The sequence below is a fragment of the Pseudomonas sp. NPDC089554 genome (genome assembly GCF_050280645.1).
Classification (GTDB): Bacteria; Pseudomonadota; Gammaproteobacteria; order Pseudomonadales; family Pseudomonadaceae; genus Aquipseudomonas.
The window spans coordinates 1-56,271 of the sequence record NZ_JBNNVR010000002.1 but is presented as its reverse complement, the minus strand read 5'-3'; the positions used below and the strand labels follow the sequence as shown (position 1 = coordinate 56,271).

Sequence of the window (56,271 nt, the reverse complement as noted above, 5' to 3'; positions counted from 1 at the left end):
CCCGGTGCGCTCGATTGCACTGGACGACGACCCTGGGCTGCTGAACTTCCTGGTTACCCCAGCACGTCACTGAATCGTTTGGGTAGCGTTTTAGACAAGTTTTTCTGTGACCCCTATCACAAAAGCCCAAACTAAACGGCATAATGCCATTATTCCGATTTTGCTCCCGCAGGTTCAGGTAATCCCCATGTCGTTCGCCGCAAACCCCGACATCATGTACCGGCTGTTGATCCAGAGTGTGGCGGACTACGCCATCTACATGCTGACCCCCGAAGGGCTCGTCGCCAATTGGAACCCAGGCGCCGAACGGGCCAAGGGCTACACCTCGGGCGAAATCGTCGGTCAGCACTATTCGCTGTTCTACAGCGAAGTGGAGCGCCAGGCCGGGGTGCCTGCGCAGAACCTGGAGCTGGCGCGCAGTACCGGGCGTTTCGAGGAGCAGGGCTGGCGCCTGCGCAAGGATGGCTCGGCGTTTCGTGCCCATGTGGTGATCGAGGCGGTTTACGACGAAGGCCGCCTGGTGGGTTTCGCCAAGGTCACCCGCGATATTTCCGAGCGCCATCGCTACGAGCTGGAGCTGTTGCAGGCAAAGGAACTGGCCGAGCAGTACAGCCAGGAAATGAGCACGCTGTCGCGCTTCCTCGACTCGGTGATCGCCAACATGCCTGCCTCGGTCATCGTCCAGGACCTCGACACCCAGCGCATCCTGCTGGCCAACCAGCATGCCGAGCGGCTGTTCGGTGGCCAGGGGGCGAGCATGATCGGGGCTTTGCCAGGGGAGTGCGTGGTGCCGTCTGCCGCCGAGTTCCTCGAGCAGCAGCTGTCGCGCGGTGCGCGCTCCAGCAAAGGTTACATGGACGAGACTCGCGTCGACACCGCCTGCGGCCCGCGCACCTTGCGCAGCCGCGCGCTGCTCAGCCAGAACCGCGAAGGGCAGGCCGACTACGTGCTGTTCATCGCCGAGGACGCCACCGAAGAGCTGGCCGCGCATGCGCAAATCCACCACATGGCGCACCACGACGCACTGACCGGTTTGCCCAACCGCACCTTGTTCCACGAGCGCCTCAAGCAGGCCCTGGGCCGTGGCGCGGACAGCAACAAACTGACCGCAACGCTGTGCCTGGACCTGGACAACTTCAAGAACATCAACGACTCGCTGGGCCACGCCTTCGGCGACAAGCTGCTGCGTGCCCTGGGCAAGCGCCTGCGCCGCGAGCTACGCGAGCACGACACCCTGGCCCGGCTCGGCGGCGACGAGTTCGCCGTGGTGCTGGGCGGCCTGGACAACTGTGAGGCCGCCTGCAACACCGCCCAGCGCTTGATCGATGCCGTTTGCCCGCCGTTCCATATCGAGGGGCACCAGTTCTCCGTGGGCGTGAGCATCGGCGTCGCCTTCTCCCCCGAGGACCACGACCAGGCCGAGCAGTTGCTGGGCTATGCCGACATGGCGCTGTACGAGGCCAAGCGCAATGGGCGCAACCGCTACGAGTGCTTCAATGTCGAGCTGGATGTCGCCGCGCGCCAGCGCCGCCTGGTGGAAACCGACCTGCGCACCGCCCTGCATCTGGGGCACTTGCAGTTGCATTACCAGCCCGTGGTGGACCAACAAACCAACAGCATTACCGGCTACGAGGCGCTGCTGCGTTGGGAACACCCTACCCGTGGCATGGTCATGCCGATGGACTTCATCCCCATCGCCGAAGAAACCGGGCTGATCCACGAGCTGGGGGCCCGCGCGCTGAACCTGGCTTGCCAGGAGGCCGTGACCTGGGACAGCGAGCAGACCGTCTCGGTGAACCTGTCACCGGTGCAGTTCAAGAATGCCGGTCTGATCGACACCGTGGCGTTGGCGTTGTCCGACTCGGGGTTGCCGGCGCGGCGCCTGGAGCTTGAGATCACCGAGTCGGTACTGCTGGGCAACAGCGAGGAAAACGTGCGCACCCTGCGGGCGCTGAAGGACCTGGGCGTGTCGATCTCGCTGGACGATTTCGGCACCGGTTATTCGTCGCTGGGCTACTTGCGCTCGTTCCCCTTCGACCGCATCAAGATCGACAAGTCGTTCGTCCACGACATGTGCGACAGCCGCGAGGCGATGTCGATCATCCGTGCCATCACCGAGCTGTCCAACAGCCTGATGATCAAGACCACTGCCGAGGGCGTGGAGTCGGCCGAGCAGATGGAGCGCCTGGCGGCCGAGGGCTGCTCGCACTTCCAGGGTTACCTGTACGGCCGGCCTGCCCCGGCGAGCCAGCGCTTGAAGGCCGTGACGGTGCTCAAAGGCGAGTGAAACCCTAGGCATTGACCTGGGCGGGTTTATCAACCCGCCCGAACTCTTCTAGAATCGGCCTTACCTGCCGACTCGAGAAGCCCATGACCTCCAGCACCCCGTTGTCCGGTGTCAACCAGCCTTTGCGCGGCATCGTCCTGGTGGTGGTGGCTACCTTCCTGTTCGCCAGCCATGACGCGCTGTCGAAGTTTCTCGGCGGGTTGTACCCGGTGATCATGGTGGTGTGGGTGCGCTACGTGGTGCATACCTTGCTGATGGCCGGCATCTTCATGCCAAGGGCCGGCCTGGCGGTACTGCGTACCCGCAAGCCGCTGCTGCAAACCCTGCGTGCCCTGAGCCTGCTCAGCACCAGCCTGCTGTTCACCGCCGGCCTGCAATACCTGCCACTGGCCGAGGCCACCGCCGTCAACTTCCTCGCCCCGGTGCTGGTCACCGCCCTGTCGGCGCCGCTGCTCAAGGAGCGCGTCAGTGTTGGGCAATGGGTGGCGGTGGTGATGGGCTTTATCGGCGTGCTGGTGGTGGTGCACCCGGGCGGGGCGATGTTCACCCCGGAAATTCTCTTCCCTTTCGGCTCGGCGCTGGGGTTCTGCTTCTACCAGCTGCTGACCCGTGTAGTTGCCGCTTACGACAGCCCGACCACCAGCAACTTCTACGCAGGCCTGTGCAACACCTTGGTGATGACTGCACTGGTGCCGTTCTTCTGGCAGGCCCCGCAATGGGAACATGTGCCGCTGATGCTGGCCTTGGGCGGTTGCGGCATGACCGCGCACCTGCTGCTGACCAAGGCCTTCCGCCACGCAGCACCGGCCTTGCTGGCGCCGTTCGGCTATTGCCAGATCGTGTTTGCCGGGTTGCTGGGGTTGCTGGTGTTCGGCCATGCGCCAGACACCATCAGCCTGCTGGGTATCGCGATCATCTGCCTGAGTGGGCTGGGAGCGGCCTGGATGCAGCGCGGCAAATAGTTTATCCGCCTTCCTTGGCCATCCAGCGCAGTAATGCCGCAATTGGCACCTGGTGGCTGACCTCGCGCCGTGCTGTTGGTCTTCCGGGCTGGTATTGCTCGAGATAGCGGCTGATCACCAGGCTACGGCCATCGTCCGACAAGCGTGCTTCGAGCTCATGTACCCGCAGGGGCTGGTGCGGTGTGTTTTCGTGGCGCTGGAACAGCATCAGGCGGGCGTCGTTCATGGGTGGTTTCCGGGTTGGCAATCGAAGGTGCTTTTGCCCACGGCGCCGACCTTGCCGTCGGCGACGAACTGGCTGCGGCGCTGGGCGTTGGTATCGCGCAGTGCTTGGTAGTAGTCCGGTATTTCCCGCAGCGCGTCGGTCAGCGGTAGCGCCTCGGCGCGGCCATCGACCACGCCACCAACGGTCGCGGCATTGCCCATGGCCTCGACCGTGTCGCTGCTGCCCAAAGGGTCGACGGCGAAGCTCAGCACCTGGCCCACGGCGTCGCGGGCGTTGTGCGAGCCCAGCAACGGCAGCTCGACGATCGGCCCGTCGGCGATGTTCCACACCCCGAAGGTCTGGCCGAAGTCGGCGTCATGGCGTTCCAGGCCCATGCGCCCGGAAACATCCACCAGGCCCGCTACGCCGAGCGTGGTGTTGAAGATGAAGCGTGTCAGGGTGGTCAACGAGCGTTGGCCGTTGCCTTGCAGCACATCGTTGATGAACACCTTGGGCTCGCCGAAGTTGGCCGCGAAGTTATGCACGCCTGACTGCATGAAACCTGGCAGCGCGGTGTAGCCTCGGGCCACGGGTGCCAACACGTAGTCGTCCAGCGTGCGGTTGAAGGCGAACACGCCGCGGTTGATCGATTCTGCGGGGTCGTGCACCTGTATCACGCAGGGTGAAGCGGTGGTTGGGCGCTGGCTGCAACCGCCCGCAACGAGCAGCGACAAGACCAGGGCAACCTGGCGAGTGGGAAGCGAGGCGAGCATGGGCACTTTCCTGAGGTAAGAAGTGGCGCCGATGCTGCGCTGTCATTCTTGCCCGCGAATGTCCGGTTTATCTCGATTTTGCAGCTTTGTTTCCCGGTTGAAATATATGACGGCGCAGGTCTGATGGTCTTAAATAGCCGCTCATGTTCCTGCCTGCGGTGCCCTGTTGTGAGCCATTTGCTGATTGTCGACGATGATGTCGAGGTGCTTGACCTGCTGCAGAAGTTTCTCTGCCAGCATGGCTACGACGTCGCCGTAGCCAGCGACGGGGCGGGGCTTTGGCGGGCGCTCGAGCAACGGGTGCCGGACCTGGTGATCCTCGACGTGATGCTGCCCGGCGAAAGCGGCCTGGTGCTGTGCCAGCGCCTGTTGGCCGAGCACAAGGTGGGGGTGATCATGCTCACCGCCATGGGCGAGTTGAGCGACCGGGTAGTGGGCCTGGAGCTGGGCGCCGACGACTACCTGACCAAACCCTTCGCCGCTCGCGAGCTGCTGGCCAGGGTGCGGGCGGTGTTGCGCAGGGCCGGCGAAACGCCCGGCCTGGCGCCGGGTAACCCGCGCAGCACGCTGGAGTTCGCAGGCTGGCAGCTGGATGTGGTGCGCCGCGAACTGCGCTCTCCCGACCAGGTGATGATTCCCTTGACCAATGGCGAGTTCGAGCTGCTGCTGGTGTTCGCCGAGCACCCGCGGCGGGTGCTCAGCCGCCAGCAATTGCTCGACCTGGCCCGTGGCGAGGCGCACGAGGCCTATGACCGTAGCATCGATGTGCAGGTCAGCCGCCTGCGCCAGAAGCTCGAGCACGACAAGGGCGCCGAGCCCTTGATTCGCACCCTGCGCAATGTCGGCTATCTGTTCACCCCCACGGTGGTGAAGCGGTGAGCGTGCTTGCCTGGATGCGCCTGCGGCTGCGTCGGCCTAGGGTCACCATCGCCCGCTGGATCGCCCTGACTACCCTCAGCGCGATGCTGGTGCTGCTGGGGCTGAAATGGGCCTCGAACCTGCTGGTGGGCGCCTGGGCGCAGCCGCCATTGATGCAAAGTGGTCTGATCGAGCGGCTGGCCACTGTCACCCGCATGCTTGAAGCCGCGCCCGTGGCATTGCGCCCGGAGCTGGCGCGCGCGGCGGGTGACCCTTCGTACACCGCGCGATGGTTCGGCCAGTGGGCGGACGCTGGCATGCCGATGCTCGATGAGCCGGAGTTTCGCGACGGCACGCCGCTGCTGCGTCGCCTGCTGAATCGACCGCAGGCCCAGATTCTGGCCTACGAGCCTGCTGACCTGCCCGAGCATATTGCAGGCAGCGGCTATGCGCTGATGATCGAGCTGTCGGACCGCTCCTGGGTATTGTTTCAGGCCCCATCGCGCAGCTGGGGCCTGGATGGCTGGGCCCGTACCTTGGTGGTGATTGCCCTGATGCTGGTTTCCAGTGTCGGCGTGGCCTTGCTCGCGACCCGCTACCTGGCGCGGCCTCTGGAGCGTTTCGCCGAGGGCGCGCGACGCTTCGGCAAGGACTTCAACGCCCCGCCCATCCCGGTGGTCGGCCCCCACGACTTGCGCCAAGCCATCCTGGCGTTCAACGCCACCCAGGCCCAGCTCAAGCACTTTCTCAACGACCGCACGCAAATGCTCGCGGCGATTTCCCACGACCTGCGCGCGCCGCTGACGCGCCTGCGCCTGCGCGCAGAATTCATCGACGATCCGCAGTTGCAGGCCAAGCTGTTCAAGGATGTGGACGAGATGCAGGCGATGGTCAACGCCGCGCTGGAGTTCTTCCGCGATGACGCGCGCCTGGAGCAGACCACCGCATTCGACTTGGGCGGCCTGTTGCAAACCGTGGTGGATGACTTCAAGGATGCCGGCGCGTGCGTGGTCTTCAACAACCCTCAACGCTGTGTGTACGTGGGGCGACCAGTGGGGATCCGTCGGGTGCTGGTGAACCTGATCGACAATGCGCTCAAGTATGCGGGTGAGGCGGTGGTTGAACTGAGGGTTCGGGCCGAGCAGGTGCAGATCCGTGTGCTGGACCGTGGCCCAGGTATTCCCCCGGCGTTGCAGGAGCAGGTGTTCGCGCCGTTCTTTCGCATCGAGGGGTCGCGCAACCCGCAAACCGGCGGGGTGGGCCTGGGGTTGCCGGCGGCGCGGGCGATCGTGCTGGAGCAGGGCGGCAGCGTGACCTTGCGCAACCGGCGTGAAGGTGGGCTAGAGGCCCGGGTGGAGTTGCCGATGGGGTAAGGCCCTGGCTACTGCGCAGGGCCTTGTGTGGGTCAGAAACCGAAGTCGCTCAGCCCTGGATGGTCGTCAGGGCGACGGCCCAGTGGCCAGCGGAACTTGCGGTCTTCTTCCTTGATCGGCATTTCGTTGATGCTGGCGTGGCGGTTCTGCATCAGGCCATCGGCGGCGAATTCCCAGTTCTCGTTGCCATAGGCGCGGAACCACTGGCCGCTGTCGTCGCGGTATTCGTAGGCGTAGCGCACCGCGATGCGGTTCTCGGTGAAGGCCCAGAGTTCCTTGATCAAGCGGTATTCGAGTTCGCGGTTCCATTTGCGGGTGAGGAAGGCCTGGGCTTCTTCGCGGTTGGTGGCGAAGTCGACACGGTTGCGCCAGCGGGTGTCGGTGGTATAGGCCAGCGCAACTTTCGCGGCATCGCGGCTGTTCCAGCCATCCTCGGCCAGGCGTACTTTCTCGATGGCGGTTTCACGGGTGAACGGCGGCAGTGGGGGACGGGACATGTTCGGTGCTCCTTGGGTATCGGCCCGGTAGCGGGCTGTGATCTGAAGGGGTGTAGGTCGCGAACCGTGAGAAGAAGGTTAGCCGTGGGGGGAGGGGTTGAGAATGCGCAAGAATGGCAGTTCATAATTGCGAGTGGCGAAATGCTGGGCTCAGTGCTCCACCGCGTCCACATAGGAATCGAAGAACCAGTCGGGGATATCCTCATGCCGGTATTCAAGCTGTGTGCCGTCCGTGATTTCCGCCAGCCACTGCGCACATGCCCCGGAGTTGTCGAAGATGTAGGCCCGATTGCTGGCGGCTACCGCTTCGGGCAGCAGGTCAAGTGAGCGCGTATAGCGGCTACGGACCAAGTCGTGCCTGACGGGGTGCCCTCCCTCACGCACGCGGATTCCCACGCGGTCGATGTTGATCTCTGGGGCATCGGTTGAAACGAAGTAAAGGTAGGTGCGATAGCCACACGCTTGGGCTTGTCGCATGAACTCGCCTTTGCTCGGGTGTGACATCACGGTTTCGAAGGCGAAGCTGGCATTGGTTTTCAGCAGCTGTTGGCGGATGTAATCCGATATCACCGAGGCAAAGTAAGAGTTCAATTCCACCTGTCGATAATCGATGCGACTGCCCTCGAGCCCCAACTTGCTTGCAGGCACGCAGAGCGATTTCCTGATGATCAGGTAATGCTCCCGATGAAAGGCGAGCAACTCAGGTAGCGTGGTCGTCAAGCCAAACGCTGTCAGATCGATGAAGCCCGTTGTACTTGCCTCTTTTTCCAGCTCGTCCGCATTGACGAATAGGCGCGTCAGCTCAGCAGGCAGGTCAGCCTTGATGGTGCTCTTTCCTGATCCGTTGGGGTCTGCGAAAACCCTGAGCCTAGGCACGCTCGTCGGCCTTGGCGCCAGCTACCTTGCGTACCGTTATGACTTCGCCGACTTTCACTCGCCGCTTTGGCTTGACGTGGTCGAGAAGGGTGCGCGTCCCGTCGGCGGTGATGCGAACCAGCTCTGCGCCTTCGATGCACAGGATGCCCTGCCGGTTGGCCGAGAGAGCCCTGAGGTGAGCGGAGTAGGTGGCTTCACTGGCATGGCGAGGAACTTGTTGTTCCAGGATATCAAGGTCGTGATCGGAAACTTTCTTCGCTTTCTTGACCATGGGGATGAACCTCCGTGCGCGCTGGTTGGACGCGCCTGTATTGGAGGCATCATAGCTTCGGTGGTATGGAAAAACATCTGTGAGGAGCATCGGCTTGATCCTGGAAGAGGTCGCCGCACAGTTTGGCAGAGGGCATGGTTCAGCATTTCCCTCTTGTTTGTAGCCCGATTCCGAGTGATCGCAGTTTCCTGAAAATCCTGTCACACACCGGGCTGCGACGGCCTGGCGCGAGGCCGGACCGCCGCCGTCTATTCACAAAGGATCAATCCCACTCAGGCGCCAGCCCCTTCGGGCTGACTTCCCGCCCATTGCGCTCCAGCGTCTCGATCTGCGCCATGTCCTCGTCATCCAGGCGCAAGCCTTGGGCAAGCAGGTTGCTGGCCAGGTTCTCGCGCTGGGTCGAGGAGGGGATCACCGCATACCCCAGCTGCAGGGCCCAGGCCAGTGCCACCTGGGCCACGGTGGCCTTGTGCTTGGCGGCGATCTTGGCCAGCAGTGGGTCTTTGAGCACCTTGCCGTAGGCCAGGGTCATGTAGGAGGTGACGGTGATGCCCTGCTGCTTGAGGAAATCTGCCAGCTTGCGGTTTTGCAGGTAGGGGCTCAGCTCTACCTGGTTGGTGGCGATCTCGCCTTTGCCGACCACCTCGATGGCCTGGCGGGTCAGCTCGATATTGAAGTTGGAGATGCCGATCTGGCGGGTCAGGCCGAGCTGCTTGGCCTCGGCCAGGGCGCTCATGAATTCGCGCAGCTCGACGCCATTGCCGGGCGCCGGCCAGTGAATCAGGGTCAAGTCGACATGGTCGGTGCGCAGCTTGGCCAGGCTCTCGCGCAGGCTGGGCACGAGCTTGTCGGCGGCATAGTTGTCGGTCCAGATCTTCGTGGTGATGAACAGATCTTCCCGCGGTACGCCGCTTTCGGCGATGGCCTGGCCGACTTCGGCCTCGTTCTTGTAGATCTGTGCGGTATCGATGACCCGGTAGCCCAGCGCCAGTGCCGATTTCACCGAGTCGATGACGGTTTGGCCTGTGAGTCGGAAGGTGCCGAGGCCGAACAGCGGAATGCTCATGAGAGGTGCTCCTGATCAGTAGAAAAAACAGGTCGAGGGTTCGAGTGGCCAACAGTGTGAAGGTTTCCTCGGCGTGGATTAACCTCGGCAGCACGCAAGGTGTTTTGCGCTGGGGTCAGCAATGATAGACGGGTACTGTGAGACCGGCGCTTCCTGAAAATTAAATTGCATATTAGGTTATTCCTAAAATCAATTTAATTTATTTGTTTGGGCTCGGTAGAGTCTGCTCTTCCCTCGTTCAGAGCAGACCCTCGAGAAGCCCATGCCGACCCGTTCACGATTGTTGTTGTGCGTCGCCAGCCTGCTGTTGGCGGCCCAGGCGTTCGCCGCCGAACGCCTGACCCTGCGTATCGGCGACCAGAAGGGCAACATGCGCGCCCAGCTGGAGGCCGCCAATGCCCTGCGTGACTTGCCCTACGACATCCACTGGGCCGAGTTCCCGGCGGCCGCGCCATTGGCCGAGGCGCTCAATGCCGGGGCGATCGATGCGGGCATCATCGGCGATGCGCCGCTGCTGTTCGTGCTGGCTTCCGGCGCGCCGGTCAAGGCCATCGCGGTGGACAAGTCCGACCCCTATGGCACGGCCCTGCTGGTGCGCCCTGAGGCCTCCCTGCGCACTGCTGCCGAGCTCAAGGGCAAGCGCATCGCCACCGGCCGCGGCTCGATCGGCCACCACCTGGCGCTCAAGGCGCTGGAGCAGGCCGGGTTGTCGGAACAGGACGTAGAACTGCGTTTCCTCGGCCCGGTAGATGCCAAGATCGCCCTGGCCAATGGCTCGGTGGACGCCTGGGCGACCTGGGAGCCCTACACCGCACTGGCCGAGTCGAGCGGGCAGGGCCGGGTGCTGGTCAATGGCCGTGGCCTGTCCACCGGCAACAGCTTCCTGGCGGCCACCGACAAGGCCCTGCAAGACCCGGTTCGTCGTGCAGCCTTGCAGGACTACTTCACGCGCCTGGCCGGCGCGCAGGTGTGGGCCTACCAGCACCTGGACAGCTACTCCCGAACCCTGGCCGCGATCATCGGTTTTCCCGAGCAGGCTGCGCGCTTGCAGTTCGAGCGCCGCCAATTGCGCTGGCTGGCGATCGATGAACAGACCGTGGCCGAGCAGCAGCAGACCGCCGACTTCTACCACGCCCATGGCCTGATGAACCAACGCCTGGACGTCACCCCGACCTTCGCCAGCGGCTTCAGCGTGCCTTCGGCATCCGCCCTGGCCGCCAAGCCCTGACCTGGAGAACACCTCATGATCGGATTCAAACACCTGCGCCTGGCGACCCTGGCGCTGCTGTTCGGTGCGGCGCTGCCGACCCTGGCCAGCGCCGAGCAGACCTTGCGCATCGGCTACCAGAAATCCTCGACCTTGCTGACCTTGCTCAAGGCGCGCGGCACGCTCGAGCAGCGCCTTCAGGCTCAAGGTATTCGGGTCAGCTGGCATGAGTTCCCCAGCGGCCTGCCGCTGTTGGAGGCGCTCAACCTGGGCAACGTCGACCTCTCGGCGGACGTCGCCGACACGGTGCCGGTGTTCACCCAGGCCGCTGGCGCGCAGCTCACCTATTTCGCCCGCGAGACGCCATCGCCCACGGCCCAGGCGATATTGGTGCCGGAGGGCTCGTCGTTGCAGTCGCTGGCCGACCTCAAGGGCAAGCGCGTGGCCGTGACCAAGGCCGCTGGCAGCCATTACCTGTTGATCCAGGCGCTGGCCAAGGCTGGCCTGAGCTTCAAGGATATCCAGCCGGCCTACCTGATTCCCGCCGACGGGCGTGCCGCGTTCGAAAACGGCAAGGTCGATGCCTGGGTAACCTGGGACCCGTACGTGGCCAGCGCCCAGCGCCAGCAGAAGGCGCGGGTACTGGTGGACGGCAGTGGCCTTGCCAACTACCAGCGCTACTACCTGGCCGGTAGCGACTATGCCAAGGCGCACCCCAAGGTGCTGGAAACGGTGTACCAGTCGCTGCGCGAGGTGGGCGCATGGACCAAGGCCAACCCGGAGGCGGCTGCGCGGGTACTCGGCCCGCTGTGGGGCAACCTGGACAGCGCCACGGTGCAGCAGGCCAACGGGCGGCGTAGCTATGACGTGCAGCCGGTCACCCCGGGTGACCTTGCCGAGCAGCAGAACATTGCCGATGCGTTCTATCGCGAGGGCCTTCTGCCCAAGGCGGTGGACGCCCGGGCAGTGACCTTGTTCGAAGTGCGTTAGGCCCGGATTTTCGAAGTTTCGCCCTGCAACAGCCAGAGGCTGCGCTGGTTCTTCAAGGCGGCGTCGATGATCGAGCCACGGTTCTCGCGCTGCGCGGCATTCTCCTGCTGGAATACGTTATCGAGCAGACTGCGCAGGTTGCGCGAGCGAACCACCGAGGTGGGCGTGTTGAGGTCGGTCTTGAGCTCGCCATCCACGTAGGTGCGAACCCGAGTGCTCTGGGAGGCCTGCTGGGTGGCGCTAGCCTCGGCCAGCGAGCCTTTCTTGTAGGCCAGGCGGGTACTGCTGCTGGCCTGGTCGTTGATCTCGTGGAAGCTGTAGTTCTGCGACTTGCGGTCACGGCTCAGGTTCAGGTCTACCAACGGGTTCAGGCCCGTGTGGTAGGCGGCTTTGAGGCTGGACTGCGAGTCTTGCTGCACCGAGCGGTTCAGCGTGTCATTGGCCCAGATCTTGGTCGATTGCGAGACCTTGTAATCGAAACGGTCGATTTCGTCAGGACGCATCGGGTTGGGCTGGCTGCTGGTCTGGCTGATCGATGCGTTGAAATCGTACAGGCCGCTGAGCAACGAGCGGTCTTTGTAGTTCAGGCTCGATGACCGCTCGAGCGTGGGCTTGGGCTTTTCGTCGACGCTGTTGAGCTGGGTGAAGGCGTCCTTGAACAGGTTGCTGAGGTCCTTGTCGCCCTTGCCGCGTTGCTGGGCCGCGTCGAACTGTGCCAGGTAGTTGTCGACCGCCGCCTGGCGCTGCGAGGCGCTGCCGACCAGTGCGCTGTCGCGGGTGTCGAGGTTCAACTGCACCTTGCCAGTGGGGCCTTCCAGGCTCAAGCTGCGTGCTTTGTCATCGAGGCTCAGGTCGAAGCGTTGCGGCTGGCCTTGTACGTCGAACTTGGCGCTCATCTGCAGCGAGGTGAACAGTGCCGGGTCGAGCTTGGCCAGGGCCCCCAGTTGCAGGCGCGGTGGCTGTTCGGCGAGGCCATTGATGCTCGACTGGAACGCATTCGCCAAGGCACTCAGGCCCGTGAGCTCATTGGCGCTCAGGGTGCCTTCGCTGACCTCGGCGCTTACCGCCAGGCCGTTGTCGTCACTGGCCAGCAGCAGTTTGACAGTGGCGCCGGAGGCGGTGGTGAGGCTCAGGGTGACGCTGTTCTCCGGGTCTTGGCGCAGGCGCTGCTGTTGCAGCCTCAAGGCTTCGGAGCCAGGCTGGATACTGCCGTTGGCGGAGGCGAATACCGATTGCGAGATGTTCTGCCCGCCATTGCTCGCCAACTGGGTCAGCAAGGCTGCGCCCACCCCATGGAAACGTCCAGCGATACTCTTGGACTGCACGCCACCGAGCAGTGCCATGCTGACCCTGTCGTTGCCATCGTGCTCCCAGGCATAGCTTGCCTGGCCGTTCAGGGCCCCGCGGGACGAATAGGTCTGCGCGTTGGGAATGCGCGTGTCCTGGCCAAGCGTGACATTGCTGCTCGGCGAACTGGCATTAGCGCTGGCCTGGCCGCCGTTGCCGGCCTGGGCGGCCGGCGGCGGGGTGTAGGTTGGGGTGATGCGCAGCGCGGTGTTGATCGAGGTCATCACAGGCGTCCATGCGAATTGGGCGGTATCTCGTGCTATCGGCATCGCACCGCAAAGCTTGAGTGTGACAATCCTGTCTTTACGAGAACCCGACGACTGCATGGGGCACGTAAGGTGCTTCGAGTTGCGCCCGTTCGTCCTGGGTAAGCGTCAGCTCCAGTGCCGCCAGGGCATCTTCCAGATGTCCAGGGCGCGATGCGCCTAGGATTGGCGTGCTGACCGCAGGTTGTGCCAGTACCCATGCCAACGCCACCTGGGCCGGCGCGACACCACGCGCTGCGGCCACGGCGGCTACAGCCTCGACCACTTTGCGATCGGCATCGGCGGTGTGTGCGTACAGCCCCTTGCCGAACGCGTCAGCTTCGGCGCGCTCGCTGGTTTCATCCCATGGCCGGGTCAATCGACCACGGGCCAGCGGGCTCCATGGCATGACGCCAATGCCTTCGGCCTGGCACAGCGGCAGCATTTCGCGTTCTTCTTCGCGATACAGCAGGTTGACGTAGTTCTGCATGCTGACAAAACGCGTCCACCCATTGGCCTTGGCGGTGTGCAGCAGGGTCGCGAATTGCCAGGCAAACATCGACGAGGCACCGAGGTAGCGCACCTTGCCGGCCTTGACCAGGTCGTGCAGCGCTTCGAGGGTTTCTTCGATGGGGGTTTGGTAGTCGAAGCGGTGGATCTGGTAGAGGTCGATGTAGTCGGTGCCAAGCCGGCGCAGGGAGTTATCAGCTTCCTGCATGATCGCCTTGCGGCTTAGGCCCGCACCGTTTGGGCCGGCATGCATGCGTTGCTGCACCTTGGTGGCGATGACGATTTCTTCGCGGCGGGCGAAGTCCTTCAATGCCTTGCCGACAATTTCTTCGGAGGAGCCATCGGAGTAAACGTTCGCCGTGTCGAAGAAGTTGATACCGGCCTCTACCGCCTGGCGTATCAGCAGGCGGCTGGGTGCTTCGCTCAATGTCCAGCTGTGCAGGCCGCGGTTGGGCTCGCCGTAGGTCATGCAGCCCAGGCAAAGCCTGGACACTTCGAGGCCTGTGCGTCCAAGTGTGGTGTACTGCATCGTTATATTCCTCGGTCTTGAAGTAGGGCGGTTAAAGAAACAGGGAGGTAGGTTATGCTGCTTCATTGCGCCCGATAACTACGTGGTTTTGGAAAGCATATTCTCTGTGGGTGAAAGGATTGATGGACAAGCTCGAAGCCATGCAGATATTTGTTGAAGTGGTAGAGCGGGGCAAACTTTCTGCCGCCGCCGTGCACCTCAACATGCCGTTGCCGACACTAAGCCGTAAGCTGGCCGAGCTGGAAAGCCAGCTGGGTACGCGCCTGCTCGCGCGCAGCACGCGCAAGCTTGAACTGACCGATGCGGGGTTGAGTTATTTACAGGCTGCCAAGCAAGTTCTCGAACTGGTAGGTGATGCGGAACGAAGTGCCAAGGGTGAATACCTCATCCCTAAAGGCGACTTGCTAATGACGGCGCCATTGACCTTCGGCCGTATACAGTTATTGCCGATTATTAATGAATTCTTGAACAAACACCCGCAGGTGAATGTGAAGCTGGCCTTGTCGGATAGCCGCTTGGACATGATCTCCGACCATGTTGATATCGCGGTGCGAATAGGGTTATTGGCAAATAGCAATTTAATTGCCCGGCGTATCGGCGATATTCGTTGGGTGGTCGTTGCCAGCCCCGAGTTCCTCGACACCCATGGCGAGCCCCGCACGCCGGAAGAACTCTCCAGCCGCGCCTGCGTGGGTGTCGATCATCTGAACCTGTCGACGCAGTGGCGCTTTCGTCATCCGCAAACGGGTGCTGCATTCAATACGCCAATCAATGCGCGCTTTGCGCCCAGTACCGCAGAAGTGGGCGTCGATGCTGCCATCGCCGGGGTAGGGTTGACGCAAGTGCTGCACTACCAGGCGGCGGCCGCCATCAAGGCTGGGAAGCTGCGGGTGGTACTGGGTGCGTACGAGGCAGAACCGCTGCCGATATGGCTGGTTTACAAGGAGCACGCGCTGTTGCCGTTGAAGGTGCGTAGCTTCATCGATTTCGCGGTGCCTCGCTTGAAGCAGGCGATCGTGTTCGATTGAGTGTGTTTCTTCTCGCGCAAACGCAACGGCCCGCCATGAAGGCGGGCCGTTCGCTACAGCAGTGACGATCAGCGGCGGCGGAACAGCGGCAGCGGTTCGTCGGTGGCGGCCTGGTAGGTCACCGAGAAGTCCTTCAGGCTCTGCAGGGCGTCTTCCGGGCTCTTGTCGGCGCGAATGGCGAACGCATCGAAACCGCAGCGCGCCATGTAGAACAGCTGGTCGCGCAGCACATCGCCGATGGCGCGCAGCTCACCCTTGAACTGGTAGCGGTCGCGCAACAGGCGTGCGTTGGAGTAGCTGCGCCCGTCGGTGAAGGCCGGGAAGTTCAGGGCGATGACCTGGAACTGGCCGACGTCCTCGCCGATTTCCTCGGCCTCCTCGTCGCTGTCCAGCCATACGCCCAGGCCGCCGTCGCGGGCCTTGAGCACGTGGGCATGGTCGCGCCACAGGTGCAGCGGAACGATGTAGTCGTCGCAGTTGGTCAGCTCGTCGAGGGTCGTTTCTTTAGGCAGCAGGTGCCAGGTCTCGTCGACCAACTGGTTGTGCTTAATGATTCGCTGCATAGACGCGTTCCTTGAATGGGTCGATGCCGATGCGCTGGTAGGTGTCGATGAAACGCTCGTCCTCGGTACGTTGTTCGACGTACACGTTGATCAGCTTCTCGATCACGTCAGCCATGGCGTCCTGGGCGAACGATGGGCCGAGGATCTTGCCCAGGCTCGCATCGCGTGCAGCATTGCCACCCAGCGACACCTGGTAGAACTCCTCGCCCTTCTTGTCCACCCCGAGAATACCGATGTGGCCCACGTGGTGGTGACCGCAGGCGTTCATGCAGCCGGAGATGTTCAGGTCGAGCTCGCCGATGTCGAACAGGTAGTCCAGGTCGTCGAAGCGGCGCTGGATGGATTCGGCGATCGGGATCGACTTGGCGTTGGCCAGCGAGCAGAAGTCGCCGCCTGGGCAGCAGATGATGTCGGTCAACAGGCCGATGTTCGGGGTGGCGAAGCCCTGTTCGCGCAGCTCCAGCCACAGTGCGTGCAGTTGGCGCTGCTCGACGTCGGCGAGGATGATGTTCTGTTCGTGGGAGGTGCGCAGGTAGCCGAAGCTGTAGCGCTCGGCCAGGTCGGCGACGGCGTCGAGCTGCTTGTCGGTCAGGTCGCCCGGGGCGACGCCGGTGGGCTTGAGCGACAGGGTCACGGCCACGTAGCCCGGGCGCTTGTGGGCACGCACGTTACGTGAGCGCCAGCGGGCGAAGCCTGGGCTTTGCTGGTCCTGCTCGTTGTAGTCGAGGTTGTCCAGGGCCAGGTAGTCCGGGTCGACGAAGTGGCGGGCCACACGCTCGACTTCCGCTTCGGTCAGGGTGGTGCTGCCGCCACGCAGGTGGGCCATCTCGGCCTCGACCTTCTCGGCGAACACTTCCGGGGTGAGCGCCTTGACCAAAATCTTGATACGCGCCTTGTACTTGTTGTCACGGCGGCCGTAACGGTTGTACACGCGCAGGATCGCGTCCAGGTAGCTGAGCAGGTCTTGCCAGGGCAGGAACTCGTTGATGAACGCGCCGATCACCGGGGTGCGGCCCAGGCCGCCGCCGACCAGTACGCGGAAGCCCAGCTCGCCGGCTTCGTTGCGCACCGGCTCAAGGCCGATGTCGTGCACTTCGATGGCGGCGCGGTCGTCCTTCGAGCCGTTCACGGCGATCTTGAACTTGCGCGGCAGGTAGGCGAATTCCGGGTGGAAAGTGGTCCACTGGCGGACGATTTCGCACCAGGGGCGCGGGTCGACCAGTTCGTCGGCGGCGACACCGGCGAATTGGTCGGTGGTGACGTTGCGCAGGCAATTGCCGCTGGTCTGGATCGCGTGCATCTGCACGGTGGCCAGCTCAGCCAGGATCTCGGGGATGTCTTCCAGTGCCGGCCAGTTGTACTGCACGTTCTGGCGGGTACTGATGTGCGCATAGCCCTTGTCGTAGTCGCGGGCGATCTTGGCCAGCATGCGAACCTGCGTGGTGCTCAGCTGGCCATAGGGCACGGCCACGCGCAGCATCGGGGCGAAACGCTGGATGTAGAGGCCATTCTGCAGGCGCAGAGGGCGGAATTCTTCTTCGCTCAGCTCACCGGCCAGATAGCGGCGGGTCTGATCACGGAACTGCTTGACGCGGTCCTCGATGATCCGCTGATCGTACTCGTCGTATACGTACATAAAAGTCCTGTCTCAGGCTGCATGCAGCTAATCGCGCGCACGGCCGCGCACTCCGGGTCGGAGCCGGAGCACGATAGCAGGTTGGATTTATGCGCTAAAGTGATGTTTTTGCATATGAAAAGAACCATTTGGACTAAGTGAGATTGACTGCCATTTGCCCGCCCGGCGCGGGCTCGCGGCTATAATGGCAAGGTTTCGCTTCCCAAGGTGGATATGCATGTTCAAAGGCTTATGGAGCCTGTGCCTGGGCCTGTCGTGGGCAACGAGTGCGCAGGCCGCGTCGGTGGTGTTTCTCAACCCAGGGTTTTCCCACGAGGCATTCTGGGTCAGCTATTCGCGCTTCATGCAGGCTGCCGCCGACGACCTAGGCATGGAACTTCGCGTGACCTATGGCGAGCGTGATCCCGAGCGTGTGCTGGCCCAGGCGCGTGATGCGCTGGCCAGCAAGCCCGATTACCTGGTGCTGGTGAACGAGCAGTACGTGGCCCCAGAAGTCATACGCCTGTCGCGTGACAGCGGTGTGAAGCTGTTCCTGGTCAACAACGGCCTGACCGAGAGTCAGGCGCGAACCATCGAGGCGCACCCGCAAACCTACGGCCCGGTGCTGGGCACTTTCGTCTCCAATGATGAGGAGGCCGGCTACCGCATGCTGCGTGAGCTGGTAAAGCAACTGCCGCCGTCCAATGAGCCGGTGGAATTGCTGGCCTTCACCGGGGTCGCCACCACGCCTGCCTCGCAACTGCGTGAACAGGGCATGCGCCGGGCCTTGGCCGATGTTCCCCAGGTGCGTCTGCGCCAGGTGGTGTATGGCGGCTGGAGCCGCCAGCGGGCGTTCGAGCAGGCACAGGTTTTGATCAAGCGCTACCCCAAGGTGCAGCTGGTCTGGTCGGCCAATGACGAGATGGCCCTTGGCGCCATGCAGGCCTTCCAGGAGGCCGGGCGGGTGCCAGGACGCGATGTGCTGTTCAGTGCCATCAACAATTCCCCTGAAGCCCTGCGTGCGCGCATCGACGGGCGCCTGAGCGTGCTGATGGCCGGGCATTTCACTCTCGGTGGCTGGGCCATGGTGATGCTGCACGACGATGCCCTTGGCTTGCCAGCCAGTCGAGAGGGTCAGCACCTGCACCGCCTGCCGGTGTTGCAACTGATCGATCAGGCGAAAGCGCAGCGTTGGTTGATGTTGTCCGAGCAGGACGGCTATGGCGTCGATTTCGGGCGCTACAGCGCAGAGGGGCGGCCAGCGGGCTACCGATACCCATTCCTCACGTCACCCGTCGAATATTGAAAGACCTTGCTTGAGCAAAGGGCATTGCTGGACTTAACTGCTGCCTGTGAAGTGCATTCCCATAATCACTACAAGAGGCAATGCAATGGGAAACCCCACCAAGCTCCGCAAGCCTGACAGCAGTGTCGATGCCTGGGCAATTCTCTGCCTTATCGTCCTGGTCGTCGTGACCGCCGTGTATTGGGTCAGCCACCAGTAGCACTTTTTTAGACCGTGTGATGCAACCAGAGCCGCCCGCGCAAGGGATTTGCGCGGGCGGGTTGCGTTTTGGGGGCGGGTCAGCGGGCGGTGAGGTACATCGCCAGTTGCACCAGTCCGATCAGCACCAGGATGAACACCAGGGTGAACAGGGTGCCGAGCACGATGAAGTGGCTGGCCTTGCCGTGGGTGAAGTCGCGGGCGCGGTTCTTGCCGCTCTGCACGCCAAAGGCAGCGGCGAGGACACTGTGCAGCATCTGCCAGAAGGTGGGCGGTTTACCTTGGCTGGAATCGTCCATGAGTGGCTCCCGAGGGTTTCAGAGGCGATCAGGGACAGTGTAGACAGTGGCGGCCCCGCGGTGGGGCCGCCGCTGTTTCAGCCTTCGTACCCCAGGTTCGGCGCCAGCCAACGCTCGGTCACGCCAAGCTCCTGGCCCTTGCGCGCGCTGTACTGCTCGACCTGGTCCTTGTCCACCTTGCCCACGGCGAAGTACTGGGCCTGCGGGTGGGCGAAGTACCAGCCGCTGACCGCCGCCGCCGGGAACATGGCGAAGTGTTCGGTGAGGAACACGCCGCTCTGGCCAGTCTCGCCGATGGCGGTGCCGTCGAGCAGGCGGAACAGCGTGGCCTTCTCGGTGTGGTCCGGGCAGGCTGGGTAGCCGGGGGCAGGGCGGATACCGCTGTACTGCTCCTTGATCAAGGCTTCGTTGTCCAGCTGCTCGTCACGGGCATAGCCCCAGTACTGTTTGCGCACCTGCTCGTGCAGCCATTCGGCGCAGGCTTCGGCCAGACGGTCGGCCAGGGCCTTGACCATGATCGAGCTGTAGTCGTCGCCCTTGTCCTGGTAGGCCTTGGCCACTTCCTCGGCGCCGATCCCGGCGGTGGTGATGAAGCCGCCGACATAGTCGGTCACGCCGCTGTCCTTCGGTGCGACGAAGTCGGCCAGCGACCAGTTCGGCTTGCCATCGGGCTTGATGGTCTGCTGGCGCAGGTGGTGCAGGGTGGCCAGGGTGTCGCCGTTATTGCCGTACACCTCGATATCGTCGTGGGCCACCTGGTTGGCGGGCCAGAAGCCGAACACGGCGCGGGCGCTGATGAGCTTCTCGTTTATCAGCTTGTCGAGCATTTCGCGGGCGTCTTTATACAGCGCCGTGGCGGCCTCGCCGACCACGTCATCGGTGAGGATGCGCGGGAACTTGCCGGCCAGGTCCCAGGAAATGAAGAACGGCGTCCAGTCGATGTATTCGGCCAGCACGCGCAGGTCGATGTCCTCGAGCACCTTGATGCCGGTGAAGGAGGGCACCGCTGGCGTATAGCCGGCCCAGTCGTACTGTGGCTTGGCGGCGATGGCCTGGGCGTAGCTCAGGCGCTCGGTGCGGGCGCTGCGGTTGGCGGTGCGCTCGCGCACTTCCACGTACTCCTGGCGGGTCTTCTCGACGAAGCCCGGCTTGAGTTCCCTGGACAGCAGCTGGGTGGCCACGCCCACGGCGCGCGAGGCGTCGGTGACGTAGACCACCGCGTCGTTGGAATACTTGGGCTCGATCTTCACCGCCGTGTGCGCCTTGGAGGTGGTGGCGCCGCCGATCATCAGCGGCAGCTCGAAGCCTTGGCGCTGCATCTCGCGGGCGACATGCACCATCTCGTCCAGCGACGGGGTGATCAGGCCCGACAGGCCGATGATGTCGCACTTCTCGTCACGGGCCGTTTGCAGGATCTTCTCCGCCGGCACCATCACGCCCATGTCGACGATGTCGTAGCCATTGCAACCCAGCACCACGCCAACGATGTTCTTGCCGATGTCGTGCACGTCGCCCTTGACCGTGGCCATGAGAATCTTGCCCTTGGCCTCGGGCTTGTCGCCTTTCTCGGCTTCGATGAACGGGATCAGGTGGGCCACGGCCTGCTTCATCACGCGGGCCGACTTGACCACTTGGGGCAGGAACATCTTGCCGGCGCCGAACAGGTCGCCGACCACGTTCATGCCGTTCATCAGCGGGCCTTCGATGACCTCGATGGGGCGCGCGCACTGCTGGCGGCATTCTTCGGTGTCTTCGACGATGTGCGCGGTGATGCCCTTGACCAGCGCATGTTCCAGGCGCTTGGCCACTGGCATGGCGCGCCAGGCTTCGTCCTCGACTTCCTTGGTAGCGCCGCCGCCCTTGTATTCGTCGGCGATCGCCAGCAGGGCATCGGTGCCTTCCGGGGTGCGGTTGAGCACCACGTCCTCGACCCGGTCACGCAGCGCAGCGGGGATCTCGTCGTAGATCTCCAGCTGGCCGGCGTTGACGATACCCATGGTCAGGCCGTTGCGGATGGCGTGGAACAGGAACACCGAGTGAATCGCCTCGCGCACCGGGTTGTTGCCGCGGAACGAGAACGACACGTTGGACACCCCGCCTGAGCTCAAGGCGTGCGGCAGGTGGTCGCGGATGTAGGCGCAGGCCTCGATGAAGTCGACGGCGTAGTTGTTGTGTTCCTCGATGCCGGTGGCCACGGCGAAGATGTTCGGGTCGAAGATGATGTCTTCCGGTGGGAAGCCCACTTCGTTGACCAGGATGTCGTAGCTGCGCTGGCAGATTTCCTTCTTGCGCGCGGCAGTGTCGGCCTGGCCGACCTCGTCGAAGGCCATCACCACCACGGCGGCGCCATAGCGCTTGCACAGGCGGGCGTGGTGCTTGAACTGCTCGACGCCTTCCTTCATGGAGATGGAGTTGACGATGCCCTTGCCCTGGATGCACTTGAGGCCCGCCTCGATCACTTCCCACTTGGAGGAGTCGATCATGATCGGCACCCGGGAAATGTCCGGCTCGCCGGCAATCAGGTTGAGGAAGCGGACCATGGCCGCCTGGGAATCGAGCATCCCTTCGTCCATGTTGATGTCGATCACCTGGGCGCCGGCCTCGACCTGCTGCAAGGCCACTTCCAGGGCCTCGGTGTAGTTCTCCTCGCGGATCAGTCGGGCGAACTTGGCGGAGCCGGTGATGTTGGTGCGCTCGCCGACGTTGACGAACAGCGACTGGCGATCGATGGTGAACGGCTCCAGGCCCGACAGGCGGCAGGCCTTGGGAATGTCCGGGATGGCACGAGGTTTGTACTTGGCCACGGCCTCGGCGATGGCCTTGATGTGCGGCGGGGTGGTGCCGCAGCAGCCGCCGATGATGTTGAGGAAGCCGCTGGCGGCGAACTCCTCGACCACCGCGGCCATTTCTGCCGGGGTTTCGTCGTATTCGCCGAAGGCGTTGGGCAGGCCGGCGTTGGGGTGCGCGGAAACGTGCGTATCGGCCTTGGTCGACAGCTCTTCCAGGTAGGGGCGCAGGTCCTTGGCGCCCAGGGCGCAGTTCAGGCCCACCGAGATCGGCTTGGCGTGGCGTATCGAGTTCCAGAACGCTTCGGTGGTCTGGCCCGACAGGGTACGGCCGGAAGCGTCGGTGATGGTGCCGGAGATCATGATCGGCAGCTCGACGGCGTCTTCTTCGAACACCTGCTGCACAGCGAAGATCGCCGCCTTGGCGTTCAGGGTGTCGAAGATGGTCTCGATCAGGATCAGGTCGGCGCCGCCCTCGATCAGGCCACGGGTGGCCTCGATGTAGTTCACCACCAATTCATCGAAGGTGACGTTGCGATAGCCGGGGTCGTTGACGTCCGGGGAAATCGAGCAGGTGCGGCTGGTCGGGCCGAGCACGCCGGCGACGAAGCGTGGCTTGTCGGGGGTTTCCAGGGTCTTGGCGTCGGCCACCCGGCGGGCGATGCGCGCGCCCTCGACGTTCAGCTCGTACACCAGCGACTCCATGCCGTAGTCGGCCTGGGAAATCTGCGTGGCGTTGAAGGTGTTGGTTTCCAGGATGTCGGCACCGGCATCCAGGTAGGCTTTCTCGATGGCGGCGATGATGTCCGGCTGGGACAGCAGCAGCAGGTCGTTGTTGCCTTTCACGTCGCTTGGCCAATCGGCGAAGCGCGTGCCACGATAGTCGTGTTCCTCAAGACGGTAGCCCTGGATCATAGTGCCCATGCCGCCGTCGAGGATCAGGATGCGCTCCTTGAGGGCATGCTGGAGTGCTTGGAGACGAGCGCTGCGGTCGGACATAGGAACTACCTGGTCTGGCGAATATCGGAAGGTGCGGAATAATAACAAAGCTGCGCGGTTTTTAGACGTGTCGGCCAAACGCATGAATTTCATTCATGTTGCCCGAACCGAAGGACAGGTAGGCAAATCGTGACAGCTTTCAGGAACCAGGACATTCGGCACATGGTGCAGCGTTTTATTGCCGGCGCATTTGCGCTACTCATCGGCGGCGTGGCGTTCGCGCAGGCCCCTCTATCGAGCCCGACGATTTCCTACACCCGGGACATCCAGCCGATCTTCACCCAGAAGTGCGTGGCCTGCCACGCCTGTAACGACGCTGCCTGCCAGCTCAACCTGGGCAGTGCCGAGGGCGTCGAGCGCGGTGCCTCGAAGGTACCGGTGTACCAGGGCGAGCGCAGCCAGGCGGTACCCACCACGCGGCTGTTCTACGACGCCCAGGGCGAAGAGGCCTGGCGCAAGAAGGGCTTCTATTCGGTGCTGGACACCCAGGGCGGCCAGGCCGCGCTGATGGCGCGCATGCTCGAGCTGGGCCACAAGACGCCGCTCACGCCCAATGCCAAGTTGCCCGAGGAAATCGTCCTGGGCCTGAACCGCACCAATATGTGCCCCTTGCCCCAAGAGTTCGAGGCCTACGCCGGTGCCCATCCCAAGGAGGGCATGCCGCTCGCGGTGACCGGGCTGACCGACCAGGAGTACCAGACCCTGCAGCGCTGGCTGGCAGCCGGTGCGCCGGTGGATCAGCAGGCGCTCCAGCCGAGTGTGAACGAGGCCCGACAGATCGCCGAATGGGAAGAACTGCTCAACCGCCCGGGCTCAACCGAAGCCCTGGTCGGCCGCTGGCTGTACGAGCACCTGTTCCTGGCCCACATCTATTTCGTCGGCGGCGAGCAGGGCCACTTCTTTCAGTGGGTGCGCTCACGTACGCCCAGTGGCCAGCCGGTGGACGTGATCGCCACGCGCCGTCCCAACGACCCACCAGGCACCGATTTCTACTACCGACTGGTGCCGGTGCAGGGCGTGATCGTGCACAAGACCCACATCACCTACCCGATGGGCCCGCAGAAGCTCAAGCGGGTCAAGCAGCTGTTCTACAGCGGCGACTGGCACGCCACCTCGCTGCCGGGCTATGGCCCGCGCCACCGCTCCAACCCCTTCGAAACCTTCGAGGCGATTCCGGCCGTGGCGCGCTACCAGTTCATGCTGGATAACGCCGAGTATTTCGTGCGCACCTTCATTCGCGGCCCGGTGTGCCGCGGGCAGATTGCCACCGATGTGATCCGCGACAACTTCTGGGCACTGTTCCAGGAGCCTGCGTTTGATCGCTACGTCACCGATGCCCGCTACCGCAGCGAAGCCACGCCGCTGTTGGCGATGCCGGGGCAGATCGACGACGTGGGCAGCGTGTTGAGCCTGTGGCACGCCTACCGCGACAAGCGCAATGACTACGAGGAGCTGCGCCGCGAGGCCTACGCCGAAATGCCGCCGCCGAACTGGTCGACCCTGTGGGCGGGTAACGACAACGCCTTGCTCAGCATCTTCCGCCACTTCGACAGCGCCTCGGTGACCAAGGGCCTGATCGGCGATGTACCGCTGACCACCTGGCTGTTCGACTATCCACTGTTCGAACGCACCTATTACCAGCTGGCGGTGAATTTCGACGTGTTCGGCAACCTGTCGCACCAGTTGCAGACGCGCCTGTACTTCGACCTGATCCGCAATGGCGCCGAGGTCAACTTCCTGCGCCTGATGCCCGCCGACAAGCGCGGCGACATCCTCAGCGACTGGTACCAGAACAGCGGCAAGGTGAAGATGTGGCTCGACTACACCGACATCGACACCAGTACCCCCAGCGGCCTGGCCTTGAGCGAGCACAACCCGCGTCGCGACTTTGGCCTGAAGCTGCTGCAGCGTACCGGCAGCCTCAACGCCACGCCCGACCCGATCAACCGTTGCACCGGCGCCTATTGCTCGCGCCCGGAGATGACGCCGCAGTTCCGTGAGGTCGAGCAGAGCTTGAGCCGGCTGGTGTCGCGCCCAGCGGCGGGGCTGAAGGTGATCGGGCAGTTGCCCGAGGCGACCATGCTGCGCATCGAGGGGCAGGGCGGCCAGCGCCAGGTCTACAGCCTGCTGCGCAACCGCGCCCACAGCAACGTGGCGTTCCTGCTCGGCGAGGCCTACCGCTACCAGCCTGGGCTGGACACCCTGACCCTGGTGCCGGGGGTGCTCAGCAGCTACCCGAACTTCATGTTCAATATTCCAGTGGGCGACGTGCCGGAATTCGTCGAAGACATGGAGGCAGCGCGTGACGATACTGCCAAGTTCGAACGCATCGTCGAGCGTTGGGGCGTGCGTCGCAGCCACCCCGACTTCTGGCGCTATTTCCATGACCTGAACAACTACATCAAGGAAACCCAGCCGGTGGAGGCCGGGGTGCTGGACATGAACCGCTACGAGAACCTCTGATCGATTGCCGGGGAAGGCGCCTGACCTTTCCCGGCATCCTGCGGTCGGACCTGTGGGTGGCCTTTGGGCCTGAATGCACCCCGGACCGCAGGACAAACCATGCTGTATTCGCTTCAAGCACTTCGGGCATTCGCTGCCTGGCTGGTGGTATGCCACCACTTCATGCAGATCTTCTTCGACTTCAACGCCTCAGGCCCCATCGGCCGCTTGCTTTCCGACCGAGGCGCCGTAGGCGTCGACATCTTCTTCGTGATCAGCGGCCTGGTGATCTACCTCTCCACCCGCGACAAGGACATCGCCCCGGGCCAGTTCCTGCTCAACCGCGCACTGCGCATCGTACCGGCGTACTGGTTCTACACCCTGGCGATGGCCTTGCTGTTGCTGGTGGCCAGTCGCTGGATGCCGCACCAGGTGTTCGAGTGGCAACACCTGCTGCTGTCGCTGCTCTTCGTGCCCGCGGAAAACCCCGGCGGCTATGGCCTGTACCCAACCCTGAACGTGGGCTGGACGCTGAATTTCGAGATGTTCTTCTACTTGTTGTTCGGCCTGGCCTTCCTGGTTCGCCAACGCCACCACCTGCTGTTGGTGACTGCCGCGCTGCTGCTGGTGAGCGAGGTGCTGGGGCGCCTGGGCGTGCTCAGCCGCTTTTACAACAACGGCATCATCTACGAGTTCCTGCTCGGCATCGGCCTGGGCGTGCTGTATCGGCGAGGGCTGGTGCGCGAGGGCTTGTGGCTGCCCTTGGCGTTGCTGGGCGTGGCGGGGTACGCGCTGTACCACCTGGACGCTTCCCTGCGCCTGCTGCACTGGGGCCTGCCCAGCGCCATGGTGGTGCTGGCGTTCATCGCGCTGGAGCCCTATTTCCGGGGCAACCGGGTGCTCAAGGCCCTGGGCGACTGCTCCTATTCGGTGTACCTGATTCACGTGCTGGTGCTGTATGCCGGCTGGTTCCTCAGCCAGCGCCTGCACCTGAACCCCTACCTGGTGTTCGCCTTCTGCGTACCGTCAATCGGACTAATGTCGTGGTTCAGCTACCAGTGGCTCGAACGTGGCCTGTACCGGCGCATGCAGGGCTGGCTACAGGCGCGAGCGGAGCAGGGCGGGGGCTTGGTGCTTTCCCGAGTCAAATACTAGGACTTTGTTCGAGGCCTGGCTTGGCGTACACTTGCCGACAAGTCTGTGAGGAACTTCCATGAGCGCTATAACCATTACCGATGCCGCCCATGATTACCTGGCCGATCTGCTCTCCAAGCAGAACACGCCTGGGATTGGCATCCGCATTTTCATCACCCAGCCGGGCACCCAGTACGCCGAAACCTGTATCGCGTATTGCAAGCCGGGCGAAGAAAAGCCCGACGACGAGCCGGTAGGCCTGAAGAGCTTCACCGCCTACCTGGACGCCGTCAGCGTGCCCTTCCTGGAGGACGCGCTGGTCGACTACGCCACCGACCGCATGGGCGGCCAGCTGACCATCAAAGCACCCAACGCGAAGGTGCCGATGGTCAACGAAGACAGCCCGATCAACGAGCGCATCAACTACTACCTGCAAACCGAGATCAACCCGGGGCTGGCCAGCCACGGCGGCCAGGTGAGCCTGGTCGATGTGGTCGACGACGGCATCGCCGTGCTCCAGTTCGGCGGTGGTTGCCAGGGCTGCGGCCAGGCCGACGTGACCCTCAAGGATGGCATCGAGCGCACCCTGCTCGAGCGTATTCCCGAGCTCAAGGGCGTGCGCGACGTGACCGACCACACCCAGAAAGAAAACGCCTACTACTGATAGGCCCTGTCGCGGGGCAAGTCGAGTCGCCAGCGTAGCGACCCGGCTTGCCCCGCGATTGCGTTCGCCTCACTTAACATTACTGAACAAGGACGCTCGGTATGCGCCTCTCGCTTCCTACTCTTTTTGCCCTGTTATTCTGCGGCCAAGCGCTGGCCGCCTATGCGCCCCCGGACACCAGCGAGGCCGACTATCGCCAGGCGGTGGCCCGGCTCGATGTGGTCGAACCACAGCTGATGCAGATGGTAAAGAGCATGGTCGACGGCACCCCATCCCAGGAATTGGAACCGCGCCTGAGCCAGTTGCGTGGCGAATGGACGCCGGCGCTGGAGCAGTTGCAGCGTGCGGCAGACGCAGGCCACGCGGTGGCCCAGTACCGCATGGCGCTGTACCTGTTCGTCTACCAGCCGGACGCCGCTGTGCTCGACGACCCTACCCAGTGCGGCCTGCTGGTGAAAAGCCTTGAGCAGGGCTTCGCGCCAGCGGCGACACGCATTGCCAACCAATGCATTGGCTACGTCGACGGCCCCGCCTATGCGCCGGCCCTGAACAAGGCCCTGGCCGACTTCTCCCAGTTCAGCAGCTATTACCCACAGCCTGCGGTGTCGTTGGAGTGCATGAAGCCGGACCCACAGGGCTACCAACTGCAATGGGGCGATGCCCAGGCCTACCAAGCCGAGCTTTACCGCGTCATGGGGGCCAGCAACAGCCGCCGTAGCCCGCTGCGACGCGAATATTGGCAAAAGGCCGTTGAAACGAACGGTTGCCCGTCGGTTGCCAAGCGCCTTGACACGATGCCGGGCTGATCGGCGCTAATAGCAACAAACTGTTACTGTTTCAAGCCCTGCGACAACAGGCCGCAGCCCGTAAATCAAGGGCTTGCGGCGGATCACGCCTTGGTCGGGTGGATGGTCAACAGGTGTCATGCCAGAATGCGCCGGTTTTTCGTTCGGCCCTGCCCGAGGGCCGGCACCTTCCCTGTAAAGGATGGTTCCATGACTGATCTACTGACCCGGCGCGCGGTCGTCGCCGGGATGGGCGTGCTAGGCCTCGGCCTGCTGGCTGGGTGCAACCCGGCCCGAGGGCTGGACTTCAAGCACGGCAAGAACATGAGCAACGAGATCCTTGGGCGTTCCTTCCGCTTGAAGGACCCGCAAGGCAACGTGCGCACCCTGTCGAGCTTCTATGGCTCGATGCCGATGATCTTCTTCGGCTTCACCCAGTGCCCGGCCATTTGCCCGACCACCCTGGCGCGTGCGGCGCAGATCCGCAAGATGCTCAAGGGCCGTGACCGCGACCTGTTCCAGGTGGTGTTCATCACCCTGGACCCTGAGCGCGATACCCCTGAAGTGCTCGATGCCTACGTAAAGGCCTTCGACCCGTCGTTCGTCGCGCTCACCGGTACCCTCGAGGAAATCGACGAGGTGGCCCGGGAGTACAAGGTGTTCTACGAGAAGGTGCCGACTGGCGACACCTACACCATCTCCCATTCGTCCACCAGCTACGTCTACGACACCCGCAGCACCCTGCGCCTGAGCCTGGGGCATTCGCTGAACGCCAAGGAATGCGCCGAAGACCTGCTCACCCTGATGGAGATTTGCTAATGGCAATGTCGATGCAACCGATCAAGCGCGGCCTGGCCGCCCTGGCGCTGCTGGGCCTGGCCCTGCCGGCCCTGGCCGAGACCACCGTCAGCGATGCCTGGGTGCGCGCCAGCGTGCCGCACCAGCAGTCCACCGGTGCCTTCATGACCCTCACTGCCAGTAGCGACAGTAAGCTGGTGGGCGTGGCTTCGCCGGTGGCCAAGACTGTGCAGGTGCACGAGATGACCATGAATGGCGACGTGATGGGCATGCGCGAAGTGAAGGCCGTCGCGTTGCCGGCGGGCAAGCCGGTAACCCTGGACCCGAACGGGTACCACGTGATGCTGATGGGCTTGCACGAGCAAGTGAAGGAGGGGCAGCAAGTGCCCCTGACCTTGACCATCGAAGATGCCAAGGGCCAGAAGCAAACGCTAGAGGTGCAGGCGCAGGTCAAGCCGCTGACCGCCGAGATGGGCGGCGGGCATGACCATTCGCACATGAAGCACTGACCTGAACCAACACTGGGGCCGCGAAAGCGGCCCTAGTCGTTTCAGCCTCGGAAGCGTGGCAGAGGACGGTCGATGGTCAGTGAGGTCAAGGTCTTGCGCACTTGAGCTTCATCGGCCTCCAGGGCCTTGAGGCTTGCGCGGATCTTGCCGGCGGCGGGTACGTCGCCTTGCCGGTCTATCCAATCGGCGATTTCCTTGCAGGCGCTGCTCAAGCAGGCTTGGCGCTGGTTCATTAGCGAAATAAGGGTGGTGAGCTCTCGTTCGGACATGGCAGAGTCCTCCGTTCGACCTCATCAGTGTAGCAGTCATGTAGGAATTGGCTGCGGCAGGCCCGATTGGCAATCGCCTTGTGAGGCACATTCACGGATAGCGCCTGCGGTGTGTTGTCCGCTATCAGTATTGCCACCCTGGTGCCTGGCCGGGTCAGTGCACGGGTGGCTTTCGATGGCCGCGAAGTGATCCGCGATGCGGCACGCAGCGTGGGCAAGCTGCGCCTCGACAATGCCCCGCTGTTCGCGGTGATCTGCTGCACCACGCTGTGCGCAATGTTCGCCACCTCGGTGATTCGTTTCATTCTGCCGGCCTCGGTGCTCGAGCACTTCGGCTCGGAAGCGGCGGTGGGCTACGTGTTTTCCTTGCTGGCCGCCGGCACGGTGCTCGGCGGCATGCTGTACACGCGCTTCAACAGGCAGACCACTGCAAACCTGGTTCTGCGCTACTGGACGCTCTATGGCGCAATGTTCTTTACCGCAGCGGTGGCCTTGGAATTCAACAGTTGGGTGTTCCTGGCGATCTTGTTCGCGGTCGGCTTCGTCGGCGCGTTCGTCGACATTGCCATCGTGACCAATATCCAGTGCCTGTCGGATGACCGCGAGGTGGGTCGCAACTTTTCCTTGTACTACTTCACGGCAGTGATCGGCGATGCACTCTCGGGCCTGGTCGCAAGCCTGGTGTTCGTGTTGGTGGGGCCGGCGACCTTCATCTGGATGACCTTGATGCTGTTTGTCGCACCCTTGCGCTGGAATTTGAAAAGGTCCGCCGACAATACCCGCAACCGTGCGTAGCTTGGCCTGAGGTTATGAGGTCGTTGTGAACTGGCAAGCCTGTCGATAGGCGCCGGGCGTTACGCCATAGGCCTGCTTGAACTGGCGGTTCAGGTGGCTCTGGTCAGCAAAACCGAGGGTGAAGGCCACTTCCAGCGCGGGCAGGCCACTCTTGAGCAGTTCTCGCGCGCGCACCAGTCGGCGTTGTTTGAGCCAGGCATGGGGCGGCAGCCCGGTGGCCTGGCGGAATACCCGGGCGAAGTGGAAGGGTGAAAGATTCACGGCAGCCGCCAACGCCTCAAGTGAAGGCGGGGCGGCCAGTTGGCTTTCCAGCAGCTCGCGGGCGCGGGCCACGGCCAAGGGTTCGTTGCCCGGCGCACGGACGTCCGCGCCCTGGCCGTGGCGTTGCACCAGCGCCAGAATGGCATGGCGCCAGGCGGTTTGTTGCTCCAGCGCGCTGGCGCCGCCTTCGGACAACTGGTGCAACTGGCTGAAGGTAGCAGCCAGGGTCGGGTCCTGGATCACGCTTTGGTTGAAGTAAGGCAGGCCATTGCGCGTGAGCTCCAGTTCATCCAGTACCCCGGTAATACGTTCATGGTCAGGGTAGAAGGCGCGGTAGCGCCAACCCGCCTCATGGGCCGTGGCGCCGGTGTGCAGTTCGTCGGGGTTGATCATCACCATGCTGCCGACCGGCGCCAGGTGCTCGCTGCCGCGGTGCCAGAAGCGCTGGGCACCGGACTCGATCACCGTGAACACGTAGCCCTCGTGCACATGCGGGGCGAAGCGCTGCTGGATATAGCGCGCATGGAGCATTTCCACGTCGCCCAGGGCGGGCGCCTGCCAGAGGTGGGTCTGCTCGCGCAGGGGCGTGTTCATGCCAGCCAGCTGCGCAGGAGGAAAAAGATCAACATACTCACCAGCATGCTCAGCAACACACTGCGGGTCAACAGCACCAGGCCGATGGCCACCAGTGAGGCGAGCAGGTAGGGGTTGAGCGGGTCGAGGTTCAACTGGTGCTCGGGCAGGAAGATGATCGGCCCGCAGATTGCCGTGAGCATGCCCGGTACGGCAAAGCCCAGGAGCTGCCGGGCATTGGAGCTAAGGCGCAGGGGCAGGCGTGGCTCGATGAAGGCATAGCGGTTGAGGAACACCACCAGGCCCATGCCGATGATCACCCACCAGGTCATGAGCGACCTCCCGAGCACTTCTGGCAAACGAAACCCGCTGTCATGCCCAGCAGGCCGGCCAGTACCAATGCGGTTTCCCAGCGCCAGTGGCTGAACAGCACCGAGCAGAACAGCGACACCGCCACGCACACCAAGGTCGGCACGTTGCGCACCAGCGGGGTGATCAGCGCGATGAACGTGGCGACGATGGAGAAATCCAGGCCCAGTTGGTCAAGGTGCGGAATGTTCTGCCCGAGCACGATGCCGGCCAGGGTGAACAGGTTCCAGGCTACATAGAACGTCAGGCCCACGCCCAGGGCGTACCAGCGGTTGAAACGCTGCTGGTCGTGGTGGCTGGTCATGGCGAACAGCTCATCGGTCAGCAAAAAGCCCAGGCCCAGCCGCCAGCGGGTCGGCAGGCTCGATAGTTGCGGGCGCATGGACAGGCCGTAGAGCAGGTGCTGGGAGGTCAGCAGCAAGGTGGTCAGGAGGATCGAAAGCAGGCTGGCCCCCCCTTTTAGCATGCCGATCGCCACCAGCTGCGCGGCACCGGCGAAGACGATGGCCGATAGTCCCTGGCCTTGCCAGGCGCTGAGGTTGGCCTCGATGGCCATGGAACCGGCGAGCAGCCCCCAGGGGGCAACAGCCAGCGACAGCGGAAGGATTGCCAGGGTGCCTTGCAGGAAGGCCTGGCGGACGAGGGGGGGGCTGCTGGACATGGTGGCTACGACGAATCGACAAGGGCAGCCAGCATGCCAGAGCGGGTGGGATGCTGGCTTGAACGATCTTGCTGGTTTGCCCTGCGTTACACCGCCAGTGCTCAGCGGCTGCTGGTCAGCCGTTGCTGGGCCGCTGCGCAGCCGTTGATTTCCACCGCCTTCTGCAACAGCGCCTGGCGCCGTTGCGGGTCGAGTTCGCTGAGCAGGCGATAGACCTCGGCCTGGTAGTCGCGCTGGCGCCCCCATTGCATTTCCAGGCCCTGTGGCTGCGAGCGGTTGCAGGCCAGGCGCGTGGCCGGCTGCGGGTAGTAGGGCGCGTACAGGGTGGCCATGCCAGGAAGGGCTTCCATCGCCTCGCGGTAGGCGGTGCTGCTGCTGTAGGTCGGGCACCAGTTGGCAATCGCGGTGGCCGGCGGGGCGAAGCCCTGCTTGAGGCTGGCTTCGAGCAGCGGACAGGCGGCCTCGGCGATCTTCCCGGCGGGCAGGTAGGTCATGTAGTAGAGCGCCAGGCGGTACTGGGCCACGGGGTGGCCAAGTGCTACTGATTTTTCCAGCAGCGCCACGGCGGTAGGCAGGGTGCGCGCCATGGCCTGGCCTTGACGGCTCAGCTCAGGGTCGCTGTCGGCGGCGGTGCGCAATGGGCTGGCGCTGTCGTCTTCGATGTCGGCCTGCTCCAGCAGGGGCAGGGCTTGGCGGTAGAGCAGGTCGGCATGAGGGTCGATCCGCACGTCCAGGGCCTGGGCGGCGAAGGGCGCGAGGGCGGCGAGCAGGCTTGGCAGCCAGCAGGCACGTCTCACAGGCGAGCCTCGCCGAACGGCCGGGCGAAGGCTGCGGCCAAAGGCGTAACGGCGGCTTGGATGTTCATGTCGGATACGCGGTGCCTCAAGCGGATCGAAAGCGTTGGGGCGCTATTCTAGCCACCGATGGGCGTTTGCCGAAAGACCGTTGCTCGGATGTCAGACGAGCTTGATGGGGGTGACCTTGCGGCTGGCGTACTTTTCCTGGGCCAGGCCGAGCTTGGCGGTGATGACCTTGGCCAGGGCATTGTTGCCCAGGTCGTTGAAATGCAGGCGGTCTACGAACAGGTTTTCACCGAACACCGGTGAGCTGCTGAGCATGCCGTTCATGTCGTAGCAGGGCACGGTGTCGGCCTGGTGCTTGATGCGCCGGAAGAAAGTGGCATGCAGCTGGCTGTCGAAGACCCCGGCCAGCAGCGCATCGAAGTGCGAGGGTTGCTGCTCCAGTGCCGAGAGCATCGACAGCTCGCCTGCCGGTACCTGTTCCCGGCACCAGGGGAGCAAGGGCTGGAGGATGAAGGTCAGGGTGGTGTGGCTGTCGGCCAGGAAGCGCTCCCAATGGCGCAGGGTACGGCCGATCATGTCGGCAGCCTGCGCCAGGCGTTTTTCCGGTGATGACAGCGTGATAGTACTGGGGCACGGCTCGAGACGCCGAGGCGCCAGTGCCCGACCCAGGCGTTGCCAGAGCGACGCGTGGGGTGGCTGGCCACATGCTTGCAGGCCTTCAGTGAAACGATTCAGGTAATCCTGATAGGGCTTTGCCGATGCCATCGGCTGGCCATCCGCGAGGATCTCGCCGAGGGCTTCGTGGGCCAGGGTATTGAGCCCGCTCAGCACCACCACGTGGCCGACCTGGCCCAGGCGGTGCTGGTGGCTGAGGAACATCAGCAGCTCCTGCGCAGCGTTCAGGCCGCAGCCACCCAGGTTCAGCCACACCTCGCCGGTCAGCATCGACAGGTAGGACGCAACCGTATGTTCATCGGAGCTGGCGCCGATGCCCAGCGCGGTGGAGCCGCCGACCAGCAGGTTGACGCGAGGTGCGCCACCGCGTTCGCCCACCGAGAAGCGCTTGCCGGCCAGATGGCTGTAGCGCAGGCCCAGGGTGTCGGTGTTGATGGTGCTCGAACGATAGCCGCGTTCATGCACATAGAGCGTCTGCGGCGCGCGACGGCTGCCCAGCGAGAGAAAGCGCTGGTAGTCCACGGGCAAGGGAAGGGGGCGGCCCGCAAGGGTGTCGTCGATCGCGTTCATAGGCGCTCCTTGCTTGGTGGGTGCGGGCTCAGGCAGCCAGTTCCCTGAAGTTGTATGCCAGGCCACCGAGGGCGATCAGCAGCAGGGCAACGCCCGAGGCCAGGCTGATCAGGCGGTTGCTGCGTTGCGAGGCGATCTTGCCGATGGCGAAGATGTACAGGCTGAGCACGGCGAAATCGATGGCGATCCACAGCAACGACAGCACCACCATGCTTTTTTCGAACGATTCGGTGATCTGGATGAACTGTGGGAAGAAGGAAATGAAGAAGATGATGTCCTTGGGGTTGGAGATACCCACCATGAAGCCTTGCCACAAGCCGCCGCGGCCAGGCTTGGCGGGAGTCGCCGGTGCATCGCTGGCGGCGGGTGCTGCCTGCCAGGCTTCGCGCAGGGTGCCCACGGCGATGTAGCCGATGAACAGGCAGCCCAGCAGGCTCATGCCGCTGAGCCAGGCTTTGTCGATGGCGGCGCTGGTCATGATGATCCACGCGGCAGCGCCGATCAGCACCAGCGATGCCCAATTGGTGCCGACGGCGGTGAACAGGGCCTTGCGCGAGCCAGAGGCCGCGGCAGTGTTGACGATCAGCGCGACCACGGGGCCGGGGGTGGCGATCAGCAGCAGGACGGTGAGGGCGTAGGTGGCAGTCAGGGCGGTATTCACGTTCAGTTCTCGATCTGTTGTTCAGGCATTGCGTGGGCGTGGAAGGGGCAGCGCGCGGGTTGCGGCTGGCCGGGCTCCTGCAGTTGGTATTGCTTCCATTCGAAATTGTCGTCCTGGCCGAAGAAGCCCAGGTTTTCGGGCATCACCCCATCGTTGTAGCGCGCTACCCGCTCGCGGATGCGTGCACGGATACGCTGGCCGCTTTCGGTGCGGGCGCTGGCGACCTCGTCGAAGCTCTCCCGCGGGTTGATGACGAAGGTGATGCTGTTGCCCAGGTTGCGGCTCTTCATGCGCCGGTGCGAGGGGAAACTCATGTTGATGAACAGCGGCATGCCGGCGAAGCAGAACGACCACTGGGTATCGTGGGGGTCGCGCGGTACGTCCTGGGGCCAGGGGTGAGGGTCGCGGGCATGCACCTGTTGCAGGATCTTCCAGGCCAGCGCCTGCTGTTCGGCCAGCGCGCCCTCTGCGCTGCTTTCCAGGAACACCAGCAGCGGCGTACCAATACGTTGCTTGAGTGGAATTGGGCCGATGAGGCGAACGTAATCGGCCAACCCTTGGGCGATATCGTTGGCAGGCTGCTCGGCGCGGGCGAAGACGATGTGGCAGGTGGCGGCCGCCACCGCCTTGCGTCCGAACAGGCAGGGAAACCCCGGTTGGCCGACAGTGGCCTTGAAGTGTTGCAGTGTCTTGTACGTCCAGTGCTGGCGGTTTTGCACATGTTCATCGGCCAGCTCTAGCGCATCCAGGCGGTAGCAGTTTCCATACCCCGTAAACATGAATTTCCCCAGGTAATAGCAATTAAACTTTTCGCCATATATAGGCGTTTCGGTTATATGTTTTTATTATTTACCTGCATTTTCTGAGAATGACTTACGGTTGTAAAACGCCTGGAACTATGAGCTACTATTAGTCTTACTCATGCTCTGGAAGGCGGCGATGTCGGAACGGATTCAAGCACTGCACGCCCTGCGCGCCTTCGAAGTGGCCGCGCGCTATGGCTCTTTCACCCGCGCGGCAGAGGAGCTGGCCCTGACCCAAGGTGCGGTCAGCCACCACATCAAGACCCTTGAAAGTTTGTTCGGTTGCGACCTGTTCGAACGTCGCGGCCCCAAGTTGCGCCTGACCGAACATGGCCGTTTGCTAGCTCAGGAACTGAAGGTCGGCTTCAAGATCATCGAAAATGCCTGTGCGCTGCTGCGCCAGGACCGCTACGGCCTGCGCCTGAAGGCGGCCTCGACCCTCGCCGTACGCTGGCTGCTCAGGGCGTTGGACGGTTTCAAGAAGGTCGACGACAACAGCAGCGTGCAGCTGTCGAGCGTGTGGATGGACATCGACACCGTGGACTTCTACTCCGAGCCCTACGACTGCGCCATCCTGCTCAGCAACGGCCACTTCCCCCCCGATATCGAAAGCCTGAAGCTGTTCGACGAGTGGCTGATCCCGGCGTGCCACCCCGATTACCTGCAAGCCCCTGAGCCGGGCCTCGAGGTGCTGCGCCGCTGCGAAATCATCCACCCGTCACCCGACCGGCGCGACTGGCGGCGTTGGTTGGCGCGGGTCGATGCACTGGACATCAGCATCGACCAGGGCCAGGTGTTCGACACCCTCGACCAGGGCATCTCGGCGGCCCAGCAGGGCATGGGCGTGTCGGTGGTCGACCTGGTGCTGGCCAGCGCCGACCTGGCCGCCGGGCGCTTGGTCACGCCGTTCAAGCAGGCTGTGGCGACCGGTGACGGCTACTACATGACCTGGCTCAAGGCCAGCCCCAAGGCGCGGCAGATGCACCGGCTGCGCGACTACCTGCTCGGCCAGGTGCCGCCACTGTCGTACAAGGACATCAAGTACCTGTACGACTGAGCCAAACAGGTAGAATCGCGTATCGCCGATACAGCATCGAGGTTTCCCGTGGAGTTGCAGCAGGGCTTTGTCCTGACCCGTCACTGGCATGACACGCCCGAAGGCACCTGCGTCGAGTTCTGGCTGGCCACCGAGCAGGGCCCGCAGCGCGTACGCCTGCCTGCACAGCCCTCGGTGGCGTTCGTGCTGGCCGAGCAGGCCGAGCACATCCGTACGCTATTGGCCGACGAGCCGGGGTCCGAGCTGCGCCCCTTGGCCCTGCGCGATTTCCAGCAGCGTCCGGTGATGGGCCTGTACTGCCGCCAGCACCGCCAACTGATGGCCTTGGAAAAGCGTCTGCGCAGCGCTGGCCTGGAAGTCTACGAGGCCGATATCCGCCCGCCGGAGCGCTACCTGATGGAGCGTTTCATCACTGCCCCGGTGCTGTTCGGCGGGCGCCTTGACGAGCACGGCGCGCTCGTCGACGCCCAGCTCAAGCCGCAGTCCGGCTACCGCCCCAAGCTGCGCCTGGTGTCGCTGGACATCGAGACCAGCGAACGCGGCGAGCTCTACAGCATCGCCCTGGAAGGCTGTGGCCAGCGCCAGGTCTACATGCTCGGCAGCGCCACGCCCAGCGACACGCCGGTGGATTTCGACCTGCACTACTGCGACGACCGTGCCCAGTTACTGGACTGCCTGAACCAATGGCTGGCACGCCACGACCCCGACGCGATCATCGGCTGGAACCTCATCCAGTTCGACCTGCGCCTGCTGCACCAGCATGCCAAGGCCCTGCAAGTGCCGCTGTGCCTGGGCCGCGATGGCGCACCACTGACCCTGCGCGAGCACACCAACGGCAACCATGTGTTCGCCGAGGCGCCTGGGCGCCTGCTGATCGACGGAATCGAGGCGCTGCGCTCGGCCACCTGGAGCTTCCCCTCGTTCAGCCTGGAGAATGTCGCCCAGACCTTGCTCGGCGAAGGCAAGGCGATCGACACGCCGTACCAGCGCATGGACGAAATCAACCGCCGCTTCGCCGAGGACAAACCGGCACTGGCGCGCTACAACCTCAAGGACTGCGAGCTGGTGACGCGGATCTTCGCCCACACCCGGTTGCTGGAATTCCTGCTCGAGCGCGCCACCGTCACCGGCCTGCCGGTGGACCGCAGTGGCGGTTCGGTGGCCGCATTCTGCCACCTGTACATTCCACCCATGCACCGCCTGGGCCTGGTCGCGCCCAACCTGGGCAGCCTGCCGGCGCAGGCCAGCCCTGGTGGCTTCGTCATGGACTCGCGGCCAGGGTTGTACGAGTCGGTGCTGGTGCTGGACTACAAGAGCCTGTACCCCTCGATCATCCGCACCTTCCTGATCGACCCGGTGGGTTTGATCGAAGGCTTGCACACCCCGGACGACGCGCATGCGGTCGAAGGCTTTCTCGGCGCGCGTTTTTCCCGCACCCGGCATGCCTTGCCGGCCATCGTCGAGCGGGTCTGGCAAAACCGCGAGGCCGCCAAGAGGGACGGCAATGCGCCGTTGTCGCAGGCCCTGAAAATCATCATGAACGCCTTCTACGGTGTGCTGGGCTCCAGCGGCTGCCGCTTCTTCGACCCGCGCCTGGCGTCGTCCATCACGATGCGCGGGCACCAGATCATGCGCCAGACCCGTGCCCTGATCGAAGCCCAGGGGTTGGAAGTGATCTATGGCGACACCGACTCCACCTTCGTCTGGCTCAAGCGTGCCCATGACGAAGCCGATGCCGCACGCATCGGCCGGGCGCTGGTGGCGCAGGTCAACCAGTGGTGGCGCGAACACCTGCGCCAGGAGATGGGCCTGGACAGTGCGTTGGAGTTGCAGTTCGAGACCCACTACCGGCGTTTCCTGATGCCGACCATCCGCGGCACCGACGAAGGCAGCAAGAAGCGTTATGCAGGCCTGGTGCTGCGCGACGATGGCAGCCAGGAGGTGGTGTACAAGGGGTTGGAGTCGGTGCGTACCGACTGGTCGCCGTTGGCCCGCCAGTTCCAGCAGGAGCTGTACGGCCGGGTGTTTCGCGACCAACCATACCGCGAGTACGTGCGTGATTTCGTGCGCCGCACCCTGGCGGGCGAGCAGGACGAACTTTTGGTGTACCGCAAGCGCCTGCGCCGCCCGCTGGCCGACTACCAGCGCAACGTGCCGCCCCACGTGCGTGCAGCGCGCCTGGCTGACGAATACAACGACCGCCTCGGGCGACCACGGCAGTACCAGAGGGGCGGCTGGATCGCCTACCTGATCACCACCAACGGCCCGGAGCCGCTGGAGAACCTGCAATCGCCGATCGATCATGAGCATTACCTGAGCCGGCAACTGCAGCCGGTGGCCGATGCGATCCTGCCGTTCGTGGGCGATGATTTCGCGGCGCTCACCGACCGCCAGATGCCACTGTTCTAGGCTTTTCATACAGGGCCCAGGGTGCCAATCGGCTAACGCCTTCTTTCGTCGACTACGCCCCAGGCTAAGCCCCTTTTCCAAGCAGAAGGGGCCAGCCATGCAGCCGTCTCAAGACACCGCCACTACCCGCAAGCTTTCGCAGTCGTACCAGGACCATCTCATCGGCCAACTGCTGCCAGCCTGGTTACGCCAGGCCAGCCCCGCACAGCTCTCGGCGCTCCAGGATGCCATGACCTTGAGCCTGTACTTCCGCCAGCGCGTGAGCGAAATACTGCAACGCCTGGAAGGTATCGACCGGTTCGCCGAGCTGCTGCTGGTCGAGGCACTGCACGCACTGACTGGGGTCCCCTTGGACGTGCGCCAGTCGCACTTTCGCCAAGGGCGACGCGAGCCCGTGGTGGTTTCGCAGCCGATCGGCTACCCAGTCACCGAGCTGGTCTATGGTCAGGTGCCCCTGCTGGAGGCGGCCCTGCGCAACTTCGACGCCGAGCAGGCCAGCGAAGGCGGGCAGTACCCGCTGAACGCCGTGCTCGATGCCCAGGGCCAGCCGCTGTCCTGGTTGAGCGCCAGCCAGTTCGCCAACTGCTGCCGTACGCTCGACCTAGGCGCCCGCTACCAGCAGCATCTGGACAGCGTGCTGCTGCCCGGCGATGCCGACGAGCGCCGCAGCGTGCACTCGCTGCTGGCCCGGGCGCAGCGCTACGCGATGCTGGCCGATGCCCATGTGGCGCATATCAAGGGCGCGTTGAACGAGGCCGAACTGCAATTGCTGGTGCGCCTGTGTGGCCTGCATTCGCCATTGTCGTTCGAGGGAAGCCCTGTGCAGCTCAAACGCCTGAAATTGCTGGGCTGCGAGCTGGAGCAGATCGTCGTGGTGGACATTCGCGACGAGCACCTTGAGCCGCTGCGCAGTACCAGCTTGCGGGTGCTGGTGTATGTGCCCGGGGACCCCGTCGCGCCCTGGCGCGTCTGCCCGAGCCTGCGCCAGTTGGCCAACGACCTGGGACGCCAGCTGCGTACGCCCGGTTACCAGCGTTTCTTCAGCCGCTTCGTGCGGCGCCGCGACAGCCAGAGGTTCTTCTCCCAGGTCATCAGCGGTTTTGCCGGGGTAGGCGAGCTGGCCAACATCGACCTCGGCGAGCACATGCAGCCTTGGCCAGGGCCGCTGTTCGACAGCCTGGCCCAGGCACGTATCGCCCAGATCAAGGACGATGCGGCATTGATCGCCGTGCCAGTGGCCGCGATCGACCTGGCGCTGCAGCGCGAGCACGACCAACGCCTGGCCGCCGAGGGCTGGGCCTTGCTCAACCTGGCGGGCCTATTCGTCCCGGGGGTGGGCCTGGCATTGCTGGCAGTGAGTGCATGGGAGCTGCTCGCCGAGGTGTACCACGGCATCGAGGCCTGGCATGAGGGCGACAGCAGCGAGGCGTTCGACCACCTCATCAACGTGGCCAGCGACCTGGCGATCATCGCCGCCACCGCAGCGGGGGCCAGTGTGGTCAGCCGCGCATGGACGCGCGCAACACAGGTGGACGCGCTGGTGCCGGTCACCCTGGAAAACGCTACGACCCGCCTATGGAACCCCGACCTGGCGGCGTATCGCGTCGAGGCGCCGCCAACCGCTGCCCTTCGCGATGTCCAAGGGGTTTACCGGCTCGACGACCAAGCCTGGGTCGCCATGGGTAGGCATTCCTATGCCGTGCGCGAAAGCGTCGATGGCAACTGGCGACTGAGCGCACACAATGGGCTTGCTCCCGAGTTGCGCCACAACGGCGCGGGCGCCTGGCGAGTGTGGACCGAGCAGCCACAGGAATGGGCCGATACCTCGCAACTGTTCCAGCGCCTCGGTGCACCATTCGATCGCTTGGACGAAACCCAGATCAGCCAGGTGCTGGCCAGTCAGGGTATTGGCGCCGACTACTTGCGCGCCTTGCATGTGCACGGCTTGGGCGCCGATGCGCAGGTGCTCGATAGCGTCGCGCGCCACCACCTCGACCAGCGTATCCGCGACCTGCGCTGGGCCTTGGCCGGGGGCGCCGTTTCCAACGATGCCGTACTGCTTGAGCATGCCCGTGCGCTGTATGGCCAGACGCTGGCCGATAGTGAACTGGCGAGGCAGTTGCAGGCCAGGCGTGCGGAGTTGTTCGAGCGGGTGTACCAGGCCGAGCAGGGTGACGACGATGCCGATGCCGTTGTATTGCGTCGCCAGTTTCCCTCGCTACATGGCCGCGCGGCAGCCGAGTTGTTGCGCAACGCGAGAGTCGTCGACCGCCAGCGCTTGCGCGACAGCGGGCGGGTGCCACTGCGCCTGGCGCAGGCCGCGCGTGAGGCGGTGGCGAACATTCGTATCAGCCGTGCCTACGATGGCTTGTACCTGGGTGTGGCGCAGGGGGCCGACCTGGCCAGGGTCAGCCTGGGGCTCAGCCCTGGCCTGTATGGTGCGCCGAGCGAACTGGGCTGGCGGCTGTACGAGGGTTCCCAGGACGGGCCGTTGCTGCTGGCGGTCGGTGAGCAACAGGGCGAGCACTGTTTCGAGCTGTTCCATCTCCAGGGCCGCTTCACCTTGCAGGATGCGCGCGGCCAGGTTCTGAGCGGGCCCGGCGAGCTGTTCACGACCATGGCCGCCGCCTATGACCCGGCGCAGCGCCAGGCCATGCTGGGCTTCGAACCTTTCGCCGACCACCTGCGTGCCGAGCTTGGCAGCCTGGCTCTGGAGCGGCGTGCCGAGGTGCAGCGGCTGCTTGGCGGTGACCGCACGCTTGGCTGGTTCCGCCCCCCTCAGCGTCTGGCCGACGGTCGTCTGGGCTACCCCTTGAGCGGGCGCGGTTCCGGGCAGCGCTACTCGCGTGCGCTGATGACCCGTATACGCGACCTGTACCCAACGTTCAGCGATGAGGAGATCGATGCCTGGTTGATTGGGGTACGCGACAGTGGGCGTGACGTTTCCCGGGAACTCGATCGCCTGGAGTCGGAGCGCAACTTGCTGCGCCGGCACCTGATCGAGTGGGCCGAGCAGCCGGGTAGCATGACGCAACGCCTGGAGCGCCACGGTTTTGCCGATGCCCTGCGCAACTGTTGGCACCGCCGCACAAACCGCCTGCACGATCATCGTGGGCAGCCACGGGGTTATCGCTTGAGTGTCTGGGCGACGACGCTGCGCACCTTGCCGGAGCTGCCTGCACAGGTCAGCTTCTCCCATGTCCATGAGTTATCGCTGATGGCCATGGGGCTGGAGGATGTGCCGCTGAGTTTCCTGCGCAGCTTCCCCCAGTTGCGCGTGCTGGAGCTGGCCAACAATAGCCTCACACGCTTGCCCGCAGGCCTGAACGCCTTGCTCGAGCTGCGTGAGCTGGACCTGTTCGACAACAATATCCGCCTGGACGCCGAGCAGGCCCACAGCCTGGCCGGGTGCGTGTCGCTGGAATTCATCAACCTCTCGCACAACCCACTGGGGCGAACCTTTCCGTTGCATCGCATGGGGAACCTGCGCCGTCTGCACATGCGCGGCACCGACATCGATGAATTGCCGCCGGCCTTGCTCGATCGCCTTGAGCTTACCGTGGCTGACCTGCGCGACAACCGCATCACTGGCTTGCCCGAGCGTTTCTACCGGGCACCCGGCTGGCTCAGCAGTACCATCCTGTTGCAGGAAAACCCCTTCGAAGTGGCCGAGGCCGTGCGCTATGCCGGGTATCTCGAGGCCCATGGGCTGAGCGAGCTGCATGCCGGGCTCGACAGCGCGGTGAGCCCACGGCGGCGTTGGCTGGACAGCGTCGGCAACCTCCAGCGCGCCGAACGTTCCGCTGGTTGGGACGAACTGGAGGGCGAGGAGGGCTCCGACGAATACTTCGCCCTGCTCACGGGCTTGCTGGAAACCGTGGATTTCCAGCGTAACCGCCGCGCCTTGAGTGCACGGGTGTTCAGCATGCAGCAGGCGATGCGCGAGCACACCGAACTGCGCGAGGCGCTGTTCACCCAGGCAGCCTTGCCACGCACCTGCCAGGACAGCGTCGCGTTGGCGTTCAGCGGCTTGGAGCTGCGCATGTTGGTGTGGCGCGCCAGTGTCGATGCCCAGGCCGGTGGCCAGGAGGCGGCGTTGCTGCACCTGGGGCGGCAATTGTGGCGGCTGGACGAGGTCGACCGTATCGCCCTGGCGGATATCCAGCAACGCCGCGCCTCAGGCAGCGACCCCGACGAGATCGAAGTGGGCCTGGCCTACCGCCTGGCCCTGCGCGACGAGCTCGACCTACCGGCCCAGCCGGGCGACATGGCCTTCGGGGAGGTCGCCGGGCTCGACCAGGCACGCATCGACCGGGCGCGTAGCCAGGTGCTGTCGGCGCAAACCGATGAGCAGCTGGCACAGTCGCTGGTGCAGCGCACCTTCTGGCAAGAGCATCTGGTGCGGGCTTATGCCGAGCGTTTCACGGCGTTGGACATGCCCTTCCATGAGCGCCTGGAGGTGTTGTCGGAGGCGATCGACACGATGCCTGAGGGCGAATACCTGTCTGGCATGAATGCCGTTAACGATGAACGCCAGGCTGCGCGCCTGGAATTGATGAGGGTCCTGACCCTGGAGGTGCTGGCGGCACAACCTTGAGAGGGCCGCACGGGGCTAACCAGGCCCCGTGCGGCCGCCTTTGGACTATTCTCAGGATCGGGCATCGGCATTTTCCCAAAGTGCCGTAGCCTGGGTCTGGAAATCGGAAGTTACCTTTGACTTGAGCGGCTTCCCGGCCCTGTGGTTTAGGCTCGCGGCTCGGATCTTTCTCCATGATTCGCAGTCATTGGTTTATCGAGAACACAAGGAGATGCACATGCTTGTCCGGTCATTGACCCTCGCCATTCTGTTCGCTGCCGCAGGCCCCGCGTTCGCCGCCGACAGCGACGCCCCGCTGGCCAAGGAGCAGGGCAAGGCTCGGCCATTGGTGGTCATCGCGCCCAGCAGCGCCGACCCGACCCTGCGCGGCCTGAACCAGGCCCTGGAAGACCCGGCCACCAAGGCCGCCTTCGCCGAACGCAACCTGGTGCTGTACAGCGTGGCCAACATGATCGGCAAGCGCGAGGACAAGAACCTGGAGCAGCAGACCACCATGGCGCTGATCCGCGAGCTCAAGCTGGGTGCCAGCAAGGGCACCAAGGTGATCCTGGTGGGCAAGGACGGTGAGCGGCACGTGCTCAAGGATGACGACAGCGGCGAGAAGCTTGACCCGCAGGTGATCTTCAAGGCCGTTGACGAACTGCCGGCCAGCGAGAAGGCCGTGACGGCACCCGAGCCGGTGGCGGCAGCCCCTGAGGCCGAGCCCAAGGCCAAGGATGCCAAGCCGGCCAAACCGGCGAAACCTTCGGCACCCCCCAAACCTCTGGAAGACTGATTGCCCCCTCCCGGGCCGCGACCCCTGGCAGTCGCGGCCTGTATCTTTGTGTATCTACGCCCTCCCCAGACCCACTCCCATACAAAACCCTCCCCTCGGCGATACACCCACGACACACCCGGGCGGCTAAATGACTCCACTACCCAACCACAGTGGAGCATCACCATGACACACACACGCAAATCCCTGGGCTTGCTGGGCGTCGCACTGATCGGCGGCATGGCTGTGGGCAACAGTGCCTTCGCCGTCGAGCCGCTGGCGCAGGGTTACCAACTGGCCTCGGCCAAGGCCACGGGTGAAGGCAAGTGCGGTGAAGGCAAGTGCGGCGCTGGCGAAAAAACCACCCAGGGCGAAGGCAAGTGTGGTGCCGACGCAAAGACCACGAAGGGCGAAGGCAAGTGCGGTGAGGGCAAGTGTGGCGCCAGTTAAAAGGCCAGTCGCTGCCCAATCACCTGGCCCGCACCTCGGCCATTGAATGTGGGGCAAGCCCGCTCCCAACCAGTCGGTGGGAGCAGGCTTGCCCCGCGCGCGTTTGCCGTTTCCCGTGGAGGTTTTTCATGAAGCGACAACATTTGCTCACCGGCCTGGGTTTGCGACGCGGCTTGTTGCCCGAGCTCTTGGCCATGGACGACGATGCCGTGGACTTTCTCGAGCTGGCACCGGAAAACTGGATCAACGTCGGCGGCGCTTATGGCAAGGGCCTGGCCCAACTGGCCGAGCGCTTCGCCATTGCCTGCCACGGCTTGTCGCTGTCGTTGGGCGCCAGCGCGCCGCTGGATGTGAACCTGCTCGACGCCACCCGGCGTTTGCTCGAACGCTACCAGGTACGCTTGTACAGCGAGCACTTGAGCTATTGCAGCGACGATGGCCACCTCTACGACCTGATGCCGATTCCTTTCACCGACGAAGCGGTCCACCACGTGGCTGCGCGCATCCGCCAGGCCCAGGATCACCTGGGGCGGCGTATTGCGGTGGAGAACATCAGCTACTACGCAGCCCCCTACCAGGCCATGAGCGAGTTGCAGTTCGTCAACGCGGTGTTGGACGAGGCCGACTGCGACCTGTTGCTGGACGTCAACAATGTCTTCGTCAACGCCTGCAACCACCGTTACGACGCCCTGGCGTTCCTCGCCCGGCTGCCGGTGCAGCGGGTGGTGGGCATGCACGTGGCGGGTCACTATGACGAAGCGCCGGACCTTAAAGTCGACACCCACGGCGCAGCAGTGAAAGAGGACGTCTGGTCGCTGTTCGCCAGCGCCTGCCAACGCTTCGGTGCCCAGCCCACGGTACTGGAGCGCGATTTCAACTACCCCCCCTTGGGCGAGCTGCTGCAAGAGACTGCGCGTATCCGCGCGGTGCAGCAGGCGGCCGGGAGCCTTGCCCATGGCTGATACCCTGCGCGAGCAACAATTCACCCTGGCCCGCCACCTGCGCGACCCAGCGGCCAACCCACCGCCACCGGGCATCGAGGCGCGGCGCCTGAAGGTCTACCGGGAACTGTTCTACAGCGCCATCGAAAGCCAGCTCGCGGGCGGTTTCCCAGTGCTGCGTCAATGCCTGGGCGAGGCCCTCTGGCATGTGCGCGTGCGCGACTTCTACGCCAACTACCGCAGCCATACGCCGTTGTTCACCGAAATCGGCGAAGCCTTCGTCGACTACCTGCAAGGCATCGAGCTGGATGCACCCTGGCAGCTGGAGCTGGCCCACTACGAGTGGGTCGAGGCGCAGTTGTACCTGAGTGATGCCCAGGACCCGCCGCATGACCCATGCGGCGACCTGCTGCAAGGGGAGCCCCTGCTGTCGAGCGTCGCCCGGGTGTTGGCGTACCAATGGCCGGTAGAACGTATCGGCCCGGGTCATCTGCCCGAGCAGTTGCCCGAGGTGCCGACGCTGTTGCTGGTGTGTCGCGATGCAGCGTTCAAGGTGCAGTTCGCGCGCTTGTCGCCTTTGGCCTACCAACTGCTGTCTATGCAGGGGAGCGGCCGTGAACGTCTGCTTGCCTTGGGCGCAGAGGGAGGGCTGGAGCAGGGGCGGGCAATGCTCGAGGGCTTGCGTGGGCAGGGCGTGATCGTCGGTACACGCTTGTGAGGCCGGTGCGCCGCGATGATCCGCGGCGCACGTTCTTGAGCCTAGCGGGCGAAGCGCCGGCGCAGCAGGTGGTCCAGGCTCAACCGACCAGCCCCCTTGAGCAGCAGTGGCAGCAACGCCACCAGGTAGATCAATGGCAGCTTGTAGTTGCCAAAGCCCTTGTCAGTGATCGCATAGCCGCGCGCCAGCTCCGCCAGCGAGCCCCAGTGCGAAGGCCAGTGCACGGCGGCAATCGCCACCACCGTCACCACCATCAGCACCGCCGATGCCAACCGCGTGCCCAACCCCAGCAACAACAGCAGCGGGCAGATCAGCTCGGCCCACAACGACAACTGCCAGTTCAACTCCGCTGGCAGCACGTTGAAAGGGAAGGGGAAGCGCCCTTGCAGGTCGACGAACCAGTTGGCGCCGTTGAGCTTCTCCAGGCCCGACTCGAAGAACTCCCAGGCCAGGAAAAGCCGTAGCGGCAGGTCGGCGCCCCACAGGCCGATGCGGTCGACTTGGCTGAAGGTGCGATTGATCAAGATGTTCATGTGCAGGTTCTCGTTTGGCGGCAGAGGACAGTGACGAGAAGTGTGCTGTGTGGGGGTATCTGCAGTGTGTCCGGGGGCGCGCCGATGTGTATCGCTGTGTAGTGGCCAGGCCTGCGCCTCAAGGTAGCTCGACTTGGGCACACAGGCCGCCTTCGGCGCGGTTGCGCAAGGTCAGTCGCCCGCCCATGGCCTGGGTCAACTGCTGGGCAATTGCCAACCCCAACCCGGTACCACCGGTGCTGCGGTTGCGCGAGCCTTCCACGCGATAGAACGGCTTGAGCACTTCGTCCAGCTCTTGCTCGGGAATGCCGGGGCCTTGGTCGAGCACACGAATGAACGTAACACCGCCGCTCACCCGCTCTACCTCCAGACGTGCCGTGCCACCGAACTTCAGGGCGTTGTCCACCAGGTTCGACAGCACCCGGCGCAAGGCATGGGGGCGGGCTTGCAGCACGCTGTCGGTGCTACCGCAACGTTCGACCTGCTTGCCGCTGTCCTGGTAATCGAACACCAGGCTGTCGAGGAAGGCATCGAGGTTCAGGCGCACCGGCTGCTCGGTGGTGCCATCCATGCTGCGAGCATAGGCCACGCCCTCGCGTACCAGGTGTTCCATTTCGCAGAGGTCGCTCCACAGCTTGTCGCGCTCCTGGCCATCGTCCATTACCTCGACCCGCAGTTTCATGCGGGTGATCGGGGTTTGCAGGTCATGGGAGATGGCCGCCAGCAGTTGCATGCGCTCCTTGAGGTAAGCGCCGATGCGCGCTTGCAGGGTGTTGAAGGCCACCGCGGCGTACTTCACTTCGCGCGGCCCGGTTTCATCCAGCAAGGGGCCAGGTTTGTCCGGGTCGAGCTGGTCGACCGCCCGCGCCAGGCGGGTCAACGGGCCGATCGCCAAGCGCACGGCCAGCCAGGTGCAGGCCAGCAACAGGGCAAGTTGCAGCAACAGGATGCCCGGCAACCAGCTGGCCACCGGCTCCATCTGCGGGGTGACATCGATGGTCAGGGGCGCGCCGTCGGCCAAGCTCAGGTGGGTCTGGAAATGCGCGCGTGGCCCGGGAATTTCCTGGAAGGTCAGTGAATAGTCGTGGCCGATCGCCTTGACGATGGAGTCGGCGGCCATCGGCGGGTTGGCGGTCGGCATCGCCTCGCCGTCCAGGCCTTTGTCGAGCCGGTAGCGGTAGTTGCGCCGCTCCAGGCGCGCCAGCCAGTCGGCGCGTTCGGCGGCAGGCAGGCGATCGAGAATGGCCACCGAGGTGGCCACGTCCATCTCCAGGTTGCTCAGCATCATCGTGCGGCTACTGATGTAGCGCTCGTAGAACTGCAAGCCGAAGGACAGGCCGTAGGCCAGCACCAGCCCGGTGAGGAAGATCAACGCCAGGCGCGAGGCCAGGGTGCGTGGCCATTTCATAGCGGCGTCTCGATCAACTGCACCGACAGCGAGAACACATAGCCTTCGCTGCGTACGGTCTTGATGCAGGTGGGCTCGCGGGCATCGTCACCCAGGCGCTGGCGCAGGCGGCTGACCAGCAGGTCGATGGAACGGTCGAAGATATCCGCCTCGCGGCCTTGGGTGAGGTTGAGCAACTGCTCGCGGCTGAGCACCCGCTGCGGGTGGTCGAGAAACACCCGCAGCAAGCGGTATTCGGCACCGCTCAAGGCCACCAGGGTGCCTTCGTCGTCCAGCAGGTGGCGCGCGGTGGTGTCCAGGCGCCATTGGCCGAAACGGATCAGCCGGTTGCTTTCGCTGATGGTCAGGTTCGGCGGCAGCATGCGCGTGCGGCGTAGCACGGCGTTGATCCGCGCCAGCAACTCGCGCGCCGAGAACGGCTTGGTGAGGTAGTCGTCGGCGCCCATTTCCAGGCCGATGATGCGGTCGGTCTCGTCGTTGCGCGCGGTCAGCATCAGTACCGGTGTGTTGCGGTGGCGACCGGCGCGCAGCTCGCGGCACAGCAGCAGGCCATCGTCGCCGGGCATCATGATGTCGAGCACGATCAAATCGACTGTGTTGGCTTCCAGGAAGGCGCGCATCTGCCGGCCATCGGCGACGATGCTCGTGCGCAGGCCGTTCTTCTTCAGGTAGTTGCCGACCAGTTCGCGGATTTCGCGATCGTCGTCGACGACCAGGATGTGATCGACGTGTTCCATCGGAGGGTGTCCTGTGACAAGTGCAATGGCGCCAGTGTACCGACGCCGCTGGCGGTTGCCTGCCGGGGTTTGTATTGCAGTGTATCTGGTTGCGCTACAGATACAGCAAAAGGCACAAGGCCGCGTTCCTCGACACATCCGCGATACCGTCCGGGCGTCAAATGGCTCTCGACCGGGGAGCAACCTCCCCACCGCCAAACCTGCTTCAGGAGAGATGCCATGAACCTCAAGACCCTTGCCCGCGCCAGCCTGTTCGCCGTCCTTGGCCTGGGAGCCATCGCCGCCCAGGCGAGCACCCTGGCCAGCCCCCAGGCCAGCAGCGACATCCAGGTGATGCAATACCACTACGGTGACCGCCTGGATATCAAGAAAGTGGTGTCGGTGACCCAGGAAGACGCCAACACCTGCGGCGTGGTCAACACCCGCATGGAATATCGCGACTCCCAAGGCCAGTTGCACGGCCTCGACTACCGCAGCTACGCCACCGGGGGCTGCTATGACAATTGACCGGCCCGCCCGCCGGCGCCTGTTCAAGGTGGCCGGCGTGGCCCTGGCGCTGGTCGGCCTGGGCGTTGCGGGCCACCAGCTGGCCCGAGACAGCCTGGGCCCGATGCCCTCGCTGGCCGGGGCCGAGCAGTGGATCAACTCGCCCCCCCTGGATACCGCCGCGCTCAAGGGCAAGGTGGTGCTGGTGGACTTCTGGACCTTCGACTGCATCAACTGCAAGCGCAGTCTGCCGCATGTCAACGACTGGTCGCGGCGCTATGCCGACCAGGGGCTGGTGGTGGTCGGCGTGCACACCCCCGAGTACGACTACGAGCATGACCTGGGCAAGGTGCGCGAGCAGGTGCGCAAGCTGGACATCGCCTACCCGGTGGCCGTGGACAACGACTACCTGATCTGGAACACCTGGGGTAACCAATTCTGGCCTGCGCATTACTTCGTCGACCGGCGTGGACAGGTGCGCCATGTGCACTTCGGCGAAGGCGACTATGACGGGCAGGAGAAGGTGATTCGTGAACTGTTGGCGGAGCCCGGTTAGCGGGCTTGCCCGCGAGCAGGCCGATGCAGCCCCATCGCTTGATTACAGAATTGTAATGTTCCCGCCACCGCCACGATAACCAGCCCTCCCTACAGTCCCGGCCTGGCTCCGTAAAGCTTGCCGACGAGGACTCGTGACCGTGCCGTTCAACCGCGCCACCCCCTTTAGCATCGCCCTGTTATGCCTGCTCTCGGCGGCTCCCGCCGCCCGAGCGGAGCAACCCCTGACCCTGGACCAAGCCCTTGCCGCCGCCTTCGCCAGCAACCCGGAACTGGCCGCCGTGCGCCAGGAAATCGGTATCGCCGAGGGCGAGCGGCGCCAGGCCGGGCTGTTGCCCAACCCCGAGCTGTCCTGGGAGATGGAAGACACCCGCCGCGACACCAGCACCACCACGGTGATGCTCAGCCAAGCGCTGGAGCTGGGCGGCAAGCGCGGCGCGCGGGTCGAGGTGGCGCAGGCTGGCCAGGCCATCGCCCAGCTGGACCTGGAGCGCCAGGCCAACGGCCTGCGCGCCGATGTCACCCAGGCCTTCCATGCCGCTGTGCGCGCGCAGACCGCCGTGGAACTGGCCGAGCAATCGCGTGCCCTGACCGAACGTGGCCTGCGGGTGGTGCAGGGGCGGGTCACGGCGGGGCAGTCGTCACCGGTCGAAGAGACCCGCGGCCAGGTCCAGCTGGCCCAGGCCGAAGCGCAACTGCGCCGCGTCGAGTCCGAGCGCCGCGTGGCCTGGCAGGCCCTGGCGCGGCTCACCGGCAGTGCCCGCGCCGACTTCATCCAGCTTGAAGGGGTGGCCCTGTCGCCTGGCCCGGCACCGGAGGCCGAGCGCCTGCTGGCCAAGGTCGAGCAAACCATTGAATGGCGCCTGGCCGCCGCGCAGGTCGAACGTGGCGAGGCCAGCCTGGGTTCGGAAAAGGCCCAGCGCATTCCCAACCTCACCGTCAGCGTCGGCAGCCAGTACAGCCGCGAAGACCGTGACCGCATCAACGTGGTCGGGCTGTCGATGCCCTTGCCGCTGTTCGACCGCAACCAGGGCAACGTGCTGAGCGCCGCGCGCCGCGCCGACCAGGCCCGCGACCTGCGCAACGCCGTGGAACTGCGCCTGCGCAGTGACACCCGCAGCGCCCTGAGCCAATGGGCCATGGCCATGGCTGAGGTGGACGCCTACGACCGCACCATCCTGCCATCGGCGCGCCAGGCCGTGGACACCGCCACCCGAGGCTTCGAGCGCGGCAAGTTTGCCTTCCTCGATGTGCTCGATGCCCAGCGCACGTTGATCGAAGCCCGCAGCCAGTACCTCGACGCCCTGGCCACCGCCAGCGATGCGCGGGCACAGGTCGAGCGGATGTACGGCGAACTCGAGCGCTGAGCCCCAGCCATTTCCCCTTTTGCGCACCACCAGCAGGAGCAACGATGAACAACCCACGCAAGCTCGCCATCCTGGTAGCTGCCGTCGCCGTGCTCGGCGTCGGCGGCCTGGCCTGGAACGGCAACCTGGCACCTGGCCAGGGTTCCCACGATGACCACGGCGAGGCGGGCCATGGCCATGAGGAAAAAGCTGGGCATGCCCATGATGAGAAGGAAGAGGCAGGCCATGGCGAAGAGGGACATGGCGAAGAAGGCCATGAAGAGGAGGGCCATGAAGAGGAGGGCGGCCTGCACCTGAGCGCTGCACAGATCGAGGCCGCCGGCATCCAGCTGGCCACCGCCGGCCCGCGCGCCATGGGCACCGCCATCAGCTTCCCCGGCGAAATTCGCTTCGACGAAGACCACACCGCCCACGTGGTGCCGCGGGTACCGGGTGTGGTGGAGTCGGTGCAGGCCGACCTGGGCCAGGCGGTCAAGCGCGGCCAGGTGCTGGCAGTGATCGCCAGCCAGCAGATCTCCGAACTGCGCAGCGAGCAGCAGGCCGCCCAGCGTCGCCTGGAGCTGGCGCGCCTGACCTTCGAGCGGGAAAAGCAGCTGTGGCAAGAGCGTATCAGCGCTGAACAAGACTACCTGCAAGCCCGCCAGAGCCTGCAAGAAGCGGAAATCGCCCTGGCCAACGCCCGGCAGAAAGTCGCCGCCGTGGCCCCGGCGGGCAGCGGCAACCGCTACGAGCTGCGGGCGCCGTTCGATGCCGTGGTCGTGGAAAAGCACCTGACCGTCGGCGAAGTGGTCGGCGAGGCCAGCAACGCCTTCACCCTGTCCGACCTGAACCGGGTCTGGGCAACGTTCGCCGTGGCCCCGCGCGACCTGGACAAGGTCACCAGCGGCCGCAATGTGGTGGTCAGCGCCCCTGACCTGAACGCCGAGGTGCAGGGCACCATCAACTACGTCGGCAACCTGCTCGGCGAGCAGAACCGCGCCGCCACCGCCCGCGCCACCCTGGCCAACCCCAACGGCGCCTGGCGCCCTGGGCTGTTCGTCAACATCGCCGTCAGCGTCGAGCGCCGTGACGTCGCCGTGGTGGTACCACAAAGCGCGGTGCAGAGCGTGGAGCAACGCGAAGTGGTGTTCGCCCGTACCGAGGAAGGCTTCGAGGCGGTGCCGGTGCAACTGGGCCGACGCGACGCGGGCTTCGTCGAGGTCACCCAGGGACTGGCGGCCGGCACCCAGGTGGCTGCCGCTGGCAGCTTCGTCCTCAAGTCCGAGCTGGGCAAGGGCTCGGCCGAGCACAGCCACTGATCCGGGAACCCCGTCATGTTCGAACGCATCATTCAATTCGCCATCGAGCAGCGCCTGGTGGTCATGCTCGCGGTGCTGCTGATGGCCGCCGTGGGCGTGTACAGCTACCAGAAGCTGCCCATCGACGCGGTGCCCGACATCACCAACGTGCAGGTGCAGATCAACACCGCCGCGCCTGGCTATTCGCCGTTGGAAACCGAACAGCGCATCACCTTCGCCATCGAGACCGCCATGGCCGGTTTGCCAAACCTGAAGCAGACTCGCTCGCTGTCGCGTTCGGGGCTGTCGCAGGTGACAGTGATCTTCGATGACAGCACCGACATCTTCTTCGCCCGGCAACTGGTCAACGAGCGCCTGCAAGTGGCCCGCGAGCAGTTGCCCGAAGGCATCGAGGCAGCCCTGGGGCCGATTTCCACCGGCCTGGGCGAGATTTTCCTGTGGACGGTCGAGGCCCAGGAGGGCGCGCTCAAGGACGATGGCACGCCTTACACGGCCACCGACCTGCGGGTGATCCAGGACTGGATCATCAAGCCCCAGCTGCGCAACGTGCCGGGCGTGGCCGAGGTGAACAGCATCGGTGGCCACGCCAAGCAGTACCTGGTGGCGCCAGACCCCAAGCGCCTGGCGGCCTACAAGCTGACCCTCAATGACCTGGTCGGCGCCCTGCAAAGCAACAATTCCAACGTCGGTGCCGGCTACATCGAGCGCAACGGCGAGCAATTGCTGGTGCGTGCGCCGGGGCAGGTGGCTTCGCTCGAAGACATCGCCAACATCGTCATCTCCAGTGCCGACGGCGCGCCCATCCGCGTCAGCCATGTGGCCGAGGTGGGCCTGGGCGAGGAACTGCGCTCGGGCGCGGCCACCGAGAACGGCCGCGAGGTGGTGCTGGGCACGGTGTTCATGCTGATTGGCGAGAACAGCCGGGCGGTGTCCCAGGCGGTGGCGGCCAAGCTTGAGGAAATCAACCGCACCTTGCCCAAGGGCGTGGTGGCGGTGACCGTGTACGACCGCACCAACCTGGTCGAAAAAGCCATCGCCACGGTGAAGAAGAACCTCATCGAGGGCGCGATCCTGGTGGTCGCGGTGCTGTTCCTGTTCCTGGGCAACATTCGTGCTGCGCTGATTACCGCCATGGTCATCCCGCTGTCGATGTTGTTCACCTTCACCGGCATGTTCAGCAACAAGGTCAGCGCCAACCTGATGAGCCTGGGCGCACTGGACTTCGGCATCATCGTCGACGGCGCGGTGGTGATCGTCGAGAACGCCATCCGCCGCCTGGCCCACGCCCAGCAGCGCCATGGCCGCCTGCTGACCCGCACCGAGCGCTTCCACGAAGTGTTCGCCGCCGCCCGCGAGGCGCGTCGCCCGCTGATCTACGGGCAGTTGATCATCATGGTGGTGTACCTGCCGATCTTTGCCCTCACCGGGGTCGAGGGCAAGATGTTCCACCCCATGGCCTTCACCGTGGTGATGGCGCTGCTGGGGGCGATGATCCTGTCGGTGACCTTCGTGCCCGCGGCCATTGCCCTGTTCGTCACCGGCAAGGTCAAGGAGGAGGAGGGCGTGGTGATGCGCACCGCGCGCGAGCGTTACGCCCCGGTGCTGGCCTGGGTGCTGGGCCGGCGCAACCTGGCGTTCGCCGGTGCCGCCACCTTGGTGCTGTTGTCCGGCGTGCTGGCCAGCCGCATGGGCAGCGAGTTCATCCCCAGCCTCAGCGAGGGCGATATTGCCCTGCAATCGCTGCGGGTGCCGGGCACCAGCCTGAGCCAGTCGGTGGACATGCAGCAGCGTCTGGAGAAGGCGATCATCGCCCAGGTGCCGGAAGTAGAGCGGGTGTTCGCCCGCACCGGCACCGCCGAGATCGCCTCCGACCCGATGCCGCCGAACATCTCCGACGCCTATGTGATGCTCAAGCCCCAGGCGCAGTGGGCCGACCCGAGCAAGCCGCGCGAGGCGCTGATCGCCGAGGTGCAGCGCGCTGCGGCCAGCGTGCCGGGCAGCAACCATGAGCTGTCGCAGCCGATCCAGTTGCGTTTCAACGAGCTGATTTCCGGCGTGCGCAGCGATGTGGCGGTGAAGGTGTTCGGTGATGACATGGCGGTGCTGGAGCGTACCGCCGCACAAATCGCTGCCACCTTGCAGCAGGTGCCGGGCGCCTCGGAAGTGAAGGTGGAGCAGACCACCGGCCTGCCGGTGCTGACCATCGACATCGACCGCGATAAGGCGGCGCGCTATGGCCTGAACGTGGCCGAGGTGCAGGACGCCGTGGCCATCGCTGTGGGGGGGCGTACGGCGGGCACCCTGTACGAAGGCGACCGGCGCTTCGACATGGTGGTGCGCTTGCCGGAAACCTTGCGTACCGATGTCGACGGTCTGTCGAGCCTGCTGATTCCAGTACCGGCCAGCGCCAGCACGACGCAGATCGGTTTCATCCCGCTGTCCCAGGTGGCCACACTCGACCTGCAACTGGGGCCGAACCAGGTCAGCCGCGAGGATGGCAAGCGGGTGGTGGTGGTGAGTGCCAACGTGCGTGGGCGTGACCTGGGGTCGTTCGTCGAGGAGGCTTCGCAGACGCTGATCGAGCAGGCGCCGGTGCCGCCGGGTTACTGGACGCGTTGGGGGGGGCAGTTCGAGCAGTTGCAGTCGGCGGCCGAGCGTTTGCAGGTGGTGGTGCCGGTGGCGTTGCTGCTGGTGATGGCCTTGCTGCTGATGATGTTCAACAACCTGCGCGATGGCTTGCTGGTGTTCACCGGGATTCCTTTCGCCCTTACCGGCGGGGTGTTGGCGCTGTGGCTGCGGGATATTCCGCTGTCGATTTCCGCCGGGGTGGGGTTCATTGCCCTGTCGGGGGTGGCGGTGCTCAACGGGCTGGTGATGATCGCTTTCATCCGCGCCCTGCGTGAGGAAGGTCGTCCGTTGCGGGTGGCCATTGAGGAAGGTGCTTTGACGCGGTTGAGGCCGGTGCTGATGACTGCGTTGGTGGCGTCGTTGGGGTTCATTCCGATGGCGTTGGCGACCGGTACCGGGGCTGAGGTGCAGCGGCCGCTGGCGACGGTGGTGATTGGCGGGATCCTGTCGTCAACGGCGTTGACCTTGCTGGTATTGCCGGCGTTGTACCAGTGGGCGTATCGGCGGGAGGATTGAGTTGGCCTGATGGGGGGCTCTTGAGCGAAGCAGCGCATGCAAGGTGCTGCTTCGCTCTTCCTGTTCCTGTTCCTGTTCCTGTTCCTGTTCCTGTTCCTGCGAGCGCGAAGCGCCTCGCAACCGCTTTTGATCTTGCTCTTGATCTTCGTGCGCGGTAGTTCAGGCGACACAAATTGCGACTTACAGGAGGCCGAACGGAGGCGTCTGGAGGGCCATGGCGCGCAGCGCCCTTCGGCGTAGCCGAAGTCGCGAGAT

The 56,271-nt window shown here is 64.4% G+C and carries 50 protein-coding genes and 2 pseudogenes (1 of these 52 only partly in view); 29 read left to right on the top strand and 23 right to left on the bottom strand.

The annotated features are described in order from the left end of the window. From ACQKPE_RS01105 to ACQKPE_RS01095, 3 genes are all read left to right on the top strand, one after another. A protein-coding gene (locus ACQKPE_RS01105) for a GNAT family N-acetyltransferase (RefSeq protein ID WP_427662936.1) crosses the window boundary here: on the top strand, positions 1-73 show its end. It extends 431 nt beyond the left edge of the window; the window shows 73 of its 504 coding nt (coding positions 432-504); its start codon lies off the left edge, out of view; it ends in the stop codon at positions 71-73. A 114-nt stretch (positions 74-187) separates the two neighbouring features. Then, a complete protein-coding gene (locus ACQKPE_RS01100; protein ID WP_427662935.1) occupies positions 188-2,287 on the top strand; it encodes a putative bifunctional diguanylate cyclase/phosphodiesterase in 2,100 nt (699 codons plus the stop codon). 83 nt (positions 2,288-2,370) lie between these two features. After that, positions 2,371-3,249, top strand: coding sequence for a DMT family transporter (locus ACQKPE_RS01095; protein ID WP_427662934.1), 879 nt, complete (start codon positions 2,371-2,373; stop codon positions 3,247-3,249). A gap of 1 nt (position 3,250) precedes the next feature. Here ACQKPE_RS01095 and ACQKPE_RS01090 read toward each other — a convergent pair whose 3' ends face one another. Both ACQKPE_RS01090 and ACQKPE_RS01085 read right to left on the bottom strand, forming a co-directional pair. Further along, on the bottom strand, positions 3,251-3,475 hold the full coding sequence (locus tag ACQKPE_RS01090) for a hypothetical protein (RefSeq protein ID WP_427662933.1): 225 nt from the start codon (positions 3,473-3,475) through the stop codon (positions 3,251-3,253). Continuing rightward, positions 3,472-4,227 (bottom strand): MlaA family lipoprotein, encoded by a 756-nt coding sequence (locus ACQKPE_RS01085; protein WP_427662932.1) that lies wholly within the window; start codon positions 4,225-4,227, stop codon positions 3,472-3,474. Before ACQKPE_RS01085 ends, ACQKPE_RS01090 begins: the two co-directional genes overlap by 4 nt. 168 nt (positions 4,228-4,395) lie before the next feature. On the opposite strand from ACQKPE_RS01085, the gene ACQKPE_RS01080 reads away from it, so the two are divergent. Both ACQKPE_RS01080 and ACQKPE_RS01075 read left to right on the top strand, forming a co-directional pair. Then, positions 4,396-5,106 carry a response regulator gene (locus tag ACQKPE_RS01080; RefSeq protein WP_427662931.1) on the top strand — a complete coding sequence of 237 codons (711 nt, stop codon included), beginning with the start codon at positions 4,396-4,398 and terminating at the stop codon, positions 5,104-5,106. Further along, positions 5,103-6,458, top strand: a complete 1,356-nt coding sequence (locus ACQKPE_RS01075; protein ID WP_427662930.1) for an ATP-binding protein — start codon at positions 5,103-5,105, stop codon at positions 6,456-6,458. The genes ACQKPE_RS01080 and ACQKPE_RS01075 overlap by 4 nt, the downstream gene beginning before the upstream one ends. A gap of 32 nt (positions 6,459-6,490) precedes the next feature. Here the strand turns inward: ACQKPE_RS01075 and ACQKPE_RS01070 are convergent, their stop codons facing one another. The 4 genes from ACQKPE_RS01070 to dkgB form a co-directional block, all read right to left on the bottom strand. Beyond that, positions 6,491-6,955: a DUF1348 family protein gene (locus tag ACQKPE_RS01070; RefSeq protein WP_375097827.1), complete on the bottom strand. Its 465-nt coding sequence runs from the start codon at positions 6,953-6,955 to the stop codon at positions 6,491-6,493. Between the two features lie 150 nt (positions 6,956-7,105). Beyond that, complete coding sequence (locus ACQKPE_RS01065; protein WP_427662929.1) at positions 7,106-7,831, bottom strand: zeta toxin family protein; 726 nt, start codon at positions 7,829-7,831, stop codon at positions 7,106-7,108. Beyond that, complete coding sequence (locus ACQKPE_RS01060) at positions 7,824-8,102, bottom strand: hypothetical protein (protein ID WP_427662928.1); 279 nt, start codon at positions 8,100-8,102, stop codon at positions 7,824-7,826. Before ACQKPE_RS01060 ends, ACQKPE_RS01065 begins: the two co-directional genes overlap by 8 nt. Positions 8,103-8,364: 262 nt before the next feature. Continuing rightward, positions 8,365-9,168, bottom strand: coding sequence for a 2,5-didehydrogluconate reductase DkgB (gene dkgB, locus ACQKPE_RS01055; RefSeq protein ID WP_427662927.1), 804 nt, complete (start codon positions 9,166-9,168; stop codon positions 8,365-8,367). Positions 9,169-9,430: 262 nt separating this feature from the next. Between dkgB and ACQKPE_RS01050 the strand changes: the two genes are divergently transcribed. Beyond that, on the top strand, positions 9,431-10,396 hold the full coding sequence (locus ACQKPE_RS01050) for an ABC transporter substrate-binding protein (protein WP_427662926.1): 966 nt from the start codon (positions 9,431-9,433) through the stop codon (positions 10,394-10,396). A 15-nt stretch (positions 10,397-10,411) separates the two neighbouring features. Continuing rightward, positions 10,412-11,365 carry an aliphatic sulfonate ABC transporter substrate-binding protein gene (locus tag ACQKPE_RS01045; protein WP_427662925.1) on the top strand — a complete coding sequence of 318 codons (954 nt, stop codon included), beginning with the start codon at positions 10,412-10,414 and terminating at the stop codon, positions 11,363-11,365. Here the strand turns inward: ACQKPE_RS01045 and ACQKPE_RS01040 are convergent. After that, positions 11,362-12,936: a hypothetical protein gene (locus tag ACQKPE_RS01040; RefSeq protein WP_427662924.1), complete on the bottom strand. Its 1,575-nt coding sequence runs from the start codon at positions 12,934-12,936 to the stop codon at positions 11,362-11,364. The two genes, ACQKPE_RS01045 and ACQKPE_RS01040, sit on opposite strands and share 4 nt — an antisense overlap. Before the next feature lie 79 nt (positions 12,937-13,015). Continuing rightward, entirely contained in the window at positions 13,016-13,996 is a 981-nt protein-coding gene (locus ACQKPE_RS01035) for an aldo/keto reductase (RefSeq protein ID WP_427662923.1), read from the bottom strand. Between the two features lie 122 nt (positions 13,997-14,118). On the opposite strand from ACQKPE_RS01035, the gene ACQKPE_RS01030 reads away from it, so the two are divergent. Next, entirely contained in the window at positions 14,119-15,024 is a 906-nt protein-coding gene (locus tag ACQKPE_RS01030) for a LysR family transcriptional regulator (RefSeq protein WP_427662922.1), read from the top strand. Positions 15,025-15,092: 68 nt separating this feature from the next. Here the strand turns inward: ACQKPE_RS01030 and ACQKPE_RS01025 are convergent, their stop codons facing one another. Both ACQKPE_RS01025 and ACQKPE_RS01020 read right to left on the bottom strand, forming a co-directional pair. After that, positions 15,093-15,587, bottom strand: a complete 495-nt coding sequence (locus ACQKPE_RS01025; protein ID WP_427662921.1) for a DUF934 domain-containing protein — start codon at positions 15,585-15,587, stop codon at positions 15,093-15,095. Further along, positions 15,571-17,223 carry a nitrite/sulfite reductase gene (locus tag ACQKPE_RS01020; RefSeq protein ID WP_427662920.1) on the bottom strand — a complete coding sequence of 551 codons (1,653 nt, stop codon included), beginning with the start codon at positions 17,221-17,223 and terminating at the stop codon, positions 15,571-15,573. Before ACQKPE_RS01020 ends, ACQKPE_RS01025 begins: the two co-directional genes overlap by 17 nt. A 217-nt stretch (positions 17,224-17,440) precedes the next feature. On the opposite strand from ACQKPE_RS01020, the gene ACQKPE_RS01015 reads away from it, so the two are divergent. Continuing rightward, positions 17,441-18,508: an ABC transporter substrate-binding protein gene (locus tag ACQKPE_RS01015; protein WP_427662919.1), complete on the top strand. Its 1,068-nt coding sequence runs from the start codon at positions 17,441-17,443 to the stop codon at positions 18,506-18,508. Positions 18,509-18,786: 278 nt separating this feature from the next. On the opposite strand, the gene ACQKPE_RS01010 is transcribed toward ACQKPE_RS01015, so the two are convergent. Both ACQKPE_RS01010 and metH read right to left on the bottom strand, forming a co-directional pair. Further along, positions 18,787-19,005, bottom strand: coding sequence for a DUF2970 domain-containing protein (locus ACQKPE_RS01010; RefSeq protein ID WP_427662918.1), 219 nt, complete (start codon positions 19,003-19,005; stop codon positions 18,787-18,789). A gap of 77 nt (positions 19,006-19,082) precedes the next feature. After that, a complete protein-coding gene (gene metH / locus ACQKPE_RS01005; protein WP_427662917.1) occupies positions 19,083-22,790 on the bottom strand; it encodes a methionine synthase in 3,708 nt (1,235 codons plus the stop codon). A 162-nt stretch (positions 22,791-22,952) separates the two neighbouring features. Here metH and ACQKPE_RS01000 point away from each other — a divergent pair, with 162 nt between their 5' ends. The 6 genes from ACQKPE_RS01000 (at position 22,953) to ACQKPE_RS00975 (ending at position 29,122) form a co-directional block, all read left to right on the top strand. Then, on the top strand, positions 22,953-25,253 hold the full coding sequence (locus ACQKPE_RS01000) for a fatty acid cis/trans isomerase (RefSeq protein WP_427662916.1): 2,301 nt from the start codon (positions 22,953-22,955) through the stop codon (positions 25,251-25,253). A gap of 99 nt (positions 25,254-25,352) precedes the next feature. Continuing rightward, a complete protein-coding gene (locus ACQKPE_RS00995) occupies positions 25,353-26,387 on the top strand; it encodes an acyltransferase family protein (RefSeq protein ID WP_427662915.1) in 1,035 nt (344 codons plus the stop codon). A gap of 58 nt (positions 26,388-26,445) precedes the next feature. Next, a complete protein-coding gene (gene nfuA, locus ACQKPE_RS00990) occupies positions 26,446-27,030 on the top strand; it encodes a Fe-S biogenesis protein NfuA (protein WP_138217419.1) in 585 nt (194 codons plus the stop codon). A gap of 101 nt (positions 27,031-27,131) precedes the next feature. Next, positions 27,132-27,836, top strand: a complete 705-nt coding sequence (locus ACQKPE_RS00985) for a hypothetical protein (RefSeq protein WP_427662914.1) — start codon at positions 27,132-27,134, stop codon at positions 27,834-27,836. A gap of 189 nt (positions 27,837-28,025) precedes the next feature. Further along, a complete protein-coding gene (locus ACQKPE_RS00980; protein WP_427662913.1) occupies positions 28,026-28,634 on the top strand; it encodes an SCO family protein in 609 nt (202 codons plus the stop codon). A 5-nt stretch (positions 28,635-28,639) separates the two neighbouring features. Then, positions 28,640-29,122 (top strand): copper chaperone PCu(A)C, encoded by a 483-nt coding sequence (locus tag ACQKPE_RS00975; RefSeq protein WP_427663027.1) that lies wholly within the window; start codon positions 28,640-28,642, stop codon positions 29,120-29,122. A 41-nt stretch (positions 29,123-29,163) separates the two neighbouring features. Here the strand turns inward: ACQKPE_RS00975 and ACQKPE_RS00970 are convergent, their stop codons facing one another. Further along, positions 29,164-29,391 carry a hypothetical protein gene (locus tag ACQKPE_RS00970; protein ID WP_427662912.1) on the bottom strand — a complete coding sequence of 76 codons (228 nt, stop codon included), beginning with the start codon at positions 29,389-29,391 and terminating at the stop codon, positions 29,164-29,166. Positions 29,392-29,496: 105 nt separating this feature from the next. Here ACQKPE_RS00970 and ACQKPE_RS00965 point away from each other — a divergent pair. Next, positions 29,497-30,186: pseudogene (locus ACQKPE_RS00965) on the top strand (MFS transporter); the annotation flags it as partial. Positions 30,187-30,198: 12 nt separating this feature from the next. On the opposite strand, the gene ACQKPE_RS00960 reads toward ACQKPE_RS00965, so the two are convergent. From ACQKPE_RS00960 to ACQKPE_RS00930, 7 genes are all read right to left on the bottom strand, one after another. Then, positions 30,199-31,041 (bottom strand): AraC family ligand binding domain-containing protein, encoded by an 843-nt coding sequence (locus tag ACQKPE_RS00960; RefSeq protein ID WP_427662911.1) that lies wholly within the window; start codon positions 31,039-31,041, stop codon positions 30,199-30,201. Beyond that, on the bottom strand, positions 31,038-31,352 hold the full coding sequence (locus tag ACQKPE_RS00955) for an AzlD domain-containing protein (protein WP_427662910.1): 315 nt from the start codon (positions 31,350-31,352) through the stop codon (positions 31,038-31,040). The genes ACQKPE_RS00960 and ACQKPE_RS00955 overlap by 4 nt, the downstream gene beginning before the upstream one ends. Next, complete coding sequence (locus ACQKPE_RS00950) at positions 31,349-32,050, bottom strand: AzlC family ABC transporter permease (RefSeq protein WP_427662909.1); 702 nt, start codon at positions 32,048-32,050, stop codon at positions 31,349-31,351. The genes ACQKPE_RS00955 and ACQKPE_RS00950 overlap by 4 nt, the downstream gene beginning before the upstream one ends. A gap of 101 nt (positions 32,051-32,151) precedes the next feature. Continuing rightward, a complete protein-coding gene (locus ACQKPE_RS00945) occupies positions 32,152-32,847 on the bottom strand; it encodes a sel1 repeat family protein (RefSeq protein WP_427662908.1) in 696 nt (231 codons plus the stop codon). Positions 32,848-33,006: 159 nt separating this feature from the next. Beyond that, the gene (locus tag ACQKPE_RS00940; RefSeq protein ID WP_427662907.1) at positions 33,007-34,098 is read right to left on the bottom strand and encodes a hypothetical protein; all 1,092 of its coding nucleotides are present in this window, start codon (positions 34,096-34,098) and stop codon (positions 33,007-33,009) included. A 28-nt stretch (positions 34,099-34,126) separates the two neighbouring features. Next, positions 34,127-34,759: a LysE family translocator gene (locus ACQKPE_RS00935; RefSeq protein ID WP_427662906.1), complete on the bottom strand. Its 633-nt coding sequence runs from the start codon at positions 34,757-34,759 to the stop codon at positions 34,127-34,129. Positions 34,760-34,761: 2 nt separating this feature from the next. Further along, positions 34,762-35,538, bottom strand: coding sequence for a YqcI/YcgG family protein (locus tag ACQKPE_RS00930; protein ID WP_427662905.1), 777 nt, complete (start codon positions 35,536-35,538; stop codon positions 34,762-34,764). Between the two features lie 160 nt (positions 35,539-35,698). Here ACQKPE_RS00930 and ACQKPE_RS00925 point away from each other — a divergent pair, with 160 nt between their 5' ends. From ACQKPE_RS00925 to ACQKPE_RS00895, 7 genes and pseudogenes are all read left to right on the top strand, one after another. After that, positions 35,699-36,619 (top strand): LysR substrate-binding domain-containing protein, encoded by a 921-nt coding sequence (locus ACQKPE_RS00925; protein ID WP_427662904.1) that lies wholly within the window; start codon positions 35,699-35,701, stop codon positions 36,617-36,619. 48 nt (positions 36,620-36,667) lie between these two features. After that, positions 36,668-39,028, top strand: a complete 2,361-nt coding sequence (locus ACQKPE_RS00920) for a DNA polymerase II (protein WP_427662903.1) — start codon at positions 36,668-36,670, stop codon at positions 39,026-39,028. A 97-nt stretch (positions 39,029-39,125) separates the two neighbouring features. Next, the gene (locus tag ACQKPE_RS00915; protein ID WP_427662902.1) at positions 39,126-43,625 is read left to right on the top strand and encodes an NEL-type E3 ubiquitin ligase domain-containing protein; all 4,500 of its coding nucleotides are present in this window, start codon (positions 39,126-39,128) and stop codon (positions 43,623-43,625) included. A gap of 217 nt (positions 43,626-43,842) precedes the next feature. Next, positions 43,843-44,400 (top strand): DUF4174 domain-containing protein, encoded by a 558-nt coding sequence (locus tag ACQKPE_RS00910; protein ID WP_427662901.1) that lies wholly within the window; start codon positions 43,843-43,845, stop codon positions 44,398-44,400. A gap of 165 nt (positions 44,401-44,565) precedes the next feature. Continuing rightward, positions 44,566-44,820, top strand: a pseudogene (locus tag ACQKPE_RS00905) (hypothetical protein); the annotation flags it as partial. Positions 44,821-44,957: 137 nt separating this feature from the next. Beyond that, positions 44,958-45,791, top strand: coding sequence for a DUF692 domain-containing protein (locus tag ACQKPE_RS00900; RefSeq protein WP_427662900.1), 834 nt, complete (start codon positions 44,958-44,960; stop codon positions 45,789-45,791). Next, on the top strand, positions 45,784-46,488 hold the full coding sequence (locus ACQKPE_RS00895; protein ID WP_427662899.1) for a DNA-binding domain-containing protein: 705 nt from the start codon (positions 45,784-45,786) through the stop codon (positions 46,486-46,488). The genes ACQKPE_RS00900 and ACQKPE_RS00895 overlap by 8 nt, the downstream gene beginning before the upstream one ends. 41 nt (positions 46,489-46,529) lie before the next feature. Here the strand turns inward: ACQKPE_RS00895 and ACQKPE_RS00890 are convergent, their stop codons facing one another. The 3 genes from ACQKPE_RS00890 to ACQKPE_RS00880 all read right to left on the bottom strand — a co-directional run bounded on the left by ACQKPE_RS00890 (position 46,530) and on the right by ACQKPE_RS00880 (position 49,166). Further along, a complete protein-coding gene (locus ACQKPE_RS00890; RefSeq protein ID WP_427662898.1) occupies positions 46,530-47,021 on the bottom strand; it encodes a DoxX family protein in 492 nt (163 codons plus the stop codon). Between the two features lie 118 nt (positions 47,022-47,139). Beyond that, positions 47,140-48,429, bottom strand: a complete 1,290-nt coding sequence (locus ACQKPE_RS00885; protein ID WP_427662897.1) for a sensor histidine kinase — start codon at positions 48,427-48,429, stop codon at positions 47,140-47,142. Next, positions 48,426-49,166 (bottom strand): response regulator, encoded by a 741-nt coding sequence (locus ACQKPE_RS00880; protein WP_427662896.1) that lies wholly within the window; start codon positions 49,164-49,166, stop codon positions 48,426-48,428. The genes ACQKPE_RS00885 and ACQKPE_RS00880 overlap by 4 nt, the downstream gene beginning before the upstream one ends. Before the next feature lie 219 nt (positions 49,167-49,385). On the opposite strand from ACQKPE_RS00880, the gene ACQKPE_RS00875 reads away from it, so the two are divergent. The 6 genes from ACQKPE_RS00875 (at position 49,386) to ACQKPE_RS00850 (ending at position 56,256) form a co-directional block, all read left to right on the top strand. Further along, on the top strand, positions 49,386-49,673 hold the full coding sequence (locus ACQKPE_RS00875) for a DUF2790 domain-containing protein (RefSeq protein ID WP_427662895.1): 288 nt from the start codon (positions 49,386-49,388) through the stop codon (positions 49,671-49,673). Next, the gene (locus tag ACQKPE_RS00870; RefSeq protein ID WP_427662894.1) at positions 49,663-50,208 is read left to right on the top strand and encodes a thioredoxin family protein; all 546 of its coding nucleotides are present in this window, start codon (positions 49,663-49,665) and stop codon (positions 50,206-50,208) included. Before ACQKPE_RS00875 ends, ACQKPE_RS00870 begins: the two co-directional genes overlap by 11 nt. Before the next feature lie 139 nt (positions 50,209-50,347). Further along, positions 50,348-51,574 (top strand): TolC family protein, encoded by a 1,227-nt coding sequence (locus ACQKPE_RS00865; RefSeq protein ID WP_427663026.1) that lies wholly within the window; start codon positions 50,348-50,350, stop codon positions 51,572-51,574. 44 nt (positions 51,575-51,618) lie between these two features. Beyond that, positions 51,619-52,872 carry an efflux RND transporter periplasmic adaptor subunit gene (locus tag ACQKPE_RS00860; protein ID WP_427662893.1) on the top strand — a complete coding sequence of 418 codons (1,254 nt, stop codon included), beginning with the start codon at positions 51,619-51,621 and terminating at the stop codon, positions 52,870-52,872. 15 nt (positions 52,873-52,887) lie between these two features. Further along, positions 52,888-56,016, top strand: coding sequence for an efflux RND transporter permease subunit (locus tag ACQKPE_RS00855; protein WP_427662892.1), 3,129 nt, complete (start codon positions 52,888-52,890; stop codon positions 56,014-56,016). A 36-nt stretch (positions 56,017-56,052) separates the two neighbouring features. Continuing rightward, positions 56,053-56,256, top strand: coding sequence for a hypothetical protein (locus ACQKPE_RS00850; protein ID WP_427662891.1), 204 nt, complete (start codon positions 56,053-56,055; stop codon positions 56,254-56,256). The last annotated feature ends 15 nt before the right edge of the window (positions 56,257-56,271 follow it).

Excerpts from the sequence above, each read along its gene's own strand:
- ACQKPE_RS01100 (WP_427662935.1), top strand. The coding sequence starts at position 188 with ATGTCGTTCGCCGCAAACCCCGACATCATGTACCGGCTGTTGATCCAG.
- ACQKPE_RS01095 (WP_427662934.1), top strand. The coding sequence starts at position 2,371 with ATGACCTCCAGCACCCCGTTGTCCGGTGTCAACCAGCCTTTGCGCGGC.
- ACQKPE_RS01090 (WP_427662933.1), bottom strand. The coding sequence starts at position 3,475 with ATGAACGACGCCCGCCTGATGCTGTTCCAGCGCCACGAAAACACACCG.
- ACQKPE_RS01085 (WP_427662932.1), bottom strand. The coding sequence starts at position 4,227 with ATGCTCGCCTCGCTTCCCACTCGCCAGGTTGCCCTGGTCTTGTCGCTG.
- ACQKPE_RS01070 (WP_375097827.1), bottom strand. The coding sequence starts at position 6,955 with ATGTCCCGTCCCCCACTGCCGCCGTTCACCCGTGAAACCGCCATCGAG.
- ACQKPE_RS01060 (WP_427662928.1), bottom strand. The coding sequence starts at position 8,102 with ATGGTCAAGAAAGCGAAGAAAGTTTCCGATCACGACCTTGATATCCTG.
- dkgB (WP_427662927.1), bottom strand. The coding sequence starts at position 9,168 with ATGAGCATTCCGCTGTTCGGCCTCGGCACCTTCCGACTCACAGGCCAA.
- ACQKPE_RS01050 (WP_427662926.1), top strand. The coding sequence starts at position 9,431 with ATGCCGACCCGTTCACGATTGTTGTTGTGCGTCGCCAGCCTGCTGTTG.
- ACQKPE_RS01045 (WP_427662925.1), top strand. The coding sequence starts at position 10,412 with ATGATCGGATTCAAACACCTGCGCCTGGCGACCCTGGCGCTGCTGTTC.
- ACQKPE_RS01040 (WP_427662924.1), bottom strand. The coding sequence starts at position 12,936 with ATGACCTCGATCAACACCGCGCTGCGCATCACCCCAACCTACACCCCG.
- ACQKPE_RS01035 (WP_427662923.1), bottom strand. The coding sequence starts at position 13,996 with ATGCAGTACACCACACTTGGACGCACAGGCCTCGAAGTGTCCAGGCTT.
- ACQKPE_RS01030 (WP_427662922.1), top strand. The coding sequence starts at position 14,119 with ATGGACAAGCTCGAAGCCATGCAGATATTTGTTGAAGTGGTAGAGCGG.
- ACQKPE_RS01025 (WP_427662921.1), bottom strand. The coding sequence starts at position 15,587 with ATGCAGCGAATCATTAAGCACAACCAGTTGGTCGACGAGACCTGGCAC.
- ACQKPE_RS01020 (WP_427662920.1), bottom strand. The coding sequence starts at position 17,223 with ATGTACGTATACGACGAGTACGATCAGCGGATCATCGAGGACCGCGTC.
- ACQKPE_RS01015 (WP_427662919.1), top strand. The coding sequence starts at position 17,441 with ATGTTCAAAGGCTTATGGAGCCTGTGCCTGGGCCTGTCGTGGGCAACG.
- ACQKPE_RS01010 (WP_427662918.1), bottom strand. The coding sequence starts at position 19,005 with ATGGACGATTCCAGCCAAGGTAAACCGCCCACCTTCTGGCAGATGCTG.
- metH (WP_427662917.1), bottom strand. The coding sequence starts at position 22,790 with ATGTCCGACCGCAGCGCTCGTCTCCAAGCACTCCAGCATGCCCTCAAG.
- ACQKPE_RS01000 (WP_427662916.1), top strand. The coding sequence starts at position 22,953 with ATGGTGCAGCGTTTTATTGCCGGCGCATTTGCGCTACTCATCGGCGGC.
- ACQKPE_RS00995 (WP_427662915.1), top strand. The coding sequence starts at position 25,353 with ATGCTGTATTCGCTTCAAGCACTTCGGGCATTCGCTGCCTGGCTGGTG.
- nfuA (WP_138217419.1), top strand. The coding sequence starts at position 26,446 with ATGAGCGCTATAACCATTACCGATGCCGCCCATGATTACCTGGCCGAT.
- ACQKPE_RS00985 (WP_427662914.1), top strand. The coding sequence starts at position 27,132 with ATGCGCCTCTCGCTTCCTACTCTTTTTGCCCTGTTATTCTGCGGCCAA.
- ACQKPE_RS00980 (WP_427662913.1), top strand. The coding sequence starts at position 28,026 with ATGACTGATCTACTGACCCGGCGCGCGGTCGTCGCCGGGATGGGCGTG.
- ACQKPE_RS00975 (WP_427663027.1), top strand. The coding sequence starts at position 28,640 with ATGTCGATGCAACCGATCAAGCGCGGCCTGGCCGCCCTGGCGCTGCTG.
- ACQKPE_RS00970 (WP_427662912.1), bottom strand. The coding sequence starts at position 29,391 with ATGTCCGAACGAGAGCTCACCACCCTTATTTCGCTAATGAACCAGCGC.
- ACQKPE_RS00960 (WP_427662911.1), bottom strand. The coding sequence starts at position 31,041 with ATGAACACGCCCCTGCGCGAGCAGACCCACCTCTGGCAGGCGCCCGCC.
- ACQKPE_RS00955 (WP_427662910.1), bottom strand. The coding sequence starts at position 31,352 with ATGACCTGGTGGGTGATCATCGGCATGGGCCTGGTGGTGTTCCTCAAC.
- ACQKPE_RS00950 (WP_427662909.1), bottom strand. The coding sequence starts at position 32,050 with ATGTCCAGCAGCCCCCCCCTCGTCCGCCAGGCCTTCCTGCAAGGCACC.
- ACQKPE_RS00940 (WP_427662907.1), bottom strand. The coding sequence starts at position 34,098 with ATGAACGCGATCGACGACACCCTTGCGGGCCGCCCCCTTCCCTTGCCC.
- ACQKPE_RS00930 (WP_427662905.1), bottom strand. The coding sequence starts at position 35,538 with ATGTTTACGGGGTATGGAAACTGCTACCGCCTGGATGCGCTAGAGCTG.
- ACQKPE_RS00925 (WP_427662904.1), top strand. The coding sequence starts at position 35,699 with ATGTCGGAACGGATTCAAGCACTGCACGCCCTGCGCGCCTTCGAAGTG.
- ACQKPE_RS00915 (WP_427662902.1), top strand. The coding sequence starts at position 39,126 with ATGCAGCCGTCTCAAGACACCGCCACTACCCGCAAGCTTTCGCAGTCG.
- ACQKPE_RS00910 (WP_427662901.1), top strand. The coding sequence starts at position 43,843 with ATGCTTGTCCGGTCATTGACCCTCGCCATTCTGTTCGCTGCCGCAGGC.
- ACQKPE_RS00900 (WP_427662900.1), top strand. The coding sequence starts at position 44,958 with ATGAAGCGACAACATTTGCTCACCGGCCTGGGTTTGCGACGCGGCTTG.
- ACQKPE_RS00895 (WP_427662899.1), top strand. The coding sequence starts at position 45,784 with ATGGCTGATACCCTGCGCGAGCAACAATTCACCCTGGCCCGCCACCTG.
- ACQKPE_RS00890 (WP_427662898.1), bottom strand. The coding sequence starts at position 47,021 with ATGAACATCTTGATCAATCGCACCTTCAGCCAAGTCGACCGCATCGGC.
- ACQKPE_RS00885 (WP_427662897.1), bottom strand. The coding sequence starts at position 48,429 with ATGAAATGGCCACGCACCCTGGCCTCGCGCCTGGCGTTGATCTTCCTC.
- ACQKPE_RS00880 (WP_427662896.1), bottom strand. The coding sequence starts at position 49,166 with ATGGAACACGTCGATCACATCCTGGTCGTCGACGACGATCGCGAAATC.
- ACQKPE_RS00875 (WP_427662895.1), top strand. The coding sequence starts at position 49,386 with ATGAACCTCAAGACCCTTGCCCGCGCCAGCCTGTTCGCCGTCCTTGGC.
- ACQKPE_RS00870 (WP_427662894.1), top strand. The coding sequence starts at position 49,663 with ATGACAATTGACCGGCCCGCCCGCCGGCGCCTGTTCAAGGTGGCCGGC.
- ACQKPE_RS00860 (WP_427662893.1), top strand. The coding sequence starts at position 51,619 with ATGAACAACCCACGCAAGCTCGCCATCCTGGTAGCTGCCGTCGCCGTG.
- ACQKPE_RS00855 (WP_427662892.1), top strand. The coding sequence starts at position 52,888 with ATGTTCGAACGCATCATTCAATTCGCCATCGAGCAGCGCCTGGTGGTC.
- ACQKPE_RS00850 (WP_427662891.1), top strand. The coding sequence starts at position 56,053 with ATGCAAGGTGCTGCTTCGCTCTTCCTGTTCCTGTTCCTGTTCCTGTTC.